The organism is Mesorhizobium sp. M0664 (assembly GCF_040320565.1).
Classification (GTDB): domain Bacteria; phylum Pseudomonadota; class Alphaproteobacteria; order Rhizobiales; family Rhizobiaceae; genus Mesorhizobium.
The window spans coordinates 1-48,814 of sequence record NZ_JAMYPW010000048.1 but is presented as its reverse complement, the minus strand read 5'-3'; the positions used below and the strand labels follow the sequence as shown (position 1 = coordinate 48,814).

Genomic DNA, 48,814 nt, shown 5'->3' with positions numbered 1-48,814 from the left:
CTCTCTCAGCGTTCCTTTCTGACCCATTCGGCAGCGAAAGTCATAAGACAAGCAATTCCAGGAAAAGTGTGAAACGGTTTTCCGTCCGGAATTGCGTCAAAACAAAGAGATAGAGCGGTTCGGTGTTTCCGTGAAACGACGAGCCGTTCTAGTGCGTCGAAGCGAGCCGTCAGGCGAGAAACGTCTTCTCGAACGCCTGCTTGCCTGTCGGCGAGAAAATCACCGCACGGCTGTCCTTCTCGCGCCGCGCCCATTTCTCGGCGAGGATCTTGTCGAGAATGGCGGCGCCCAGCGTGCCGGCGAGGTGCGAACGCCGCACGCTCCAGTCGAGGCAGGCCCGGCACACCGGTCGCCGCGCCTTGCCCTCGACATCGATGCCGATCGCGGCGAAATGCGAGGCGGCCGACGGCCCAAGCTGAATCTCCTCATCATCTCGCAGGAGCACTTGTCGAGCGACGAGACGGTCCAGCATCGCCACCGCCTGCTCGCCGGCGAGGTGGTCGTAGCAGACCCGCGCCACGCGCATGGCCGCGTCGCGTGGGCCAGGCCGCACTCGTTGCGGCCCGGCCGCAGCGGCAACACCGGTGATCGCCTCGATCATGCCGGCTACCTGCGGGCCAGCGAGGCCGTAGTAGCGATGCCGTCCCTGGCTTGCCAGCGTCAGCAGCCCGCCTTCCATCAGCTTCGACAGATGGGAGCTCGCTGTCGGAAGCGACACGCCGGCCTCGAGTGCCAGTTCACTCGCCGTCAGTGCCGTGCCGCCCATCAGTGCGGACAGCATGTTTGCCCGCGCTGGATCGCCCACCAGGCTGGCAATGCGGGCTATGTCAGGTCCTTCGCGCATAGTTCGTTCCTCATCGAAGCATCCTCGTCAGATAAAGCATTAGTCTCGATGCAAATCAAGGAGACAACTATGCCTGCAAGGATCGCTTTCGGCGCCGCGCCTGCTCGCCGGCCGTTCCCGTTCATTGTCTTGCGCCGCTTGTGGCGGCGGCTCCTGAAGCGGTGGTTCGACCGTCATTTGCAGCGTCTCGACCTCGCCGAGATCGACGATCATCTGCTGCGTGACCTTGGCCTGACACCTGAAGACGTCCGCCGCGAATGCGCGAAATCGTTCTGGCAGGCATGATCGGCGAGGGATTTGCCTAGCATATCGATCTTCGGAACGTTTCGATCCGGCTCGAACTGTGACCGCCAGAAAACATCCACCGCCACGGAGGCGAAAATGACCATTACCTGCTTCATCCGCTACGAGATCGATCCGTTCGGCAAGGCGGCGTTCGAGGAATATGCACGCAATTGGGGGCAGGCGATCCCGCGTTGCGGCGCCGATCTGATCGGCTATTTCGCGCCGCACGAAGGCTCGGCCACCAGGGCTTATGCCGCCTACAACATCGACAGTCTTGCGGCCTACGAAGCCTACCGCGCCCGGCTCGCCGCCGATCCCGCCGGTAAGGCGAATTACGAGTTCGCCCGGCGGGAAAAATTCATCCTGAAGGAGGACCGCACCTTCCTCAAGCTGGCCTCCGGGCCACATGCTCCTTTGGTGAAACCATGATCGCCGTCATCTTCGAGGTCGAGCCGGCGGCGGGCATGCGCGATGCCTATCTCGGCATCGCCGCCGATCTGCGCCCACTGCTCGACGGCATCGACGGCTTCCTGTCGATCGAGCGCTTCCAGAGCCTTGCCGATCCGAACCGCATCCTGTCGCTGTCCTTCTGGCGCGACGAGGATGCGGTGAAGGCCTGGCGCAACACGCAGGAACATCGGCAGGCGCAGAAGGCCGGGCGCGGCGGTATCTTGGCGGACTATCGTTTGCGTTTCGCTCATGTCGTGCGCGATTACGGCCTGACCGAACGCGCCGAGGCGCCTCAGGACAGCCAGGCGGTGAATGGTTAAGCATTCCCGATCAGCACCCCTGCCGCAAACACCAGCGCGCCACCCAGCACCACCTGGAAGGCGGCGCGCCAGAATGGGGTCTGCATGTAGCGGTTCTGCACGAAGGCGATCGCCCACAGCTCGAAGAAAACCACCACGGCGGCGACAATGGTCGCCGTCCAAAAAAGCGGGATGAGATAGGGCAGCGCATGGCCGAGCCCGCCCAGCGTCGTCATGACGCCGACGGTCAGCCCGCGTTTTGCCGGCGAGCCGCGGCCAGATAATTTGCCGTCGTCGGAAGCCACCTCGGTGAAACCCATCGAGATGCCAGCGCCGATCGAGGCGGCAAGCCCGACCAGAAAGGTCTGGAACGTATCATGCGTGGCAAAGGCGGCGGCAAAGATCGGCGCCAGCGTCGACACCGAGCCATCCATCAGCCCGGCCAGCCCCGGTTGCACATAGGTCAGGATGAACTGGCGCTGCTCGGCCGCCGCCTCTTCGTCCTTGACCGCGCCCGGCACATGCTTTTGCTCCAGCCGCTGCGCCAGTGTCTCGTGGCCCTGTTCTGCGATCGCCAGGTCGTCGAGCAGCTTTCGCGTCGACGCATCGCCTGTGCGTTTGGCCGCCTCGATATAGAACAGGTAGGCTTGGCGCTCCATGGCCTCGGCCTGGCTGCGCACATGATCGATGCCGAGCGGCCTCACCAGCCAGTCCGGCTTGCGCTCGTAATAGCCCTTCACATGTTCGCGCCGGATCAGCGGTATGCGCTCGCCGAAGCGCTTGCGGTAAAGCTCGATCAGCGAATCGCGATGGCCGTCCTCCTCCTCCGCCATCTCCTCGAACACCTTGGCCGATTGCGGAAAGCTCTCCGCCAGCCCGTCGGCATAGGCGCGATAGATGCGCCCGTCATCCTCCTCAGAGGAGATGGCGAGCGCCAGGATCTCCTGTTCCGAGAGCGATTCAAAGGGACGGCGGCCGAAGCCGAAAACGCGGGAAAGCATGAGAAATTCACCCTAGTTTAGAACGGTTCTAAACTAGAGCTTCGCACATCCTCGGTCAATCGTGCCCGCTCCACTCATGCTCAAAGGTACAGGCTTCAAAATCCCGAACACATTGCCGTTGCTATCGGCAAACGTTCACCTATATAACCGAATCTCAACCAAGAGAAAGGAACCCGCAGATGCTGGAAAAACAGCAGCCGTTTGACCCCAAGCCGGTTCTCGACCTGATCGCTAACATCGAGGCGGACTTGCAGCGCCTGAAAGGGCTGGTCGAGCAGCAGGTCGAAAAATTTGATCCCGCCAATCCGCATAACAAGGCTCCCGACGGCAAGTTGACCGAGGAGGGCGTCGAGTGCTGCTATCGCCTGTTCGACGAAGGCAAGTCGCGCTATTCGGTCGCTCAGCAGATGAAGATCTCCTTCGCCGCTGCCACCCATCGCTTCAACACCTGGCGCAAGATCGGCGGCCCCAAACGGCAAAAGACGCTGTTGGGGTGAGGGGCGGCCGGCAATGCCGGTAAATCGGCAGCGATTTGTCGAAATGACGAATGCATGGCGGAGGGCGGAGGAGAGGTGGGTGACAGTCACGCCCACTCCTGCCTCCAAGTCGAATTGTAACGGTCACATTTTTTCATTGGTGCGCGGCTTCCCTTTCCGTGCACCATAGGCCGTCTCATCTCTTGCAGGACCCAGCCATGATCACCCCTCCCGGCATCGCCGATATTCACAGTGCAGCAGCGCGATTGTCCGGACTGATCGTCGAAACGCCGCTGATCGAATCGCCGGAGTTGAACAATCGCTTCGGCGCCAGGATCCTGTTCAAGCCGGAGACGTTGCAGCGCACCGGCTCGTTCAAGTTCCGCGGTGCATACAACAAGCTCTCCTCGCTCTCGGCGGAAGAACGCGCCCGCGGCGTCGTCGCCTTCTCGTCGGGTAATCACGCGCAAGGCGTTGCCGCCGCAGCGGCGATGTTCGGCGTCAAGGCCGTCATCGCCATGCCCGCCGATGCGCCGGCGATGAAAGTCGGCAATGTCAGGAAGATGGGCGCGGAAGTGATCACCTTCGACCGGGTCCGCGACGATCGCACTGCCGTCGTCCGTTCTTACGTGGAAAAGGGCATGGTCCTGGTGCCGCCCTACGACGATCCGGCCATCATCGCCGGCCAGGGCACGATCGGCCTCGAATTGATGCGCCAAGCAAGAGCGCTTGGCGTCAGCCTCGATGCGGTAGTGGTTCCCTGCGGCGGCGGCGGGTTGAGCAGCGGCATTTCGATCGCGGTCAAGGATGCCCCGCCGGGCACCGCCGTCTGGGCCGTGGAACCTGAGCATTTCGACGACACACGCCGCTCGCTGATCAAAGGCGCCAGGGTGTCGAACGCGCCCGGCCACACCTCGATCTGCGATGCCCTTCTCGTCGCCGAGCCGGGCGCCATCACTTTCGAGATTAACCGCAAGAATCTCGCGGGCGCCATCGCCGTTTCCGACAAGGCGGTGGCACAGGCGATGCGCGATGCGATGGCTTGTCTGAAGCTGGTGGTCGAACCCGGCGGTTGCGTCGGCTTGGCCGCGCTGTCGTCAGGCGAGATCGACCTTGCCGGGAAATGCATTGCCGTGGTGCTCTCCGGCGGCAATGTCGATCTCAGCACCTATGCCGAGATCATTGCTGCCAGCTAAGATAGCAACCAATTCCAGGTCATGTGCCGGTTCGAGGCGCTCGAGCCTCCGTTGCGCCCAGCCGAACCGGTACCCTTCAAAGACTGAGATCAATGAAACTGTTCTTCAGCCGCAATCCCAATCCTCGCCTCGCGGTCGCGGTGGCACGGTATCTCAACGTCAAGGTCGAGTTTGAATTCGCCTCTCCCTTCGCTCCGGGCCAGGCCGAGCGATTTCGGCCGCTCAATCCAAATCTTTCATTGCCCATCCTCGTAGGCCTGGGAAAAAGCCTCTGGGAGGCCGACGCCATAGCCTGCCGCCTTTCACGCGACACGCATTCGCATTTCTGGCGCACCGGCGACGACGAGCCCGAGATGATCCGATGGCTGAGTTGGGGGAAAGAGAACTTCGCAAGAGCCTGCGACGTCGTGCATTTCGAACGCGGGACCAAACAGCGCTATGGGCTCGGCCCGATCGATCAGGCGCGGGTTGAGGAGGGCCTGAGCGACTTCCGCACGGCCGCTGCCATACTTGATGCCGAGCTTTCTGAGCGAGAATGGCTGGTCGGCGCTTCGGTTTCCTATGCCGACTTTCGAATGGCGACGTTTCTGCCCTTCAACGATGTCGCCCGATTGCCGCTCGATGACTATCCCTCTGTCAGTCGCTGGTATCTTAAACTCGAAGAAATCGACCCCTGGCGCGATCCCTTCGAAGGGCTCAATGCGCCTGAATTGACACCGGTCCCGGGCCAGGCCAAGTCCGTGTAAATCTCGATCATTTGCACAAGCGGATCGAGTTCGACCCTAATCCAGCGTCCGGCGGAACCGCACCAGCGCAATACCGGCGAACAGCGCCACGAACACCACCAGCCAGCCGATTTCCGTTGCCACCGCCGGCAGCTCGGCGCCCTTCAGCATCACCGCGCGGATGATGCGCAGGAAATGCGTCAGCGGCAGCACCTCGCCGAAAATCTGCGCCCAGTCCGGCATGCCGCGATAGGGAAACATGAAGCCGGACAGCATGATCGACGGCAAGAAGAAGAAGAAAGTGAGCTGCAGGGCCTGCATTTGCGTGCGGGCGATCGTCGAGATCGTGTAGCCGAGCAGCACCAGCGCCAAGACGAAGATAAGGACCGCCGTCAACAGCAGCGACATCGACCCGGTGAAGGGGATGGCAAACAGAAGCTTCGAGGCTGCCAGCACCACCAGTACCTGCACGGCGCCGACCGCCAGATAGGGCAGCACCTTGCCCAGCATTATCTCGAGCGGGCTGGACGGCATCGCCAGAAGGTTCTCCATCGTGCCGCGCTCGGTCTCGCGCGTCAGCGCGATCGAGGTCATCATCACCATCGTCATCTGCAGGATGACGCCGAGCAGGCCGGGCACGATGTTGTATTGTGAGACGGCTTCCGGATTGTAGCGCCGGTGCACCACCACCTGGAGCTGGCCCCGGGCAGCTTCGGCCGCCGTCTCCTGCATACCGCGTGCCCTGAGCAGCGCCTGATTGGCGACGGTGCCGAGCGTCGAGATGGCGCCGCTGGCGACGGCCGGGTCGGTCGCATCCGCCTCGATCAGAATCTGCGGGCTGTCGCCGCGCTCGACCCGTCGGGCAAAATCGGCGGGAATGGTGACGACGAAGGCGACGTCGCCGCGCGCCATCAGGAATTCGGCTTCGGCGGCACTTTGCGCAACATGGTCGAAGCGGTAATAGCCGGTGGTCTGCAGCGCCGAAACCATGGCCCGCGTGTAAGGATCGCTGCTCATCGTCACCAGCGCTGCCGGCAGGCTCTTCGGATCGTTGTTGATGGCATAGCCGAACAGCACCAGCTGCATCAGCGGTACGCCGAGCATCATGGCGAAGGTGATGCGGTCGCGCCGCATCTGGATGAACTCCTTGATCAGCAGCGCGCCTAGCCTGGCGAACGAAAAGATGCTGTCTATCCCATTTTTCATCCCATGTTGTCCTTCGAACCGGACATGAACTGGATGAACACATCTTCCAGGCTGGTCTCGCCGGGCGTCACCGTAACGCCCTCGTGCTCTTTCTCGACATCGGCGAGCGCTGCCTGAAGTGCCGTCCTGTCGGAGCCGACGACATGCAGCGTCGCGCCGAACGGCGCCACCTGGTCGACGCCGGGGCGGCCATGAAGTGCGGCAGCGACCTGATCGAGCCGCGGCCCTTGCAGGACGAAGGTGGTCAGCCCGGCATTCCTCACCACGTCCTCGACCGTGCCGGTGGCCAGCATCTTGCCGTAGGAGATGTAGCTGATGCGGTGGCAGCGCTCGGCTTCGTCCATGTAGTGGGTGGAGACCAGCACGGTCAGGCCGCCGCTCGCCAGCCGGTGGATCTCGTCCCAGAATTCGCGTCGCGCTTTCGGGTCGACGCCCGCCGTCGGTTCATCGAGCAGCAGCAGTTTCGGCTTGTGCATGATGCAGGCGGCCAGCGCCAGCCGCTGCTTCCAGCCGCCGGACAGGGTGCCGGCCAACTGGTTCCTGCGCGATGTCAGGCCGAGCTCCTCAAGCGTCTTAGCAACGTGCTCGTCGAGCGGCTTCAGCCGGTAGAGCCGTGCCACGAATTCGAGATTCTCGCCGATCGTGAGATCTTCGTAGAACGAGAATCTCTGCGTCATGTAGCCGACTTCGCGTTTGATCCGCAGGCTGTCGGTGCGGATGTCGAAGCCCAGAACGGTGCCTTCGCCCTCATCCGGCGTCAGCAAGCCGCACATGATGCGGATGGTCGTCGTCTTGCCCGAGCCGTTCGGCCCGAGGAAGCCGACGATCTCGCCCTCGGCCACAGCCATAGTCACATGATCGACGACGGTCTTGTCGCCGAAGCGTTTGACCAGGCCGTGCACGTCGATGACGTTCATTTTCCGATGTCCGCCAGATCGACGTCGACGATCTGCCCGGGCTGCAATGCGCTGGCGTCGCCCTCCGGCCGCGCTTCGACCAGATAGACCAGCTTTTGCCGGGTCTCGAGCGAGTAGATCACCGGCGGCGTGAATTCCGGATCCGGCGACACGTAGCTGACGCGAGCCTTCACGCCCGATCCGCAGCCGTCGCAATGGACGTTGAGCAGCGTGCCGACGTCGACCGAGGAGAACGCGCTTTCCGGCACATAGACGCTGAGCTTCACCGCGCCATCCGGCAGCATGGAGATGACCGGCGCGGTCGGCCCGGCCGTGTCGCCAGGATAGCGGATGACATCGTTGACCCGGCCGGGCGAGGGCGCCGTCAGCACGCGCTTCGACAGCCGCCATTGCGCTTGCTCCAGCGCCGACTGCGCCTGCCTGACCTGATTGTCGGCGGCCTTGATCGTCTCCGGCCGTGCCGGCAGGCCGCCGACGGCGAGATTGGCCTCCGCCTGGCCGACCTGCGCGTTGGCCGTCTCCAGCGTCGCGGAAGCCGTGTCGTAGTCGGCCTGTGTGCCGGTGCCGCGTTTGAACAGATCGCTGGCGCGGATGTAACGGCGTTTGGCGTCGGCGGCTTGCGCCTTGGCCATGTCGAGCTGCGCCTTGAGCACCGCAATCTCTTCAGGCCGCTTGCCGACCTGCAGGTCGGCAAGTTGCGCCTGGGCCTGCGCAAGGGCCGCCTCGGCTTGTGCGATGGCGATCTTGGCGTCGGCGTTTTCCAGCGTCACCACCGGCGTGCCGGGCGCGACGCGGTCGCCGCGCTTGACCGCAATCGTCTCGACCTGCGCCACCTCGATCGGCGCGAGCAGGACGTAGTCGCCCTCGACGTAGCCGACGGCGAGCGGTGCTCCCGGCGCGCAGGCGCTGAAAAGCTGGGCGGCAAGCGGCAAAGAACAGAGCAGGCTCATGATCCACGATCCTTCCGGACAGCCAAATCGCGCCGAGCCAAAATCGCGCTGAGATTATCCGTCACCACCGCCGCGATCTTTCCGGCCTCGTCATTGCCGATCTCGCGCCAGCCCATGCGGCGCATAACCGCCTCGCGGCCGATGCGGAAATAGACGACCTGGCCAATCAGCGTGAACACGGTGAGTTTTGTGCGCTCGCTCTCGGCCGGCTCGCCCGTCGCCTGTTCCCAGATCAGGCAGAGCCGGTTATGCGCCGGTTCGAACACGCCGTCATAGATACGGTCGAGCGCCGCGGTAGGATGCGACAGCTCGCGCAGGACGAACTGTACAATCTCGCCGGCTTCCGGCCTTGCCGCGATGAAGGCGACCATCCGCTCCAGTGCGACGGCTAAATGTGCCCGCGCGGCCTCGGTGTCGACCAATGCCGCGACCGGCGCCTGCAGATTGCCGATCGCCTGGCCGGCAACGGTCTGGATGGTGTCGACGATGTAGTCGGCCGCCGCGTTGCGGAGCCCTTCCTTGCCGCCGAAATGATAGGCGATCGAGCCGATATTGGCCTTGGCCTCCGCCGCGATCTGGCGCGTCGAGGTGCCGTCGAAACCTTGCCGTCCGAACAGTTTCAACGCCGCGCGGACAAGTGCCGCCCGCGTCATATCGGCGGCGGTCTTGGGCGCCTCATGAGGAAGGCCGCTGGCGCTGGGCGATTTGATCATGGCCACAATTTAATCAATCGAATGATTAAAGTCAAGTGCGGTCAAGCGGCTTGCCAACTCTGGCCGTGCGCGCTTTAGTGCCTGGCCATGGGCAAGGAAATCGAGCGTAAATTCCTGGTCTCAGGTGAGGAATGGCGGGCAATGGTCGAGGCGGACATTCATATCCGTCAATTCTATCTTGTCGCCGAACCCAGCCGTACGGTTCGTGTTCGCATCAGCAACGATGCGGCCGCCAAGCTGACGCTCAAGTTCGGCAGCCAGGCACGCGAGCGCGATGAATTCGAATATCCGGTACCTTTGGCGGAGGCGCAGGAGATGCAGGCCTTTGCCATCGGACATGTCATCGAGAAGACACGCCACCATGTTAAACATCGCGGCTATCGCTACGAAGTCGATGTCTTCGGCGGGACGCTTGCGGGGTTGGTGATCGCCGAGCTCGAGACGCCGGATGATATACAGGACGAAATGCTGCCACATTGGCTCGGCCGTGAAGTCACCGGCGAGCCGAGATTTTACAACGCGTCGCTCGCCCTTGGGGGGATTCCGGAGATCGTCGCATGAGCTTTCGTATCGATCCGCGCATGTCGCTGACCGGAGAGGTCAGGCGCATCCTCGCCGAGGAGATCGGCAAGGTGATCGACCATCTGAACGCGGCGCGTGACAGGCCCGAACCGGGGCTGCACAAATGCCGCAAACGGCTGAAGAACGTCCGCGCCTTGCTGCGCCTTGTCCGTTCCGGAGACGAAACATTCTGCGTGACGGAGAATCAGTGCTACCGCCAGGTGGCGGCCCTGCTTGCCGGCCCGCGCGAGGCGACCGCGCTGGTCGAAACAATCGACCGGCTGGCGCCAAGCTTTCCCGAGCAAAGTGCCGGCGATGGCCTCGGTGCCGTGCGTGACAGGCTCGTCGCGCGCCAGCATGAACTGCATGGCGGAGGAGGCCTCGATGCTGCGATAGGCGCGGCGATTTCCGCTTGCGAGGAAGGTGTCGCCCGGATCGACAAGCTCGCTCTGCCCGACAAGCCGGAGCAGGCTGCCGACGTGCTCGCCGAAGGCGCGCGCACCACTTTGCGCCGTGCCAGGAAAGCGCTGGACAAGGCGGCTTCGCGCGGCGAAGCCGATGACTTTCACGACCTGCGCAAGGCGGCCAAGACGCATGGCATGCACCTGTCGCTGCTCGGCCGGCTGTGGCCGACGCCGATCAAAACGCGGCGCAGGGCCGTCGACGAATTGGGCGAGCGGCTCGGCGAGCTGCACGATGTGTTCGTCATGCGCGCGCTTCTCGATGCCGAGGACCAGCCACTCGGTCCTGCTGAAGAGACGCGGTTGCTTGCCAAGCTGCTGAAGCGTTCGGAAAAGAGCCTGAAAAAGACCTGCCTCGCCGAGGCGGCCGAGCTTTTCGGCGACAGCCCGAAGCGCTCGACGAGGAAGTTCGCCCGTAAGGCGCGCGAAGATCTCACAGTTGCGCACGAAGACGCCGGCACGCCTGGCGTGGGCTGATCATGGTCTAACTTGCCGCCCTGTGGTAATCGCCGTCTGGCATGACCGAGCCCGGCGACACGCTTCTGGACCGACTTGGCCGCTGGCTTGCCGGCCGGCTGCAGGAGGAATCGTCCGGCTACGAGCCTTACACGCCGTCGGACGCCGAAACGTTGCGCCGCACGCTCGAGCCCGGCGACATCCTGCTCATCGAAGGCAACCAGAAGATCTCGGCGGCGATCAAATACCTCACCCAGTCGACCTGGTCGCATGCCGCCTTCTATATCGGCGATGCATTACCGGAGCCGGAGGACGGATCGGAGCGGCGGCGCCTGATCGAGGTCACGCTCGGCGATGGCTGCATCGCCGTGCCGCTGTCGCGCTATCGCAGCTACAACACCCGCATCTGCCGGGCGAGTGGCCTGGCTCCGGACGATCGCGAAGCGGTCGTCGCGTTCATGATCGGCAGGCTCGGTCTCAGATACGATCTCAGGAACATATTCGACATGCTGCGCTACTTCTTGCCGACGCCGCCGGTGCCGGTGCGCTGGCGCCGCCGCATGCTGGCTTTCGGTTCCGGCGACCCGACGCGCGCCATCTGCTCGTCGCTGATCGCCGAGGCGTATGGCCTGATCCGCTACCCGATCCTGCCGGAGATTACCCGGGCGCCTGGCCGTGCCTCGGCCCAGTCGAGCTTTTCGCGCAGGGAAATCCTGCACATCCGCCATCACTCGCTCTACACGCCGCGCGATTTCGACCTGTCGCCCTATTTCCGTATTGTCAAGCCAACGCTGGAATACGGCTTCGACTACCGGCAGATGGTCTGGGATGACAAGGTGGCGAACAAGACCGCCGAATAGCCGCTCGATCTTGTGTTTGAGCAGGGGACCCTCTGAGAACCGGTTTGCGGCCGATACTCAGGGGTAAGAAGCTCAGTCAGACTGGCTGCCGCCAACAGCCCGGACTCGGTCGTTCTGCATTTTGACCTAGGCCGGCAGACGTCGTCCGTTTGCGGCAGCCGCAACTCGATCGTCGGTCCGTGCGCCTGCGTCGCGCGGATGCGGCCCGATCGGCATGATCACTGGGAACGGCGTTGCGCCGAACGCAAACGTCCATTTGTAGCCGACCAGTCGGTCTTCAGGCGTCGTGTGCTGGTCGTGATGAGCAAGCAATTTGGCGCGCTCCGCCAATTCCTCCGCCTCGCGCCTGACCATTTCCGCCGTTTCCGGCCGCATCCGCCTGGAGAAGCTGACGAACGTCGACTCGCGCTCAAGATGGGTGATGGCCCAGCCGATGAAATTCTTGTTGGTCGTCTCGAACAGCGGCCGCAATGGCCCCTCGAAATTCCACTGGATCGGCGCCTCGATCAGCAGCCTTGCCGACAGGCCGCGACCGAGCGCGACCAGGCCGAGTTCCTCGAGCTCGCGCAGATAGAGGAACATCGAAGCCTCGCTCAGCCCTTGTGAGCGCATGATGCCTTCGGGCGTGAATTTCTCGGAAAGCATGACAAAGACGAACAGCAGTGCCGGCCGCCCGGCGAGCTTGCGCTCGATCTCCGGCGCGATCTGGTTGGCGGGTCCTGGTCCCCTGTTCATTGAGCCGAGCACGTTTTCCAACTCTACGCCGGCGGCAGTGCAGATCTCCATCAGCCGGTCGAGCTTGCAGTTGCGCTCGTGGAAGATGCGCTTCACCGTCGGCTCGGAAACACCCATCCGCTCGGCAAGGACGCGATAGGTGATGCCCTTTGCCTTAAGCGTCCGCTTCAGCGCTTCGAAGATCAGGCCGTTCATGGGATGCACCTCTTTTGCACGATTTGGTATCAGCCTTCGGTACTAGTCCTGATAGCTCTTCCCGAAAAGTATCGAAAGGCCTAGCTCTCCGCCAGTCCATTACAGGAGACTAGCCATGAAGAGCCTCTTCACCTCGATGCTTCTCGCCCTGGTCGGCATCGCCGCCGCGCCGGCAGTTCAGGCCGCTGAACTCTGGCGCACCGGCGGCCTCGAGCAGCCTGAATCGGCGCTGTTCGACGCCGCCGGCCAGCGCGTTATCGTCTCGAACATCGTCGGCAATCCCGGCGAAGCCGACGGCAACGGCTATCTGTCGATCCTGTCGATGGACGGCAAGCTAGTCACGCAACACTGGACCGACGGCATGGACGCGCCCAAGGGCATGGCGATTGTCGGCGGCAAACTCTACGTCGCCGACCTCACCCATGTGCGCGTCGTCGACCTCGCAAGCGGCAAGCTAACATCGACGATCGACGTGCCGAACGCGGTCTTTCTCAACGACATGACCGCTGATGCATCCGGCAATGTCTACGTCACGGATATGCTTGCCGATACGATCTATCGCATCGACCGCGACCGGCCCGAACTGTTCGTCAGGGATGCGGCGCTTGCTTCGCCGAATGGCATCTTCGCCGATGGCGGCCGGCTGATCGTCGCTTCCTGGGGCAAGGGCATCAAGCCCGACTTCAGCACCGCGGAGCCGGGCGGCCTGCTCTCGGTCGATCTTGCTACCAAGGCCGTTTCGCCACTGGCTGGCGCGGAAAAGTTTGCCAACCTCGATGGCGTCGTTGCCATCGGCGGCAGCATCTACGCCACCGCGTATATGACCGGCACGCTCTACCGCTACAAAGCCGGCGGCACGCCGCAAGCGGTTGCGACGTTCAAGCCGGGCAGCGCCGACATCGGCACCGACGGCAGGTCGACAATCTTCGTGCCGCTGATGAACGAGGGCGAGGTCTCAGCGTTGGGCCTCGACTAAGCCGGCGTTGCCAGCTCAAGCGGCGGGCGCGGCTCTCCTCAGCTGCGCCCGCGCATCCGTGATCGAGGCGCGTAAGTCACCAGCGGCCGCTTGACGCCGTGGTTGATCAGCATGCGGCGTATCCTGCGCTGAAGCGCCTGATATAATGAAGCGAACGCCGGCGCGGCTCGCCTTGTGGGCCGCGCCCTCGATGACATTGGCTGCCGTCGAATCGAAGAACGGCACCGCCGAACAGTCGAGGATGAAGTTCCTGCGCTGGCGCGGGCGGCGACGTCTTCCTGCACCAAGGATTGATGATCTGCCTCCAAACATGCAGCACTCTTTGCCAGCCGATGCGCTGTCATGCTACAAACCTCGGCATCGTTTGGCGGGACATCCGCTGCGATCCCGATTTCACAGGAACGACTTCAAAAGGATGAGCGGGTGAAGATATTCAAAGCGTTGGCAACCTCGACAGCCTTGCTGTCGATGGTTTTCCTGCTGGCAGGCTGCGGTCATGGCCTGATCAACAGGCTGATTTGAGTCAGGTGCCGTCGGCCCGCCCAAGCCATCGCTGCAGGAACCGTGCCGCAAGCCAGCACAGCATCGCCCAGGCAAAGCCGGCGCACCAGCCGGCCAATACGTCGGACGGCCAGTGGACGCCGAGATAGATGCGGCTGATGCCGACCACCACTGTCGTCAGCACCGCCAGCCCGAGTACATAGATCTTCGTTGTGCGCCCGGGCAAAACCCGCGCCGCCATGCTGCCCAGCGTCAAATACGTCACCGCCGACAGCATGGCGTGGCCGCTCGGAAACGAAAGCGATGCCACATCGGCGAGATGCGAGACCAGATCGGGGCGCGGCCGGTCGATGTCGAATTTCAGCACGCTTGACAGGAGCTGGCCGCCCGCTACCGCGACGAACATGAGAAGCGCCGCGCCTGGCCTGCGGATAAGGAGCAGATAGACGATCATTGCTGCCGTGATCAGCAGCAGTACGCTGGCGCTGCCGAGGCTGGTGATGTCGCGCATCGCCCCTTCCAGCCACGCCGGTCCGATCGGATTGTCGGGCTGGCCGGCCTTGCGGAAGGCAAGCAGGATTTCGGTGTCGAAGGCATGCGGCGTGGTCGCCCGCGCCAGCTCCATCAGCTCCTCGAACCCCCACAGCCCGCCGGCAATGACCAGCCCGGCCAGCAGAACCGGGAACTCCAGCCAGTTGGGCAGTCTGCTTGCAATCTTCTTCATCGGCCCGATCGCAGTTACAGCCTTTGCAGATAGGGCCCGAGCGTGATCAGCGCCACAGCTGCGATGGCAAGCACGATGCCGGTTGCCTGCAAGGCATTGACGCGTTCGCCGAAGAAGACCAGCGCCACCACATTCACCGACACCAGCTGGATCACCGCCGACAGGCTGAACGACACCGACATGCCGAATTCACGGATCAGCCTCAGCATGATCAGATTGCCCAGCGAGTAGAGCGCCAACGTCAGCACGATCTTGCCGAGGCTCGGCGCCAGCCCCCACTGTTTTGCGGCCATCGCCGCCAGCAGGAAGATCACCGTCGAGACGCAGAGCTGCCCAAGTCCCCAGAAACTCACTTTTGTTCCTCCCGATGCGGTCCCTACCGCCTGCCGCAGCTCTTGTTTCCGAAGCGCCGGTCGCGGTCAAGCGGGGCCGATGTTGGATACGAAATCGCAGGTGGCAATTTAGCCGGCATGTCATCAAACTGTGACCTGCCGGTAATACCGGATTGGCCAGGCAACACGCTCCAGCAATCCATCCAGCCAGAGGCAGGCCCTATGACCGAACATCGCACCCCTGACGCCCATTTCCGCACCAGCCTGCTCGAGGAAAACGATGGGCCAGGAGCCAATCCCACCGACAACCGCACCATGGGTGAGATCATCGCCGCGCGGTTCTCACGCCGCGGCTTCCTCAAGGGTTCGCTTGCCGTCTCGGCCATAGCCGCTACCGTCAGCCCGCTGGCGCTGATCACCGCCGACAACGCCCGCGCCGCCGAAGGCTCCGCCTTCGCTTTCGACGAGCTCGAGGCCGGCATCGACGACAAGCATCACGTCGCACCTGGCTATGACGCCGACGTGCTGCTGCGCTGGGGCGATCCGCTGTTCGCCGATTCGCCGGGATTCGATCCGACAAAACAGTCGGCGGAAGCCCAGGCCAGACAATTCGGCTACAACAACGACTATGTCGGTTATATCCCGATCGACGGCTCGGCCGAGCACGGCCTGCTGGTCGTCAATCACGAATACACCAATCCGCACCTGATGTTTCCGGGCCTCGTCACCATCGTCGATGGCAAAGCCAAGCAGGCGCCCCTCAGCAAGGAGCAAGTCGATGTCGAGATGGCCGCGCATGGCGGCACTATCGTCGAGATACGCAAGGTATCAGGCAAATGGCAGGTCGTTCGCGACGGCAAGCTCAACCGCCGCATCACCTCCAACACCGAGATCGCGCTCTCCGGCCCGGTCGCCGGCCACGACCGCGTCAAGACCAGCGCCGATCCGACCGGCACGAAGGTCATCGGCACCATCAACAATTGCGCCGGCGGCGTCACGCCGTGGGGCACCTATGTCATGGCCGAGGAGAACATCCACGGCTATTTCTCGGGCGAGCTGCCGCAGGGCCACAAGGAGGCGGCCAATTACAAGCGCCTCGGCATTCCCGAAGGTGCCTATGAATGGGCAGCGCATTACGACCGTTTCGACATCGGCAAGGAGCCGAACGAGCCGAACCGCTTCGGCTGGATCGTCGAGGTCGACGTCCAGGATGCGACTTCGGCGCCGAGGAAGCGCACCGCGATGGGCCGCTTCAAGCATGAGGGCGCCGAATCGATCGTCGCCCAGGATGGCCGTGTCGTCTTCTATCTCGGCGACGACGAGCGCTTCGACTATGTCTATAAGTTCGTCACCACAGGCAAGTTCGATCCGGACAACCGCGCCGCCAACATGGATTTGCTCGACGACGGCACCTTGCATGTCGCCAAGTTTGCCGACGACGGTTCGGTCGAATGGCTGCCGATCGTCTTCGGCCAAGGGCCGCTGACGGCGGAGAACGGCTTTGCCGGCGAGGCCGATGTGCTGATCGAGACGCGCCGCGCCGCCGACCTGCTCGGCGCCACCAAGATGGACCGCCCGGAAGACATCCAGCCCAATGCCGCCAACGGCAAGGTCTATGTCATGCTGACCAACAATTCGAAGCGCAAGGCCGACCAGGTCGACGCCGCCAACCCGCGTGCCGAAAATGCCTTTGGCCACATCATCGAGATCGTCGAGGACGGCGGTGATTTCACCGCGACAAAGGGCAGGTGGGAAATCCTGCTGAAATGCGGCGATCCCGCTGTGGCCGACGTCGGCGCCACCTTCTCGACCGCAACCACCGCCAATGGCTGGTTCGGCATGCCGGACAATTGCACGGTAGATTCGGCTGGCCGCCTCTGGGTCGCCACCGACGGCCAAGGCCCGAAAGCCACCGGCCGCACCGATGGTCTGTGGGCTGTCGATACGGAGGGGACGGCACGGGCGACATCAAAGCTGTTCTTCCGCGTGCCGATCGGCGCCGAAATGTGCGGTCCCCTGTTTGCGCCGGACGACCAGACCGCCTTCGTTGCGGTCCAGCATCCGGGCGACGGCGGCGAGGACTGGGAGGCTTTCGGCCGTCCGTCCTACTATGAGGATTTGTCGACGCGCTGGCCCGACTTCAAGCCGGACATGCCGGTGCGCCCGGCGGTCGTTGCCATCACCAGGCAAGGCGGCGGCAAGATCGCGGTCTGACACGCAGCCAGCTCTTGCAGTCTCAAGGAAGGATTTCGGCGGTACGAAATCCTTCCTTCCGATACGGGATGCATCCATGCTGCGCATCATGCGCCGACTAATCATTCGGTGCGCTGAACCACGGCCACATTCATTGTGCTTCGCAACCTGAAGCCGATGGACTCGTATAACGCTATGGCCGCGGCGTTGCTGGCATAGGCGTGGAGATAGGGAACTTCGCCGCGCGCCACTATCCGGTTTGCCACTAATAGGGACAGCAGCTTTCCTAGGCCACCGCCGCGAAATTCCGGATGTGAGCACACCCCGCTGAGTTCGGTATAGCCAGGTTGCTTCATGCGCTCGCCGGCCATTGCCGCGAGCCTGCCCTCGATTTTCACACCCCAAAAATCGCCCAGGCTCAAGGCTTCGAGCGTGAATGGGCCAGGCTTGGTGAGCAATGCCAGGGCGAGCATCTCAGCAGCATCGTCTCGGGTCAGACGATGCACGCGCGGGTCGGAGACGATCTGCAATGGCTGCTCGGCGATCATCTGAACCCCGGCTGCGGTCGAAGTCGCGGAAAGCCCCGTGGGCAGAGCAATCGCGTCCGCTTGAAGCAGGATCATACTCTCGCCCGGGGAGACAAGGTTTTCGAGCGCCCGCAGGCTTTCCGGGTCGTCCGCGCCAGTGGCGGCGAAAGGGACGATCGACGGCCGATATCGCATGGCGAGGTTGTCACCCTCCGCGAAGGCCCGATGTCGCGTCTGAAGCGCGCTCCAGATAGGGCGGTCGAGCAGATGTCTCATTGCGCGGCACCCTCAGGCTTATTTACACGACGGTCGAGAGGAGCAGCGGCGAGGCCGTCCTCGATGGCAGCCAGCTGCTCAAGAAGCGGCCCCGAAAAACCTGCGCACAAATCCGCGACCACGTTCTCGATGCAAGGCCAGACGTCGCGCTTTGCGACATCGACCAGCCGCCGGCCGTCCCGAGTAAGCGAGACGATCCTGCGCCGCTGGTCATCGGTCGACGGACTGACTTCGAGCAGTCCCAATTCGGCCAGAAGCGAGACGCTTCGCGTTACGCCTGGCTGCGCGATGCCAAGGGATTGCGCCAGTTCCCCGACCGACAGCGGACCCAGCCTGTCGAGCGCGGCCAGCAGCGGGTATTGGCTCGCCTGAACCGGGACATCCAGCCTGTCGAGCAGGCGCTGCGCCTCCGCTTGCAGTTGCTCGCCTATACGCTTCAGCCTGCTGCCCAGGCACAGAAAGCCAAGCGATCGTATGACGTCTTCCATAGGCCAATTCATCCCCATGAACACCGATAACATGATATATAACAATGCATGAAAAGCAAGATCGAGGCATTCAAGCGCGGGTTCCAGGCATCGGGCGCAGGCCTATCGCCTTCGGCCAGGAAAGGTCGATCGGTCAGGCTGCTTCGCCTGGACGAGGCCCGTTCGATCAGTTGCGCAGCCGGTAGCCGGTCCTGAAGATCCAGGCGACGATCGTTATGCAGATGAGCAGGAAGACCACCGTCATGCCGAGGCTGACGCCGACCGAAACGTCGGACTTGCCGTAGAAGCTCCAGCGGAACCCACTGACCAGGTAGACCACCGGGTTGAACAGCGTCACCGTGCGCCAGATGCCGGGCAGCATGTTGATCGAATAGAAGCTGCCGCCGAGGAAGGTCAGCGGCGTGATGATCAGCAGCGGCACCAGCTGCAGCTGCTCGAAGCTCTTCGCCCAGATGCCGATGATAAAGCCGAACAGGCTGAAGGTCACCGCCGTCAGCACCAGGAAGGCGAGCATCCAGAACGGATGCTGGATCGTCAGCGGCACGAACAGCGAGGCCGTCGCCAGGATGATCAGGCCAAGCACGATCGACTTTGTCGCCGCGCCCCCGACATAGGCGATGACGATCTCCAGATAGGACACCGGCGCGGACAGTAATTCGTAGATCGAGCCGACGAATTTCGGAAAATAGATGGCGAAAGAGGCGTTGGAGATCGATTGCGTCAGCAGCGACAGCATGATCAGCCCCGGTACGATGAAGGCGCCGTAGCTGATGCCGTCGATCTCGGTGATGCGCGAGCCGATGGCCGAACCGAAGACGACGAAATAGAGCGACGTCGAAATCACCGGCGAAACGATGCTCTGCAGCACAGTGCGAAGGGCGCGCGCCATCTCCACCCGATAGATCGCCCATACCGCATGAAGATTCATGGCCGCGCGCAGGTTCATGCCGGTTTCCTCACCAGGTTGACGAAGATCTCCTCGAGCGAGCTGTTTTCCGTATCGATGTCGCGGAACTGGATGCCGGCCGCCTCGAGCTCGCGGATCAGCGAGGCGACGCCCGGCCGTTCGCTCTGGTTGTCATAAGTATAGGTCAGCTGTCCGCCATCCGGCGAAAGCTCCAGCGCGTAGTGCGAAAAAGCATCGGGAACGGTGGCCAGGGGACTGCGCAGTTCCAGCACAAGCCGTTTGCGGCCAAGCTTGCGCATCAGCTCGGCCTTGTCCTCCACCAGCACGATCTCACCGCGGTTGATGACGCCGACGCGGTCGGCCATCGCCTCGGCTTCTTCGATGTAATGCGTGGTCAGGATGATGGTGACGCCGTCTTCGCGCAGCCGGCGCACCATCGCCCACATGTCCTGGCGCAGCTCGACGTCGACGCCTGCCGTCGGTTCGTCGAGGAACAGGATGCGCGGTTCGTGCGACAGCGCCTTGGCAATCATCAGCCGGCGCTTCATGCCGCCGGACAGCGTGATCGCCTTGGCGTCCTTCTTGTCCCAGAGCGACAGGTCGCGCAGCACCTTTTCGACGAACGCCTTGTCCGCCGGCTTGCCGAACAGGCCGCGGCTGTAGTTGACCGTCGCCCACACGCTCTCGAAGGCGTCGATGGTCAGTTCCTGCGGCACCAGCCCGATCAGACTGCGCGCGGCGCGGTAGTCGCGGTTGATGTCATGGCCGTCGACGGTGACGGAACCCGACGAGCGGTTGACGATGCCGCAGACGATCGAGATCAGCGTTGTCTTGCCGGCGCCATTCGGCCCGAGCAGCGCAAAGATCTCGCCGCGCACGATGTCGAGATTGATCTCCTTCAGCGCCTTGAAGCCGGTGGCGTAGGTCTTGGTGACCCCGGAAATCGAGATGATCGGCTGCATGGCTGAAAACGACTGCTTGAAACAGAGTTGTTGATTTAATCCGCTGAATGTCGGTCCGCAAATCCGGATGTCAATGGCGCTCCCGACAGTTCTGGACATCGAGGTTCGCCGGAATAGGCAACACCTGCCCGGTCGTCCAGCCAAATTCCACGCAAAAGCAGATTAACCGCACTGCGGCGTTCCGCCTCGCGGCGGGACGCCGCTTTGACCGTCCGGTGCATCAAGCCTATCCTTCAACAAACAAGCAGCAGCCGGAGCCGCCATGGACCCGCTCATTCTGTCGCGCATACAGTTCGGCGCGAACATCTCGTTCCACATCCTGTTCCCGGCGATCACCATCGCGCTCGGCTGGGTGCTGCTGTTCTTCAAGCTCCGCTACAACGCGACAAACGATTCCGCCTGGATGCGCGCGTATTTCACCTGGGTTAAGGTATTCGCGCTGTCCTTCGCCATGGGCGTGGTTTCCGGCGTCACCATGAGTTTTCAGTTCGGCACCAACTGGCCGGGCTATATGGAGACGGTCGGCAACATTGCCGGCCCGCTGCTGGCCTACGAAATCCTGACCGCCTTCTTCCTCGAGGCGGCGTTCCTCGGCATCATGCTGTTCGGCTTCCGCCGCGTCTCGAACCGCGTCCATACGCTGGCGACGGTGCTGGTGGCCGGCGGCACCACCTTGTCCGCCTTCTGGATCATCGCGCTCAATTCGTGGATGCAGACACCGGCCGGTTTCGAGATGCGCAATCGTGTTGCGCACGCCACCGACTGGTGGGCCGTTGTCTTCAATCCGTCCATGCCCTACCGGCTCGTTCATATGCTGCTTGCTTCGGGGCTGACCGTCTCGTTCCTGATCGCCGGCCTGTCGGCGCTGCGCTATCTCTACGGCGATCGCTCGGAATCGATGTGGAAGGCCCTGCGCACCGGCGTCTTCACCGCCGCTATCCTGATTCCCATCCAGATCTTTGCCGGCGACCAGCACGGCCTCAACACGCTGGAACACCAGCCGCAGAAGATCGCCGCCATGGAAGCCAACTGGAACACCGGTCCCAACGTGCCGTTGGTGCTGTTTGCTCTTCCCGATGAAGCGGCCAAGCAGAACAGGTTCGAGCTCACCATTCCGGATGGCGCCAGCCTCATCCTCAGGCACAGCGCCGGCGGCATCGTGCCGGGTCTGAACGATTATGCCGGCAACCATCCGCCCGTATTTCCGGTGTTCTGGGGCTTTCGCATCATGGTCGGCACCGGCCTCCTGATGCTCGCCGTCTCCTGGTCGGCGGCCTTCTTCCTCAAGCGCCGCCACGGCCTGCCCAAGCCGCTGGCGCTTGTCATGGTGCCGATGGCGCTGTCCGGCTGGCTGGCGACGCTGGCCGGCTGGTACACCACCGAGATCGGCCGCCAGCCCTGGCTGGTCACCGGCGTGCTGCGTACCGCCGATGCTGTCGGGCCGGTCGCCGGCAGCCATGTCGCGCTGTCGCTCGCGGTCTATCTCATCCTCTACGTGCTGCTCTTGATCGCCTATCTCGGCGTGTTGGTGCATCTGGCATTGAAGGCGGCGAAGGATGGTGACACCTCGCCGCTACCGGGCGTCATGAACAGGCCGCTGTCGCAGCCGGTTGCGCAACCAGGAGAAACATCATGAGCGTCGACTGGCCGACCCTGCTGCCTCTGATCTTCGCCGGGCTGATGGGCCTCGCTATCCTGATCTACGTCATCCTCGACGGCTTCGATCTCGGCATCGGCATCCTGTTCGCCGCAGCCGAAGACACCGAACAGGATACGATGATCGCCGCCATCGGCCCGTTCTGGGACGCTAACGAGACCTGGCTGGTGCTGGCGGTCGGCCTGCTGCTGGTCGCCTTCCCATTGGCGCATGGCACCATTCTGACGGCGCTCTACATTCCGGTCTTCGTGCTGCTGGTCGGCTTGATCCTGCGCGGCGTCGCCTTCGATTTCCGCGCCAAGGTGCCGGCCGGCAGGAAGCACCGCTGGAACCGCATCTTTTTCCTCGGCTCGGTCGTCGCGTCGCTGGCGCAAGGTTATATGCTCGGCGTCTATGTGCTCGGCCTCGACGTCGGCCCCGGCGGCGTCGCTTTCGGCGCGCTGGTGGCGCTCTGCCTTGCCGCGGCCTACGCGGCGATGGGCGCGGCCTGGGTCATCTATAAGACCGAAGGCGATCTGCAGAAGAAGGCGGTGCTGTGGCTGCGGACGGCGCTGGTGCTGACCGCGCTCGGCATGGTCGCGGTATCGCTGGCCACGCCCTTTGCCAGCGCGCGCATCTTCGACAAATGGTTCGTCTGGCCGGCCATGCTCTATTTGTCGCCGCTGCCGATCCTGTCGGCAGTGCTGTTCCTGTGGCTGTGGCGCCAGACCTTCCATCTGCCGAAACCCGGCGACCGCCACGCGCTGCTCCCGTTCCTGACATTGGCCGCGATCTTCACGCTCGGCTTTGCCGGCCTCGCCTGGTCGTTCTACCCCTTCGTGGTGCCCGACCGGCTGACCATCTGGCAGGCTGCTTCGGCACCCGAAAGCCTGGCCGTCATCCTGGTCGGGACGGTCGTCGTGCTGCCGATCATCATCTTCTATTCGTTCTTTGCCTACCGGGTGTTCGCCGGCAAGGCGACGGATCTGACCTATGACTGACCGGCATCGCCGTCGCAGCCTGAAACAGAATATTCATCTTCAAGCGGAATAACCTTCTCTGGCCGGACCAGCAGAATCGCCGGCAAGAAGAAGGGCAACAGAATGAACCCCTTTTCTGCGGCAGGACAGGATCGGCTGCTGCTTTTGCTGATCCGGACGGTCGCGCTGATCGGCGCACTCGCGCTTGCCGGCCTGCTGCCGGCCATGCCGCAGGCGCATGCCCAGGACGCGGCCAACTGGACGGGCGTGTGGGACACGAAGTGGCGCGGCGGCGGCGCCCAGATCAAGTTCGAGCAGACGGGCACTGACGTAAACGGCGTGTACCCGCTTTATAACGGCCGTATCGAGGCTAAGGCCCGATCAGCTACGTTACGTCCTGGCCGAGCTGCGCAAGCTGCTGATTGCCCATCCGCGCGTCATCGATGAGCCGTGCCGCGTGCGCTTTGCCGGCTTCGGCGCCTATTCGCTCGATATCGACGTGTTCACTTATGTCAAAACCGCCGACGTGGCCGATTTTCAAGCCATACGCGAGGACATCCTGTTGTCCATGATCAACATCATGGATGATGCCGGCGCGCAGTTCGCCTTCCCTTCGTCACTGGAATACAGAGCCACCGACCTTCCGGTCGACGACGAAAAACGCATCGCCGCGGAGAAAAGGGTCAGCGCTTGGCGCGAGGCGCAAAACCTGCCTTTCCCCGACTTCAGCCAGATCGACAAATTCGCCCTCAACAACACACTTGCCTACCCGCCTGAGGGCTCGGCGCATTATCGCGAGACAGAACCCGACCCGGACTCGGCCGAGGCAAAGGCGACGCTGGAGAAGGTGCGCTGGAGCCTGCCCTGGAAAAAGGGGGACTAGTGCGAAGCGCGGAAACTGCTGATCTCCCCCCTTGAGGGCCCCTTGAGGGGGAGATGTCGCTGAAAGCGACAGAGGGGGTCGCCGCGCGTGGAGTGCCAACTTCGTCTTCCTCGATATGCCGGACCGCGTCGCGCCAACCGAACCGACCCCCTCTGGCCTGCCGGCCATCTCCCCCTCAAGAGGGGAGATCAGCAGGCCCCCCGCAAAAGCTCAGCTCTTGTTGGCGGCCAGCACCAGCACCGGCTTTTCACTGTAGAGGTTGGGGAACAGCCGCTTCAGATTCTCGACCTTGGGCAGATCATTGTAGACGATATAGGGATAGGTCGGGTTGAGCGTCAGAAAGTCCTGGTGATAGTCCTCGGCCGGATAGAAGGTCTTGCCGGTCTCCAGCGTCGTCACGATCGGCTTGGGAAACACCTTGGCCTTGTCGAGCTGGGCGATGTAGCTTTCGGCGATCTTTTTCTGTGCGTCGTTTTCGGCAAAGATCGTCGAACGGTACTGGGTGCCGCTGTCCGGGCCCTGGTAGTTCAGTTGCGTCGGGTTGTGCGCGACCGAGAAATATACCTGCAGCAGCTGGCCGTAGGTCACCTTGGACGGCTCGTAGGTGATCTCGACGGATTCGGCATGGCCCGTCCGGCTGGTGCCGACCATTTCATAGACGGCCGTGTCCTGGTCGCCGCCGGCATAGCCGGAAACGGCGCTGGTGACGCCCTTGATGTGCTGGAACACGCCTTGCACACCCCAGAAGCAGCCGCCGGCGAAGACCGCCTTTTCGGTGCCGGCGGTGGCCTTCTCGTCCATTGCCGGCGGCGGGATCACCACCGCGTCTTCGGCCGAGACTGCCGGCGTCTGCCAGAATACGGCCGCGGCGGCCGTGAGGATGAGCGCGGCAAGTGCTGCTTTTGCGAAAATCGACGATCGTTTCACGGCTCCGGTCATGTCTGATCTCCCATGATGCTGGTTTGGATTATACGACGGATAGGTCCGCCGGGCTCTCACATTGCTGTGCGCATCGCCTATTTGGTCGGAGCCATGGCATCGCAGGCCTTGGTCGCTTCGGCTTTCTTCATGGCGTCCGTCTCGGCGGCGGCCTTGTTCATGCAGTCGGCCTTCATCGGATCGCCCGCCCTCATCGCGGTCGTGGCCATCGCGTCAGCGGCCATGGCGCCGGCCGGCTTCATGGCATCCGTTGCCGGCTTCATGGCGTTTGTCGCCATCGCCGGCTTCATCGCATCTTCGGCCCGCGCCGCGCCTCCTGCGAACAGCGCCGTCGAGCAAAGTGCGAAGGCGAGTGCCGCCAGGGTCGGGCGATTGGTCAAACGATTGGTCATGATGATCTCCTAGGGTTCTGGCAGGGTTGATCGCATGCGGCGGCGCCGCTGCGCGTTGTGAAAATTTCGGCAGGGTTTCTAGTTCGTAGCGGCAGCAAGGATCGGCCCGCCGCCCGGCACCTGCACCAGCACCGCTGTGCTGAGGCCGCCCGTCGCCGCCGGCAGCGGCAGTGCGGTGGCGTCGCCGGTCCAACTGCCCAGCCTGGTCAGCGAATGCACGACGTTGGCGTGCGGCAGCGTGCGGCCGGTGTTTTCGCCGCGCGCCACCGGCACGTCGACGATGCCCTTGCCGTAACGCACCAGCCAGACGTCGGCCTTGCCGCCGGGCACCGGACCGGCGCCGATGCTGACCTTTCCGCCGGCGAGCGACAGCGAAGGTCCGTCACCGTGGCCGCCGCTCGAAATCAGCTGCTCGATCTCGCCCGGCCTGGCGCCGACGGCATCGGCCCTGCCATTGACCACCACTTGCGGCGTGAACGGGCCGGAACGGCCGAGCGACGGTTCATAGCGGACCTGGCGCTGCGTGAATTCTTCTTTGCCGAATGTGTCCTTCCAGCCGAGATAGTCCCAGTAGGTGACGTTGAAGGACAGCGCCAGCACGCCGGGCCGGTCCTTGACCTTGATCAGATTGGCGTTGGCCGGCGGACAGGACGAGCAGCCCTGGCTGGTGAACAGCTCGACGACGGTCAGCGTCTCGCCGGCGGCCGCGCTGGTTGCCGACAGCACAGTCGCGGAAAACAGTGCCGCGGCGAGCCCCATCAGGGCTGTGCTGCGTTTCGCTGTCGATCCGGGCATCGCATTTCTCCTGCGCAGACATCGTGTCATGTCCACACTTCGCCGCCGACGCACGCTTCGTTACAGCATCACCGCTTCGTGATTGAGGAGAAGTCCGAGTTCCTAGAGCATTGGCGAGGGCCGAGGCGATGTCCGATCTCCCCCTTGAGGACCCACAAGGGGGAGGTAGGCACTCAAGTCGCCCCTATTGTGTGAGCACGGTTTCCGAAGGCCGCTTGTTGAACGCGCACTTGCCGGTCACAAAATAGGAAAAATCGGCATCGTCTATGGTGTTGTTGGTAAGTGATCCGCCATCTTCCCACGCTTGACTGCTGGTGATGCCGCACGGCACGGCCTCAAAGATGTCGACAGTCGTATTGGCCAGTGTCTTGACCTTGTCGATGAACAATCGGTCGGACGTGGCCGGATCGTCCGATCGCAGGGTTTCTTTCGTGCCCGAGGCCAGATAGCCGCCGCCAAGACCAGGATTGGGATTCGGAATCTTCATCTCCAGAGACAGGTTATCCATGTCCTTCACATCGATCACCGCACCGGCGCCGGTCGCGGGATACATCGTGTTGACGCAGGTGGTTGCGTATTTCCTGGTGCCGCTGATCTGAGTGATTGTGCCGGTGGGCAAGCCATAGAAGCTGGTCACCGTGACGGTCGTGCATACTTGTTTCTGGACCAGCGTCTCCGTCGTTCCGTTGATCGTGTAAACAGAGGACGTCCCGTAGCCTTTGGGATCGCCAAACCTGTTGTACGCGTAGGAGATCCTCATCAGCTTGTTGGCCACCGTGTCCCCGAATTTGGTGCCGTAGAGCGTCACCGTCTTGTCCCACCAGCCAGAGATCTTGTCGACCTTGAACGTGGCCTCCACCAATGCCGGCTGCTTTGTCACTGCCGACGCAACGCCGACCTGCACCGTGTTGATCCTCGCGATCTGCATGAAATTCGTCGGCATGGCAAAGCCGGCCGAAGCCTTGATGCTGGCGGCGCCGTCGGTGGCGACGACGAAGCTGTCGAGCTTGGCCGTGCCTTGCCCGCCATTGGCCAGATATGAGTCCTGCAGGCTTACCTGGCGGTCCGCCAACGTCGTGGTCGTCGCAAGCGTCGTGATCGACAGCGACGCTGCATCGAGGGCGTTCTGCATCGATGCCCTGGTTGAAACCGCGGAGGTATAGTCGATGGAAAAACCCAATGCGGCAACCATCGGGATAAGCAAGATGGCGAGCAATGGCGCGAACGAGCCGCTCACCGATCTGAGAAATTTGCGTGCTGACGGCGGCATTCCGATCCCCCCGAAACGGCGATAGACCGGTGGGCTACCACGCCGGGCGCAAACTATGCTCTAATCTCATGGATCAAAGTTTAACGACTTTGCCGCCCCGCCGCCGCACCCGCGTCCCGCCGCTTGCCGATGTACCGTGCCCCTGCTAAAGCGCGCCGCATGACCACGCCGATCAAGAACATCCGCAACTTCTCCATCGTTGCCCATATCGACCATGGCAAATCCACGCTTGCCGACCGGCTGATCCAGTCGACCGGCGGGCTGGAGCTGCGCGACATGAAGGAGCAGGTGCTGGACTCGATGGACATCGAGCGCGAGCGCGGCATCACCATCAAGGCGCAGACGGTGCGGCTGAAATACCGCGCCAACAATGGACAGGACTATATCCTCAACCTGATCGACACGCCCGGCCATGTCGACTTCGCCTATGAAGTGTCGCGCTCGCTCGCCGCCTGCGAAGGTTCGCTGCTGGTCGTCGACGCCTCGCAAGGCGTCGAGGCGCAGACGCTGGCCAATGTCTACCAGGCGATCGACAACAACCACGAAATCGTCGTGGTGCTGAACAAGGTCGACCTGCCCGCCGCCGAGCCCGAGCGCATCCGCGAACAGGTCGAGGAGGTGATCGGCATCGACGCCTCCAACGCCGTACTGATCTCGGCCAAGACCGGGCTCGGCATTCCCGACGTGCTGGAAGCGATCGTCAACGATCTGCCGCCGCCGCGCGAGGGCGACATCGCGGCCCCGCTGAAGGCGATGCTGGTCGATAGCTGGTACGATGCCTATCTCGGCGTCATCGTGCTGGTCCGCATCATCGACGGCGTCTTGAAAAAGGGCCAGACCATCCGCATGATGGGTACCGGCGCCAGGTACCTGGTCGAGCGCACCGGCGTCTTTACGCCAGCCCGCATCAATGTCGACGAGCTCGGCCCCGGCGAGTTCGGTTTCTTCACCGGCTCGATCAAGGAGGTTGCCGACACCCGCGTCGGCGACACCATCACCGAGGACAAGCGGCCGACGGCACAGGCCCTGCCCGGCTTCAAGCCGGCACAGCCGGTGGTGTTCTGCGGCCTGTTCCCGGTCGACGCCGCCGATTTCGAGGATCTGCGCGCCGCTGTCGGCAAGCTGCGCCTCAACGACGCGTCCTTCTCCTTTGAAATGGAAACCAGCGCCGCGCTCGGCTTCGGCTATCGCTGCGGCTTCCTCGGCCTGCTGCATCTCGAAATCATCCAGGAGCGGCTGGAGCGCGAGTTCAATCTCGACCTCATCGCCACCGCGCCTAGCGTCGTCTACCGCCTGCTGTTGAACGACGGCTCGGTCAAGGAACTGCACAACCCGGCCGACATGCCCGACGTGGTCAAGATATCGGCCATCGAGGAGCCATGGATCCGCGCCACCATCCTCACCCCGGACGACTATCTCGGCGGCATCCTGAAGCTCTGCCAGGACCGGCGCGGCATTCAGGCCGACCTCTCCTATGTCGGCAAACGCGCCATGCTGATCTACGACCTGCCGCTCAACGAGGTGGTCTTCGACTTCTACGACCGGCTGAAGTCGATCTCCAAGGGCTACGCCTCGTTCGACTATCATTTGACCGACTACAAGGAAGGCGACCTGGTCAAGATGTCGATCCTGGTCAACGAAGAGCCGGTCGACGCGCTGTCGATGCTGGTCCACCGCACCGCGGCGGAAAAGCGCGGCCGCCAGATGTGCGAGAAGCTGAAGGAGCTGATCCCGCACCATCTGTTCAAGATCCCGATCCAGGCCGCGATCGGCGGCAAGGTCATCGCCCGCGAGACCATCTCGGCGCTGCGCAAGGACGTCACCGCAAAATGCTACGGCGGCGACGTCTCACGAAAGCGCAAGCTGCTCGACAAGCAGAAAGAGGGCAAGAAGCGGATGCGCCAGTTCGGCAAGGTGGATATCCCGCAGGAGGCGTTTATCCAGGCGCTGAAGATGGGCGATTAGGCGGGCTGCGCCCGCTTGTTTGACAGGAGCCTTGGCCGCGCGTTGAAGAAAGTGACGAAGTCGGCAGCGTTGACGGTTGACAGGCTGAAGAAAGCTACCGGCCGGTAATCCCCTTCTGTGTGCCGATGCCTCTCTTCAGGCGGCGTTCGACCTTTTTGATGTCTTCCGCAGGCGGTAGCGTCTCTGGCATATCACCGCCAATTTCGCGGATAGTCTGGCGGACCTTCGCGCCAACATCGAAGTGAATACGGTTGGCGGCGTCCTTTCCTCTGGTCTGCTCTCGACGTAGCTTTTCTTCCGTCTGAGTGGCACGGAACAGATTCGCCGCTAACTCCGTGCTGCCCATGTGATCCAAGATTTGCTTGTTGGCTTTGAGTCCTTTGCGCCGCCGTATGCCAGGAACATCCAAGCCGCCATAGAGACCTTTATAGCCGTAGGTTTGGAAGATAGCGAAATCGAGCCCTTCACGAACGCCGGCATTCTTAGCGGCGCTGGCCAGGTTCCTGTTGTGCTCTTTGATCTCGTCGCGAAGCAGGCAGCGACGCTCATCCTCAGATAGAGGGACGTATTCGGCAGCGGCCTTGTCTGCAATCTCTTGGCGACGGGTCTGTATCGCAAAATACGTCTGGGCGAACGCTACTTCTTGTTTTCTCGCGTCGCCATTCAGTGCCGTCAAATAGCTGGCATACCGGCTGAGGACAATGTCATCTATCTCGCGTTCGGCCCCCTTGCCGAGACTGATCATTTTCCCGACGCCAGCAAAATGATCGGAAGTTGCATTTCCTGACGAACTACACGCTTCGCGTGCCTTATCGACAACCGTCAAAAAGTTGTCCCACTTCGCATATCCGAATAGTCGCTGTAGATCGCGGGCATACCAAAATTCGTTGCCCTCCTCATCCGTTTGAGCAGCTTCCTCGAATTTCGTTATAAGGTCTTCGATCGTGGCATTCGTTGCAGTTAGCTCTTGGGGATGGAATGCTTCTCCGAAGGCGATTTCTGCCAGCTTCCGGGAGCGGTCATTATCTTCAGGCATTCAAGCAACTCCGATTCGTGATCAGACACATTACCACGCGTCAACAATGTTTCGGCTTACAATTGACCCTTATCCCCGGCTTGGCCGAATCGCGTTCGGCCTGCCATCCTAGTTGCGGCGAAAGCCGGGGAACTGCCGGAGGCGAGCCCGCCCAGCGGCGCTGAAGCTGTGCGATGGAGATTATTCTCCGGGAGGCGGCGGCGGGGGACGATCCTCGGGTACAGGCGGGGATTCTCCCAAATCCGCAGCAATCTCTCGAAAAATACCATCAATATTTGCAAAGATTAGCCGACCGAGCTCTGTAACCTCTGATGCGTCACCTAGACGAATAAGGCGCATCGTTTGCAAGCATAGGACGGCAATGTCATCAGGTGAGTTGTCCCCTGATTGGTAGGCAGCCTGGAATGCGGATAGAACGGCTCGGACCAGTCTTGGTTCCAGTCGCGGGAGTGCGGTATTCCAAACGTGAATAGCGACAGATTGGCCTCCAACTCTGAGGCCAACGTTTGGTGTGAACCTAACAGAAAACGTTCCGCCAGGGCTTCGCACAGTAGTCGGTGGGAATTCCAAAATTGCGCCCGGGTTGACAGCTCTCCAAGCGTCCAGCCGCCGTAGGCCAAGTTGGGCGGACCGTCTCTCTGGCTCCGATGCAATTGTTAAAGTTGCAGCCAACAGACTCTCCAGGGGCTCCCCCGCCGTCAGACGGTGGCAGAGTCGGCGGAGGCTGCTGTGAAAATCATAGCCTCCTTCTCTTGGGGTAGATCTCCGGCGCAGCTCGGTACGCTGTGGGCGCACGTTCATGTGAACGATTCTCAATAGGGCAGAAATTCCAAAAGATGGCATTGACGCATCCTTCCACGCATCTGAATCTGCAAAAAGAAAGGCCCGCCAAAATGGCGGGCCTTTCAGACAACTTCATGCGGCGTTCTCAAGATTTGCCGGATACCAGACAAGGCTGTCTGTCGAAGCGTTCATGATATCGATACCGCGCTCTGCATCAACGCGACGCTTGTAGCCTTCGCTGCTCACGGCGATTGTCTCGCCATTCACAGCTTCGTAGGTCCAACGCCATTCACCACGATTGTCCTTGTACAACCAGTACGAGGGATAAGTACGCTGCGCCATTGGAGTAACTCCTTGAGTGGCGTAAGCGAACGTCAGGCTTGACCATGGCGCATTATTCTGATTCAAGATCAGTGTACCAAACACACCATACCTCGCGCCTGACATCCAAATCTTGTGCGGGTTAGAACTTTGAAACCGCCGCGGCTCGCCAGCTTTGCGGCGGTTTCTTTATTCTGGACGATTTCTTGAATGAGGCAAGCAGAGGCGAGAGTCAAGATATGGCTAGTAGACCGTTAACGCGAGCTGGCGGCCTCAAGATTTTCGTAATAAATTCAGGCGCTTACTTAGCTCTTCCCCAGAGTGGATAACCTAGCGTCCGTGATCTCTCACCCCAGAAACAATAATATTTTTCGGCCAAAAGCAAATATTGCGAATCGCTTTGATTCTAGCGCGCTGCAAAAACAAGTCTGCACTACTGACGTTATTGCCAATTTTACATATCCGTATTCCTTTATGCGTTTCAGCTCTTCACCTTCCCGGCGGAGCGATGATCAGCTTCCACCTCACCGAACCGCCTCCCGACGCCATGAGATATGCGCCGGGCAACGCGCCTGTAGAGCTTGGGGGCCGCCATTGGAGAACGCCCTATCCTGAAGTATCCTTGCGGCCTAGAGGGGGGAGATCTCAATGCGTTCCACTTTGGACACCATTGCCGCGATTGGCCTCGCCATCGGCGGCGCTCTGGGCCTCGCCGGCACCTTCGTGGCGAGCGCCGAACTTCGCGAAACGCTCTGGACGATCGACGGCGTGGCGCTGGTGGTGGCGACCGCGCTGCTGACGATGAAATATCAGCGCCAGGGCAATGACTGCGTGGCGGCTGGATTTTTGACCTTTCTCGCCGGCGAAAGCCTGCTGCTCTCCGGCAATGCGGCGGGGCTTGAGGCCAGCGTGCCCTCCTATGTCGGCGGTATCTCGCTTTGGGCGGCGGCGCTGGTCATGGTCAGCGCGCCGAAAACCTTCGCGCCGTGGATGCGGCTTACCGCTGTCGTGGCGGCTGTGCTGTTTGTCGTCTCAGTGGGCCTGATCCTGTGGGGTGCGCCTTTGCTGCCGACCTCGACGCCGCTGCCCGCTGCCGGATATCCCTTCCTGGTGCTCACATTCATCGGCTGGATCTGGACGCTGCTGAAGCCCAGCCGGTGAGGCCAGTCGGACCGCCCCCTCTCCGGCCTTCGCGGCCACCTCTCCCCCACTTCGTGGGGGCGAGGAACCCAGGTCTTGTGAGGCTTCGGCTATTGGCATGTCCTCGCCCCACGAAGTGGGGAGAGGTGGTTTGCGAAGCAAACCGGAGAGGGGTCTTCCTTGGCAACGCTGCGCCTTTCGCGGTGTGCAAATGGCGCACCCCCTTCCACCCATCCCGCCGCCATGCCATGTTCTCGCTCGCGGCCGGGCAGGCCGCTTCATTCCGGGGGGAAATCATCATGTCGTCCTACGCTTTCGCGCGCCGCATTGCCGCTGGGCTGTTCATTGCCGCACTGTTTGCGCCCGTCGCGCATGCCGGTGATGTCACCTTCGAGATCAAGAACAGCCATCCGAACGCCATGCGCGTCGAGCTCTACAGCCAGGACCGCGATCATGTCTGGCCGGGCAACAATCAGGATTACTATCTCAACGACGGCGAGACCAAGTCGATCCCGCTGTCCTGCAGTGACGGCGAATCGATCTGCTACGGCGCCTGGGTCGACGGCGACGAGAACACCTATTGGGGCGTCGGCCCCGGCAATACGGAAAAGTGCGACGATTGCTGCTACACCTGCAGTGGCGGCGAGACCGAGGAAATCGATCTGGTTCCGTGACGTGGCAGATCTCCCCCCTTGAGGGGGAGATGTCGCCAAAGGCGACAGAGGGGGTCGCCGCGCATAGAGCGCCAACCTGTTCTGCAGCAGCAGGCCGAGTCCGGTCGTGCCGACCCCCTCTGGCCGCTGCGCGGCCATCTCCCCCTCGAGGGGGGAGAGGGCCGTCCCGCGAGTGCAGGCCGGCAACGGAAATTCAAAGCTGAAACAAAAAACCCGCCTCGGCGGGCGGGTCGTTGGAGCCAATTGGCACCATACCCAAATTAGTAGCATAGCTGCCGGCACAAAGCAAGAACAAAATGTGGTGCTGCGAGCAAAAAATGGGAATTCCCTTACCGCCGCGCCCGAGGTCGGCCCTCACGAGGGGGAGAATGCTGCCTTGACGTCGTCCTGACTGTCGCCATAGCGTAGTCCGACAGGAGACCCACCCATGGCAGTGGTCGAAGGCGAGAAGATCGACATCGGCTTTTCGGGAAAACGTTGCATCCATTCGCGCAACTGCGTGCTTGGCGATCCGCATGTTTTCGTGCCCAACGCGCCCGGCCAGTGGATCCACCCCGAGGCGGCCAGCGTCGAGAAGATCGTGGCGCTCGCCGAAGCCTGCCCGTCCGGCGCCATCACCTATGTCCGCAAGGATGGCGGGCCGCAGGAACAGCCGCCGGTGGTCAACATTGTGCGCATAAGGGAAAACGGTCCGCTTGCCGTCCATGCCGAGATCGTGTTGGGCGGCGAAACGTTTTACCGCGCCACGCTCTGCCGCTGCGGCGCCTCGGAAAACAAGCCGTTCTGCGACGGCAGCCACGCCAAGGCGGGCTTCACCGCCACCGGCGAGCCGGCGCTGAAGGACACGCCGGCGCTGGAGGTGCGGAATGGCCCGCTGACCGTCACACCGACGACCAACGGCCCGCTCAAGCTCGAAGGCAATGTCGAAATCGTCACCGGCACCGGCCACACGGTCGACCGTACGCAACGCACCTTCCTCTGCCGCTGCGGCCACTCCGCCAACAAGCCGTTCTGCGATGGCTCGCACAAGCGCGTGGGGTTTGTGGGGTAGCCTAGCGATCTCCCCCCTTGAGGGGGAGATGTCGCCGAAGGCGACAGAGGGGGTCGGTACGTCCTGACGCCAACGCCATCGCGGCCAGAGAATGCCGGCGCTCCACGCGAGACGCCCCCCTCTGGCCTGCCGGCCATCTCCCCCTCGAGGGGGGAGATTACGCTGCCTTGGCCCAGCGCTCGTGCCTTTATCGGCCCGTTCATATCCGCTAAGGGGCGGAGACGAATTCTCCGGACCCAAATATGACCGCCAAGCCCAAACCCTCACCCCTGTTCCTCGGCATCGACACCGGCGGCACCTATACCGACGCCGTGCTGTGGTCGGAGGCCGGCGGGCCAAGCGGAAAGGTGCTGGCCAAGGCCAAGGCGCTGACCACGCGCCATGATCTGGCGGTCGGCATCTCCGGCGCGGTCGATGCGGTGCTCGAAATGGCCGGCACCGACCCGGCAGCGATCAAACTGGTATCTATGTCGACGACGCTAGCCACCAACGCGCTGGTCGAGGGCCAGGGCGGCCGCGTGGCGCTGGTGATGATCGGCTTTGCCGAGGGCGACCTTGCCCGCGACGGGCTGAAGGCGGCGCTTGGCACCGACCCGGTGGTGTTCTGCCCCGGCGGCCACGATGTCCACGGCAATGCGGCAAAGCTCGATCTGTCCGGGCTGGAGGCAGCTTTGCCGGAACTGGAAAAGTCGGTGTCCGGCTTTGCCGTCTGCGCCTATTTCGCCACCCGCAACCCGGCGCATGAGCTAAGCGCGCGGAACCTGATCCGCGACAGGACCGGCCTGCCGGTCACCGCCAGCCACGAACTGTCGGCCAAGCTCGGCGGCCCGCGCCGGGCGCTGACGACATTGCTCAACGCCAGGCTGATCTCGATGATCGACCGGCTGGTCGCGGCAACGGAAGGCTTTTTGGCCGCGCGCAACATTGCCGCCCCGCTGATGGTGGTGCGCGGCGACGGCGCTCTGGTCTCGGCTGCCTTTGCCCGCCAGCGGCCGATCGAGACCATCCTGTCCGGCCCGGCCGCCAGCCTCGTCGGTGCCCGCCACATGACCGGCATCGACGATGCCGTGGTCTCCGATATCGGCGGCACCACCACCGACGTCGCCGTGCTCGACAAGGGCCGGCCGCGGCTCGATCCGGAAGGCGCCACCGTCGGCGGGTTCCGCACCATGGTCGAGGCCGTCGCCATGCGCACCTTTGGCCTCGGCGGCGATTCCGAAGTGGCGCTGGAGGACGGCGCGCTCAATCCGAGAATCCTGCTCGGCCCGCGCCGCCTGGTGCCGCTGGCGCTGGCCGGCTTGATGCATGGCGAGGCCGTCACGGCGGAGCTCGAGCGCCAGCTGCGCGCACCCAATTCCGGCCGCATGGATGGCCGCCTCGCGGTGCGCACCGGCGTGCCGGAGCGGCTGGCGGCCGGACTGACCGGCGCCGAAGCCAAGCTTTACGAGATGATCGGTGCTGTGCCGCAGGCTCTCGACAGATTGCTGACCTCGAACGCCCAGAACGCCACCTTGAACCGGCTGGTGTCGCGCGGGCTGGTGCATGTCGCCGGCTTCACGCCGTCGGACGCCGCGCATGTGCTGGGCAGGCAGGCCAATTGGGATGCGGCCGCGGCGCGTCTGGGTGCCGAGCTGTTCACGCGCAGGCGCGACGGCCGCGGCCAGTTCATCGCCGCCTCGCCGGAGGCGATCTCGGAACGGGTGCTGACCGCGCTGACCCGCCTGTCGGCCGAAGTCATCCTCGAAACCGCCTTTGCCGAGGACGGGCTGGATGGCGCGGCGACCGTCGCCCATGCCCTGGTCCAGCGCGCCGTCGACGCGCATCCCGGCATCGCCCGCTTGAGCGTCGCGCTCGACCGTCCGGTCATCGGCCTCGGCGCCTCGGCACCGCTGCATTATGCCGGCCTCGCCGAGCTGGTCGGCAATCGATGCGTGGTGCCGCAGGATACCGATGTCGCCAACGCGCTCGGCGCCGTCGTCGGCCAGGTCCGGGTTTCGGCCGAGGCGCGGGTCAGCCAGCCCAAGGAAGGCCTGTTCCGCGTCGCCTCCGGTGAAAGCGTGCGCGATTTCAACGACGAAGCAGCGGCGATCGCCGCAGCGGAGAAAGATGTGCGGGCGATTGCCGCCGGGCGGGCGAAGGACGCCGGCACCGACAGCGCCGAGATCGAAATCGCCAGCGAGTTCCGCGTCTCCACAGTAGAGGGCCAGCGCATGTTCATCGAGGCGCATGTCGTGGCGGTGGCGTCGGGACGGCCAAGGATTGCGGTGTGAGCGCGTAATCTACCCCCTCGAGGGGGAGATGTCGCCGAAGGCGACCGAGGGGGTCGCCTCGCATGAAGCGCGACGCGATTTGGTGCAAAGAAGAGGTTGCACTTCCACGCGAGGCGACCCCCTCTGGCCTGCCGGCCATCTCCCCCACAAGGGGCCCTCAAGGGGGAGATCGGCAGCGAAAACGCCCTACCTTCACCCTGAGCTGAATTGACCCTGCCACCGTGACATGCCAAAGGCCCGGCCTAGCCTTTCGTCTGGAGAAGCCCTGATGACCGATCGCGTCGAGATCGCCGGATTGCGGATTGCCCGCGAGCTTCATGATTTCGTCGTGAACGAAGCGATGCCGGGCACCGGCATCGAGGCGGAGGCATTCTGGAACGGTTTTTCGGCGATCGTCCATGATCTCTCGCCAAAAAACCGGGCACTGCTCGAAAAGCGCGATGCCATGCAGGACAAGCTCGACCGCTGGTATCGCGACAATGGCGCGCCCGTCGACATGGAGGCCTACAAGACGTTCCTCCGCGAGATCGGCTATCTGCTGCCCGAGGGGCCGGCGTTCAGCGTGACCACCGAAAATGTCGACCCGGAAATCGCTTTGGTTGCCGGGCCGCAGCTGGTGGTGCCGGTGATGAACGCGCGTTATGCGCTGAATGCCGCCAATGCGCGCTGGGGCTCGCTGTACGATGCGCTCTACGGCACCGACGCTATCCCGGAGACGGCCGGCGCCGAGCGAGGCAACAAATTCAATCCGGCGCGCGGCGCCAAGGTCGTCGCCTGGGTGAAAAGCTTCTTCGACGAGGCGGTGCCGCTCACCACAGGCAAATGGGCCGGCGTCAACGGGCTTTCGGTCGCCAACGGCATGTTGCGGCTGGGCGAGGGTGCCGGCGCCACCACGCTTGCCGACCTCAGACAGTTTGCCGGCTATCGCGGCGATGCCGCCGACCCCGAAGCCGTCCTGCTGGTCAAGAACGGCCTGCACATCGAAATCGTCATCGACCGCAACAACCAGATCGGCCGCACCGATCCGGCCGGCATTGCCGATGTCGTGCTGGAATCGGCACTGACCACCATCCAGGACTGCGAGGATTCGATCGCCGCAGTGGATGCGCAGGACAAGGTGCTGGTCTACCGCAACTGGCTCGGCCTGATGAAGGGCGACTTGGCGGAGGAGATCACCAAGGCCGGCAAGAGCTTTGTCCGCAGGCTCAACCCCGACCGCACCTATACCGCGCCCGATGGCGGCACGCTGACCTTGCCCGGCCGCTCGCTGATGCTGGTCAGGAATGTCGGCCACCTCATGACCAATCCGGCGATATCGGACCGCGACGGCAACGAGGTGCCGGAAGGCATCATGGATGCGGCGCTGACGGCGCTGATCGCGCTGCATGACATCGGCGTGAACGGGCGCCGCGCCAATTCTCGCGCCGGCTCGATGTACATCGTAAAGCCCAAGATGCACGGGCCCGACGAAGTTGCCTTCGCCGTCGAGATTTTCGACCGCGTCGAGGCGCTGCTCGGCGTGCCCAAAAACACCATCAAGATGGGCATCATGGACGAGGAGCGGCGCACCACCGTCAACCTCAAGGAGGCGATCCGCGCCGCGAAAGAACGCGTCGTCTTCATCAACACCGGCTTCCTCGATCGCACCGGCGACGAGATCCACACCTCGATGGAAGCCGGCCCGATGATCCGCAAGGGCGACATGAAGCAGGCCGCCTGGATTGCCGCCTACGAAGCCTGGAACGTCGACATCGGGCTGGAATGTGGGTTGGCCGGCCACGCCCAGATAGGCAAGGGCATGTGGGCGATGCCCGACCTGATGGCGGCGATGCTGGCCGAGAAAATCGTGCATCCCAAAGCCGGCGCCAACACCGCCTGGGTGCCGTCGCCGACGGCCGCGACGCTGCACGCCACCCATTATCACAAGGTCGACGTTCATGCCGTGCAAGCGGCGCTGAAGAGCCGGCCCAAGGCAAAACTCGACGACATCCTGTCGGTGCCGGTCGCTGTGCGGCCGAACTGGTCGCCAGAAGACATCCAGAAGGAGCTCGACAACAATGCGCAAGGCATTCTGGGCTATGTCGTGCGCTGGATCGACCAGGGCGTCGGCTGTTCGAAAGTGCCTGACGTAAACGACGTCGGCCTGATGGAGGACCGCGCCACACTGCGCATCTCCTCGCAGCACATCGCCAACTGGCTGCATCACGGCGTCTGCACGCCCGAGCAGGTCATGGAGACGATGAAACGCATGGCGGCGATCGTCGACCGCCAGAACGACGGCGATCCGCTCTACCGGTCGATGGCGCCGGATTTCGACAAGTCCATCGCCTTCCTCGCCGCCTGTGACCTGGTCTTCAAGGGGCGCGTGCAACCCAACGGCTACACCGAGCCAGTGCTGCACGCACGGCGGCTGGAGCTGAAGACGCGGGATAACGGCTGAACCGAAAGCACGATGCACGCCGGCCAAGGGTAAGCGCCGGCGTCCCCCTCCCCCTTGAGGGGAGGGTGGCCCGAAGGGTCGCCAATGCAGTGCGCCAACCCAATTCTGACGGTGCGCCTTAGGAGGAGCATCGCAACGCTCCGCACCTCGGTCGGTTTCGAAATGCGACAGGCCGAGCGTCTCACCGGCGACCCCACCCGGCCGCTTCGCGGCCACCCTCCCCTCAAGGGGGAGGGGAACGTCACGCCGCCTGCGCCATCCGTTCCGAGCTCATGCGGTAGGAAATCGCTTCGGCCAGATGGATGCGGCCGACTGTTTCGCTGGCCTCGAGATCGGCCAGTGTCCGCGCCACCTTCAAGACGCGGTGATAGGCTCGTGCGGAAAAGCCGAGCTTTTCGCTGGCATCCCTGAGCAGCGACAGGCCGGCGGCGTCGGGCATGGCGATCTCCTCGATGACTGACGGCGAGCAATGGGCGTTGGTGGTGGCGGTCGCGCCGAGCCGCTCGAAGCGCTCTCGCTGGATCGTACGGGCGCGGGCAACACGTAGTGCGACGGCGGCACTTTTCTCCGCCCGGTCCGGCCGGATCAGATCGCTGGCCGAGACCGCCGGCACCTCGATCCTGAGATCGATGCGATCGAGCAGCGGGCCGGAAATGCGCGCCTGGTAGTCGGTGCGGCAGCGGTCGCCGCGCAGGCAGCGATAGCCGGGCTCGCCGGCCATGCCGCAACGGCACGGGTTCATCGCCGCGACCAGCTGGATACGCGCCGGATAGGTGACGCGATGATTGGCGCGCGCGATCATGCAGTCGCCGGTCTCGAGCGGCTGGCGCAGTGCATCGAGCGCCTGCGGCGAGAATTCGGGGAATTCGTCGAGGAACAGCACGCCGTGATGGGCAAGCGAGGCCTCGCCCGGCCGCACGCGCAACCCGCCGCCGACCATCGCCGCCATCGAGGCCGAATGATGCGGCGCGCGGAACGGCCGCCGGTCGGTGAGTTTTCCTTCGCCGAGTTCGCCGGCCACCGAGGCGATCATCGAGACTTCGAGCAATTCCCTGGGCGCCAGCGGCGGCAGGATCGACGGCAGCCGCTGCGCCAGCATCGACTTTCCCGACCCCGGCGGTCCGACCATCAGAAGATTGTGGCCGCCGGCGGCCGCCACCTCCAGCGCCCGCTTGGCGGTCTCCTGGCCCTTGATGTCGGCAAGGTCGGGCAGGTCGCGCGCCGCGGCATGGATGCCGGCTTCCGGCCGTGACAGAACCTGCGTGCCGCGAAAATGATTGGCGATGGCGATCAGGCTGCGCGGCGCCAATATGTCGAAGTCCTTGCCGGCCCAGGCCGCTTCCGGCCCGCAGGCGAACGGGCAGATCAAGCCCTTGCCTTCGGCGTTGGCACCGATTGCCGCCGGCAGCGCGCCAGCCACCGCGGCGATGGTTCCGTCGAGTGACAATTCGCCAAGCACGACATAGCCGGCCAGCATGTCGCCCGGAATGGCGCCGAGCGCCGCCATCAGCCCGAGGGCGATCGGCAGATCGTAGTGGCTGCCTTCCTTGGGCAGGTCGGCCGGCGCCAGATTGACGGTGACCTTCTTCGACGGCATCGACAGGCCGGATGCATGCAGCGCTGCCTGCACCCGCTCGCGGCTTTCGGCCACAGCCTTGTCGGCCAGCCCGACGATGTGCATGTTGACTTTGCCCGGCGCGATCATCACCTGCACGTCGACCGGCACGGCCTCGATGCCCTGGAAAGCAACCGTGCGAACCCGCGCCACCATGTCTTCACCCCGGATGCAGGCTTTTGCCCCAAGCCTTTGCGATCATGCCGCGAACGGCGTCACCGGAGACAACCACAGATTACCGGCGAAGGCAAGAACATTTGGGGAACAGCTGAGCGCCACGGCTGCAATGGTTTGCAACGCGGCCACTTCCAGAAGCAATGTACGCTAGTTGCGCTTCTCCTCCACGGCATCCCAGAACAGGCTGGCGATGTCGGCGCCGCCGAAGCGCTGCACTTCGCGTATGCCCGTCGGTGAGGTCACGTTGATCTCGGTCATGTAGTCGCCGATGACGTCGATGCCGACGAGGATGAAGCCGCGCTCTTTCAGCGCGGGGCCGATGCGGGCGCAGATCTCGCGTTCGCGTTCCGTCAATTCGGTCTTTTCGGCGCGGCCGCCGACATGCATGTTGGAGCGCGAATCATGCTCGGCCGGCACGCGGTTGATGGCGCCGACAGGCTCGCCGTCAATCAGGATGATGCGCTTGTCGCCAGCCCGCACCTCCTTGAGGTAGCGCTGCACGATGTAGGGTTCGCGGAACATCTGGCCGAACATTTCGAGCAGCGAGGCGAGGTTGCGGTCGGCCTCGTGCAGGTGGAAGATGCCGGCGCCGCCATTGCCGTAGAGCGGTTTGACGATGATATCGCCGAACTCCTTGCGGAAGGCTGCGACCTCGAGCGGGTCCTTGGTGATCAGCGTGTCCGGCATCAGGTCGGGAAATTCGGTGACGAAGATCTTTTCCGGGCTGTTGCGCACCCAGGCCGGGTCGTTGACCACCAGCGTCTTCGGATGGATGCGCTCGAGGATATGCGTGGTGGTGATGTAGTTCATGTCGAAGGGTGGATCCTGCCGCAAAAGGATGACGTCCATCTCCGAAAGATCGGTGCGGACTTCTTCGCCCAGCGAATAATGATTGCCCTTCTCGTCGCGAACCTGCATCGCCTCGATACGGGCAAACACCTTGCCGTCGCGCAGCGACAGCCGGTCGGGCGTGTAGTGGAACAACTGGTGGCCGCGCCGCTGCGCCTCCAGCGACAGCGCAAACGACGTGTCGCCGGCTACCGACACGGTGGAGATGTGGTCCATCTGGACGGCGACTTTCAGGGGCATGGCAGCTCTCCGGCGCACTTGGAGCGATCCACTTGGACGCACAAAGTACGCTCCAACATTTTTTGAATCCATGCATCGTGCTTTCCGAAAATCGATTCCGATTTTCGGGCCGATGCATCGACGACAGCGATATAAGGAAATCGGCGGCTTCTGCCAATCGGCCAAGGTCACGATGAGGCTGCGCTTCGCTTGGCGCAGACCTCGACGCGATAGTTCTCAGCGGTCGAAGACCAGCTTGGAATAGCCGAGGAAGGACAGTGCCATGGCGACCAGCGAGGCGACCGCAAGGGCTATGAGCGGCGACACCATCGGCAGTGCGAACAGCATGGCGCAATAGACGAGATAATTGACGACGCTGGTGGCAATGCCGACGCCGCCATAGCGGGCGCCCTCTTGCGCGACGCCGCGGCTGGAAGGCGAGAAGGTCAGATGGCGGTTGATCAGCCAGGTGACGGACAGGGCAAAACCGATCGAGATGATGCGAGCCGCGAAGGGGCCAAGCGGCGCTATCGCCAACACCAGCCAAAGCGCCGCCGCGTCGGCGACGAAGCCGATGCCGCCGGCGACAATGAAGCGGGCGAGGCGTCCCATTTAGGGCTCTAAGCCGCCCGCGGGGTCTTGCGCGGTCCGGTCTTCAAAGTCGCGAGCGCACTTGCGCGTTCGCGTTCGACGCGGCCGGAAGGCATCGACAGATAGAAGATGCGCTTCTGCTCGGCCCGGCCGCGCGACACCGAATCGAGGATTACCCCGGTCACCGCCGCCAGCATCGACAGCAGCAGCAGCCCGACCGACAGCACCCACGTCGGCATGCGCGGCACAAGCCCGGTTTCGGCGAACTCGATCAGCACCGGCGCCATCAGAAACAGGCTTGATGCCAGGAAGAACACCGAAAAAGCGCCGAAGAAACGCAGCGGCTGCGTCTCCTTCATCAGCATGGCGAACATCCACAGGATCTTCGCGCCGTCGCGAAAGGTCGACAGCTTCGACGAGGAGCCTTCCGGCCGGCGGCCATAGTCGAGTCCGATCTCGCTGACCGGCAATTTGAGCTGCGAGGCGTGCACCGACATTTCGGTCTCGATCTCGAAACCGCCGGAAACGGCGGGAAAACTCTTGACGAAGCGCCTGGTGAAGGCGCGGTAACCCGAGAAGATATCGGTAAAGTCCGAGCCGAACAAACGTTTGTAGAGGCTGTTGAAGATGCGGTTGCCGAAGGCGTGGCCTGTCCTGCCGGCGTCGTTGACGACGCCGCGCCTGGTGCCCACCACCATGTCGGAGCGCTCGGTCAGCAGCGTGTTGATCAGTTGTGGCGCGTCCTCCGGCGCATAGGTGCCGTCGCCGTCGGCCATCAGGTAGATGTCGGCCTCGATGTCGGCGAACATGCGGCGCACGACATTGCCTTTGCCCTGGCGCGGCTCGCGCACCACGATGGCGCCGGCGGCGCGGGCTCGGAGCGCCGTCAGGTCGCGCGAATTGTTGTCGTAGACATAGATCGCGGCGGCAGGCAGCGTTTCGCGAAAGCGCCGCACCACTTCGCCGATCGTCAGCTCTTCATTGTAGCAAGGCAGGAGCACGGCGATGCTCGGCTCATGGCGCACTTCTTGTGGCATTTTCGTCTCCGGATGCCCTGTGAGGCCCCTGACCACTCAAGCGCCGGCCTCGCTCGGGCGGCTTTACTATTTATTGAAGCTGTTAAGGCTAGGTTTAAACCGCACCGTATTCCTTCCAAAGGTCCTGATATGAGCACAGCCGACGATGGCGCCTCCATTTGGAGGTCCGATATCGCGCTGGCGCTGCTTGCCACGCTGCTGGCGCTTGCCGTCAATGCCTTTGCCGGCTTCCCGGCACTGACCAATGCCGGCGGCGACAACGACAATCTGCTGCGCCTCGTCGAAGTTCGCGACATGCTGGCCGGCCAAAGCTGGTTCGATCTGCACCAGTACAGGATGGGCCTGGAAGGCGGTTTCGTCATGCATTGGTCGCGGCTGGTCGATGCGCCGATCGCCGCCATCATCATCGCCGTATCGGCCCTGACCGGCAGCGCGGCCTTTGCCGAGAATGTTGCGCAAGTGCTGTGGCCGGCGCTGCTCTTCTGCCTGACCGTATTTTTCACGGCTCGCGCCGCGCGCAGCTTTGCCGGTGACAGCGCCGTGCTGCCCGCTGTCGTGATCGGCGCTGCCGCACTGTATTTCCTCGGCATTTTTTCGCCTGGCGCGCTCGATCACCACAATGTCCAGCTGATGCTGAGCATGGCCAGCCTGAGCCTGTTGCTTGAAGCGCCAAGGCGCAGGCCAGCGGCATTGCTCTCCGGCCTGTGCGCCGGATTGATGCTGGCCGTCGGCATGGAAACCGCGCCTTATGTCGCCACCATCGGCGCCTCAGTCGCCACGCTGTTTGCCCTCGACGCCGATGGCGAGAGGTCGATTGCCAGGGATTTCGGCCTCGGCTTTGCCGGCGTCTCCGCCCTCGTCTTTGTCGTCACCATTCCGTGGTCCGCCTGGGGTCAGGCGCAATGCGACGCCTTCTCGGCCGTGCAGTTCGTCGTCGCGGCGATTGCCGGAACCGGCCTTGCGGCGATAGCGTCGATCGAGCCCGCCGGCCGCACGCGCCAACGGCGGTTCGCCTCGCTTGGCCTGCTTGCCCTGATATTGGCCGCTCTCGTCGTCCTTTTGTTCCCACAATGCCTGGCAGCGCCCTACGCCAACCTCGATCCGCGCCTCAAGGAGCTATGGCTTGATCACATCGACGAGGCGCAATCGCTGTTCAAGCTGGTCGCTGAAGATCCGGCCGGGGTGGTGGCGCGCTATGCCACGCCGCTCATCGCGCTCGTGCTGATGGCGCTTCGCCTTGGCCGTGGCGGCTGGCGGCGGCAGGACAGCCTTGTCGGCGCGCTGCTTGTCGTGGCCTTCATCGTCAGTGCTTGGCAGGTGCGCGGTTCGACATTCTCGATCGCCTTCGCCGTCATCCCGCTTGCCGCCTGGATTGCCAAATGGCGTCAACGGGCAGAGGTCAGCCCGTCGCGCGGCGTGGCGCTGCGCATGGCCGCCGTCTGGCTGGTTTCAGTGAATGCCGTCTGGACTGGGGCTGCCGCGGCAACCTCGGTCGCCTTCGAGGACAGCAATACCGCCGCCGATAATGGCGACGGCGCCGATGTCGCTTGCCAGCGCATGGCCTCCTTTGCGGCACTCGGCCGCCTGCCCGGCACCACCGTGCTGGCAATTTCCAATCTCGGATCGCCTATCCTGGCCTATTCCGGACATCGCGTCTTCGCCGGGCCTTATCATCGCAATGTCGCCGGCAACCTGCTGGCGCTCGATGCCTTCCTTGGGTCCGATGCCGATGCCCGGACGGTCGTGGCGGATCATCACGTCGGCCTCGTCGCGCTGTGCCCCGGCAGCGCCGAAAGCAAGCTCCTCGCAGCCAAGGCGCCGGCAGGCTTTCTTGCCGGGCTGATGCGCGGCAGCGTGCCGGAATGGCTTGAGCCGGTTGCCGGGACCAGCGGAGCCGCAGTCGAATTGTACCGCGTCCGGCTGGGCAGCTGATCGATCGGCGGCCCGTGCGGCCTTTTGTCGGACATAAGTCCTGACAATCCACTCTTTCGCCCTTGCCCGCCCGACACGGCTGGATAGGATGCGCGCCGGCCGACCGAGATCATTGGACCGGGAGAGAATTTCATGATGCCATCGGCACGCTTTGCCGACCTCGAAGGCGCTTCGGTGCTGATCACCGGCGGCGGCTCCGGCATTGGTGCTGCCTTGACCGAAGGTTTTGTCCGCCAGGGGGCAAACGTCGCCTTCATCGATATTGCCGACCGTGCGAGCCTGGCGCTGGCCGATCGGTTAGAGAAGGAGCTGGGCCGGCGGCCGCTCTATCTCAAGACCGACATACGCGACATCGAGGCGTTGCGGCTATCGGCGGGCAAAGCTGCAGAGGCGCATGGCGACGTGACGGTGCTGGTCAACAATGCCGCGCAGGATGACCGTCATGCCGTCGAAGACGTCACGGTGGAGTTCTGGGACAACAACCATGCCATCAACCTGCGCCCGCATTTCTTCAGCGCACAGGCGGTGGCGCCGGGCATGAAGCGGGCCGGCGGCGGCTCGATCATCAATTTCACCTCGACCTCGTTTCTCATCAACCATCCCGACATGCCGGCCTATACCGCCGCCAAGGCCGGCATCGTCGGCCTCACCAAGGGTCTTGCCGGCAAGCTCGGCGTCGACGGCATTCGCGTCAACGCGATCGCGCCCGGCTGGGTGATCACCGAGCGGCAGAGAAAGCTCTGGGTCACCGAAGAAGCGCTCGCCGCTCATGTCGCCAAACAGTGCATCAAAGAGGTGATGCAGCCGGAAGACATTATCGGCACTGTGCTGTTCCTTGCGTCGGACGCCTCACGCATGCTGACCGCGCAGATGCTGATCGTCGATGGGGGGTTCCTGTGATCTCATCGAGCAAAGCAGCTTCCGTCGCGGCCGTCGACTGGGGCACCACCCGCATGAGGGTATGGCTGCTCGACGGCACTGGCAAGGTTCTCGCCGAGCGGCGCGGCGATGACGGGCTGATCACCGCCCAGGCTAAAGGATTTTCGTCCATTCTCGAAGGGCATCTGGCCGCCATGGGTGCTCCCGAGGCGCTGCCGGTCATCATTTGCGGCATGGCCGGTTCGCGCCAGGGCTGGCTGGAGGCACCCTATGTCAGCGTGCCGGCGCCGATAGGCGCTATCCTCGCCGGCGCTGCCCACATCCCCGGCCAGCGCCGTGATATCCGCATCGTGCCTGGCCTTGCCCAACGCCTCGCCGATGCACCTGACGTCATGCGCGGCGAGGAAACCCAGCTTGCCGGCGCCGGTTTACCGGCAAAGGGACGCCACCTCGTCTGCATGCCCGGCACCCATTCGAAATGGGTGCTGGTCGAGGACGGCTCTGTTGCCGGTTTCGGCACCTGGCCGACCGGCGAGCTGTTTTCGGTGCTGGCCGCGCACTCGATCCTACGCCATTCGCTGGGCGAGCCGCCGAAGCCGGTTGCCGCCGAAAATCCATTTTTCCGGGAGTGGTGCCTGAAGGCGTTGGCCGAAGGCGGTGACATCGGTTCAAGACTGTTCTCGATCCGCGCCGCCAGCCTGCTGCAGGATCTGAAGCCCGAGGATGCCGCCGCCTGCCTGTCCGGCCTGCTGATCGGCGGCGAGATCGCTTCGGCAAGTCGCCGTTATGGGGCGAGTGCCGTGCCCGTCGTGCTGATCGCGTCGGGCGCACTCGGCAAGCTCTATGCCGACGCCCTCGGCCTTGCCGGGCTCGCGGTCAGGGTGGTCGACGCCGACGAGGCGGTGCGTGCCGGTCTTGCTGAAGCCGCGCGCGAAAATGGCATGATCGCTGGAAATGGAGTTGCCGCATGACCGAAACCGCACCTTTTCCAAAGCTCGAGCGGGGTCTGGTCGCCATCCTGCGTGGCCTCAAGCCAAGCGAGGCGGTGGCGATCGGCCAGGCGATCTTCGGCGCCGGTATCGAAGCGATCGAGGTGCCGCTCAACTCGCCCGATCCTTACGCCTCCATCGCCAGCATTGTCGGAGCGCTTCCTCCAACAGCCTTGGTCGGTGCCGGCACGGTGCTCAGCGCCGCCGATGTCGACGGCCTGCACAAGGCCGGCGGGCGGCTGCTGGTCAGCCCCAATATCGATGCCGAGGTCATGGGCCGGGCCATGCACTACGGCATGGTGACGATGCCTGGCGTGTTCACGCCGACCGAGGCATTCCAGGCAATCCGGCTCGGTGCCTCGGCATTGAAATTCTTCCCGGCGAGCGTGCTTGGCGCGGCAGGCATTTCGGCGATGCGCGCGGTGCTGCCGGCCAGTGTGCTGGTCGGCGCGGTCGGCGGCGTTTCAGATAAGGATTTTGCCGGCTACAAGGCAGCCGGCGTCAGCGTCTTCGGTCTTGGCTCCAGCCTCTTCAAGCCGGGCATGAGCGTCGACGAAGTGGCAGCGCGAGCGAAAGCCGCAGTTCAGGCCTGGGACGCGGCGTTTGGAGCGGCATGATGAGCGAGACCATTGTTTCGGTTTTTTCCGACCATGTCTGCCAACTCGGCGAGGGACCAAGCTATGACCCTGCCACCGACACGCTCTACTGGTTCGACATCGTCAACGGCCAGCTCCTCGAACAGCGCCTGTCGGGCGGTGCTGTCAAAATCCACGAGCTCGGTCAGATGGCCAGCGCCATCTGCATCATCGACGACCAACGCCAGCTGATCGCCACCGAGACCGGTCTGCATGTCCGCGACGTCGCGACCGGCAAGCTGACGCTGCACACGCCGATCGAGGCCGACAATGCGGTCACCCGCTCGAACGATTCACGCGTTCACCCTTGCGGCGCGCTGTGGGTCGGCACCATGGGCAAGGGCGAGGAGAAGGGTGCCGGTTCGATCTACTGGTTCTTCAAGGGCGAGCTGCGCCGGCTTTATGCCGACATTACTGTGCCCAACTCGATCTGCTTTTCCGAGGATGGGACCATTGCCTATTACACCGACACCAGCACCGGCCTATTGATGCGCGTCGGCTGCGATCCGGCGACCGGACTGCCGGTTGGCGAACCGAAGGTCTTCGTCGATCACCGTTCGGCCAAGGGCTATATCGATGGTTCGGTGCTCGACCGCGACGGCATATTGTGGAACGCCTGCTGGGGCGGCAGCGTCGTCGAAGCCTATGGACCCGACGGCAAGCTTATCCGTTCGGTGGCGATGCCGGCGACGCAGCCGTCCTGTCCAGCTTTCGTCGGCAGGAACGCCGACCGGCTGGCGGTCACCTCCGCCTGGTCAGGCAAGAGCGAGAAGCAGCGCCTGCTCGACCCGCAAGCCGGCATGACATTCATGCTCGACATTCCAGTCAATGGTCGCTTCGAGCCACGCGTGCTGATTGGCTAGACCCATATCTAGCACTGTCGTGCAGGCGTCCAGCTGACGTCGGTTCCGCGAAAGCCGAATGCGCTCGCCGTGCGATGCTTGAACGCTTCATCGTTTCGCGGGAACGCTGAACCGCTCTATCTCTTTGTTTTGACGCAATTCCGGACGGAAAGCCGTTTCACACTTTTCCTGGAATTGCTTGTCTTATGACTTTCGCTGCCGAATGGGTCAGAAAGGAACGCTGAGAGAGGGTAGCCG

General features: G+C 63.3%; 50 protein-coding genes and 1 pseudogene. 27 read left to right on the top strand and 24 right to left on the bottom strand.

The window, feature by feature from the left end:
- Window positions 1-169 precede the first annotated feature (169 nt).
- Window positions 170-844: an ArsR/SmtB family transcription factor gene (locus tag NKI39_RS28560; protein ID WP_352539797.1), complete on the bottom strand. Its 675-nt coding sequence runs from the start codon at window positions 842-844 to the stop codon at window positions 170-172.
- 69 nt (window positions 845-913) lie between these two features.
- Between NKI39_RS28560 and NKI39_RS28555 the strand changes: the two genes are divergently transcribed.
- From NKI39_RS28555 to NKI39_RS28545, 3 genes are all read left to right on the top strand, one after another.
- Complete coding sequence (locus tag NKI39_RS28555) at window positions 914-1,129, top strand: DUF1127 domain-containing protein (protein WP_352836022.1); 216 nt, start codon at window positions 914-916, stop codon at window positions 1,127-1,129.
- 96 nt (window positions 1,130-1,225) lie between these two features.
- Entirely contained in the window at window positions 1,226-1,558 is a 333-nt protein-coding gene (locus tag NKI39_RS28550) for an NIPSNAP family protein (RefSeq protein WP_352614759.1), read from the top strand.
- Entirely contained in the window at window positions 1,555-1,899 is a 345-nt protein-coding gene (locus NKI39_RS28545) for an antibiotic biosynthesis monooxygenase family protein (RefSeq protein ID WP_352836019.1), read from the top strand. The genes NKI39_RS28550 and NKI39_RS28545 overlap by 4 nt, the downstream gene beginning before the upstream one ends.
- On the opposite strand, the gene mbfA is transcribed toward NKI39_RS28545, so the two are convergent.
- Window positions 1,896-2,879 (bottom strand): iron exporter MbfA, encoded by a 984-nt coding sequence (gene mbfA / locus NKI39_RS28540; protein ID WP_352473594.1) that lies wholly within the window; start codon window positions 2,877-2,879, stop codon window positions 1,896-1,898. The genes NKI39_RS28545 and mbfA overlap by 4 nt on opposite strands.
- A 179-nt stretch (window positions 2,880-3,058) precedes the next feature.
- On the opposite strand from mbfA, the gene NKI39_RS28535 reads away from it, so the two are divergent.
- The 3 genes from NKI39_RS28535 (at window position 3,059) to NKI39_RS28525 (ending at window position 5,297) form a co-directional block, all read left to right on the top strand.
- Window positions 3,059-3,376: a hypothetical protein gene (locus NKI39_RS28535; RefSeq protein WP_352451855.1), complete on the top strand. Its 318-nt coding sequence runs from the start codon at window positions 3,059-3,061 to the stop codon at window positions 3,374-3,376.
- A 197-nt stretch (window positions 3,377-3,573) separates the two neighbouring features.
- A complete protein-coding gene (locus NKI39_RS28530) occupies window positions 3,574-4,551 on the top strand; it encodes a threonine/serine dehydratase family protein (protein WP_352614761.1) in 978 nt (325 codons plus the stop codon).
- A 92-nt stretch (window positions 4,552-4,643) separates the two neighbouring features.
- On the top strand, window positions 4,644-5,297 hold the full coding sequence (locus tag NKI39_RS28525; RefSeq protein WP_352836016.1) for a glutathione S-transferase family protein: 654 nt from the start codon (window positions 4,644-4,646) through the stop codon (window positions 5,295-5,297).
- A gap of 36 nt (window positions 5,298-5,333) precedes the next feature.
- On the opposite strand, the gene NKI39_RS28520 is transcribed toward NKI39_RS28525, so the two are convergent.
- The 4 genes from NKI39_RS28520 to NKI39_RS28505 are packed head-to-tail and all read right to left on the bottom strand — an operon-like array spanning window position 5,334 to window position 9,062.
- Entirely contained in the window at window positions 5,334-6,470 is a 1,137-nt protein-coding gene (locus NKI39_RS28520; protein ID WP_352473617.1) for an ABC transporter permease, read from the bottom strand.
- Between the two features lie 8 nt (window positions 6,471-6,478).
- Window positions 6,479-7,399 (bottom strand): ABC transporter ATP-binding protein, encoded by a 921-nt coding sequence (locus tag NKI39_RS28515; protein ID WP_023679007.1) that lies wholly within the window; start codon window positions 7,397-7,399, stop codon window positions 6,479-6,481.
- Window positions 7,396-8,349: an HlyD family secretion protein gene (locus tag NKI39_RS28510; RefSeq protein WP_352817890.1), complete on the bottom strand. Its 954-nt coding sequence runs from the start codon at window positions 8,347-8,349 to the stop codon at window positions 7,396-7,398. Before NKI39_RS28510 ends, NKI39_RS28515 begins: the two co-directional genes overlap by 4 nt.
- The gene (locus NKI39_RS28505; protein WP_352836013.1) at window positions 8,346-9,062 is read right to left on the bottom strand and encodes a CerR family C-terminal domain-containing protein; all 717 of its coding nucleotides are present in this window, start codon (window positions 9,060-9,062) and stop codon (window positions 8,346-8,348) included. The genes NKI39_RS28510 and NKI39_RS28505 overlap by 4 nt, the downstream gene beginning before the upstream one ends.
- A gap of 87 nt (window positions 9,063-9,149) precedes the next feature.
- Here NKI39_RS28505 and NKI39_RS28500 point away from each other — a divergent pair, with 87 nt between their 5' ends.
- From NKI39_RS28500 to NKI39_RS28490, 3 genes are read left to right on the top strand one after another with little or no spacing between them, the layout of a single operon-like run.
- Complete coding sequence (locus NKI39_RS28500; RefSeq protein ID WP_352473606.1) at window positions 9,150-9,623, top strand: CYTH domain-containing protein; 474 nt, start codon at window positions 9,150-9,152, stop codon at window positions 9,621-9,623.
- On the top strand, window positions 9,620-10,561 hold the full coding sequence (locus NKI39_RS28495) for a CHAD domain-containing protein (protein ID WP_352836010.1): 942 nt from the start codon (window positions 9,620-9,622) through the stop codon (window positions 10,559-10,561). The genes NKI39_RS28500 and NKI39_RS28495 overlap by 4 nt, the downstream gene beginning before the upstream one ends.
- A gap of 41 nt (window positions 10,562-10,602) precedes the next feature.
- The gene (locus tag NKI39_RS28490; protein WP_352684032.1) at window positions 10,603-11,400 is read left to right on the top strand and encodes a C40 family peptidase; all 798 of its coding nucleotides are present in this window, start codon (window positions 10,603-10,605) and stop codon (window positions 11,398-11,400) included.
- A 126-nt stretch (window positions 11,401-11,526) separates the two neighbouring features.
- Here NKI39_RS28490 and NKI39_RS28485 read toward each other — a convergent pair whose 3' ends face one another.
- A complete protein-coding gene (locus NKI39_RS28485) occupies window positions 11,527-12,330 on the bottom strand; it encodes a helix-turn-helix domain-containing protein (RefSeq protein WP_352451850.1) in 804 nt (267 codons plus the stop codon).
- 115 nt (window positions 12,331-12,445) lie between these two features.
- Here NKI39_RS28485 and NKI39_RS28480 point away from each other — a divergent pair, with 115 nt between their 5' ends.
- On the top strand, window positions 12,446-13,306 hold the full coding sequence (locus tag NKI39_RS28480; RefSeq protein WP_352836007.1) for an SMP-30/gluconolactonase/LRE family protein: 861 nt from the start codon (window positions 12,446-12,448) through the stop codon (window positions 13,304-13,306).
- Between the two features lie 15 nt (window positions 13,307-13,321).
- Here the strand turns inward: NKI39_RS28480 and NKI39_RS28475 are convergent.
- The 3 genes and pseudogenes from NKI39_RS28475 to NKI39_RS28465 all read right to left on the bottom strand — a co-directional run.
- A pseudogene (locus tag NKI39_RS28475) lies at window positions 13,322-13,570 on the bottom strand (sodium-independent anion transporter); the annotation flags it as partial.
- 259 nt (window positions 13,571-13,829) lie between these two features.
- A complete protein-coding gene (locus NKI39_RS28470; RefSeq protein ID WP_352451848.1) occupies window positions 13,830-14,531 on the bottom strand; it encodes a phosphatase PAP2 family protein in 702 nt (233 codons plus the stop codon).
- A 14-nt stretch (window positions 14,532-14,545) separates the two neighbouring features.
- On the bottom strand, window positions 14,546-14,884 hold the full coding sequence (locus NKI39_RS28465; RefSeq protein WP_023679017.1) for a hypothetical protein: 339 nt from the start codon (window positions 14,882-14,884) through the stop codon (window positions 14,546-14,548).
- Window positions 14,885-15,085: 201 nt separating this feature from the next.
- On the opposite strand from NKI39_RS28465, the gene NKI39_RS28460 reads away from it, so the two are divergent.
- The gene (locus NKI39_RS28460) at window positions 15,086-17,077 is read left to right on the top strand and encodes a PhoX family protein (RefSeq protein WP_352614773.1); all 1,992 of its coding nucleotides are present in this window, start codon (window positions 15,086-15,088) and stop codon (window positions 17,075-17,077) included.
- Between the two features lie 101 nt (window positions 17,078-17,178).
- Here the strand turns inward: NKI39_RS28460 and NKI39_RS28455 are convergent, their stop codons facing one another.
- The 4 genes from NKI39_RS28455 to NKI39_RS28440 form a co-directional block, all read right to left on the bottom strand.
- On the bottom strand, window positions 17,179-17,859 hold the full coding sequence (locus tag NKI39_RS28455) for a GNAT family N-acetyltransferase (RefSeq protein ID WP_352614776.1): 681 nt from the start codon (window positions 17,857-17,859) through the stop codon (window positions 17,179-17,181).
- Window positions 17,856-18,347, bottom strand: coding sequence for a MarR family winged helix-turn-helix transcriptional regulator (locus NKI39_RS28450; RefSeq protein WP_352539811.1), 492 nt, complete (start codon window positions 18,345-18,347; stop codon window positions 17,856-17,858). The genes NKI39_RS28455 and NKI39_RS28450 overlap by 4 nt, the downstream gene beginning before the upstream one ends.
- Before the next feature lie 166 nt (window positions 18,348-18,513).
- Window positions 18,514-19,275 carry an ABC transporter permease gene (locus NKI39_RS28445; RefSeq protein ID WP_352614795.1) on the bottom strand — a complete coding sequence of 254 codons (762 nt, stop codon included), beginning with the start codon at window positions 19,273-19,275 and terminating at the stop codon, window positions 18,514-18,516.
- A gap of 14 nt (window positions 19,276-19,289) precedes the next feature.
- Entirely contained in the window at window positions 19,290-20,216 is a 927-nt protein-coding gene (locus tag NKI39_RS28440; protein ID WP_352472842.1) for an ABC transporter ATP-binding protein, read from the bottom strand.
- A gap of 262 nt (window positions 20,217-20,478) precedes the next feature.
- Here NKI39_RS28440 and NKI39_RS28435 point away from each other — a divergent pair, with 262 nt between their 5' ends.
- The 4 genes from NKI39_RS28435 to NKI39_RS28420 all read left to right on the top strand — a co-directional run bounded on the left by NKI39_RS28435 (window position 20,479) and on the right by NKI39_RS28420 (window position 23,715).
- Window positions 20,479-21,852 carry a cytochrome ubiquinol oxidase subunit I gene (locus NKI39_RS28435; protein WP_352614778.1) on the top strand — a complete coding sequence of 458 codons (1,374 nt, stop codon included), beginning with the start codon at window positions 20,479-20,481 and terminating at the stop codon, window positions 21,850-21,852.
- Window positions 21,849-22,853 carry a cytochrome d ubiquinol oxidase subunit II gene (locus NKI39_RS28430; RefSeq protein ID WP_352539814.1) on the top strand — a complete coding sequence of 335 codons (1,005 nt, stop codon included), beginning with the start codon at window positions 21,849-21,851 and terminating at the stop codon, window positions 22,851-22,853. The genes NKI39_RS28435 and NKI39_RS28430 overlap by 4 nt, the downstream gene beginning before the upstream one ends.
- A gap of 102 nt (window positions 22,854-22,955) precedes the next feature.
- Window positions 22,956-23,279: a hypothetical protein gene (locus NKI39_RS28425; RefSeq protein WP_352614782.1), complete on the top strand. Its 324-nt coding sequence runs from the start codon at window positions 22,956-22,958 to the stop codon at window positions 23,277-23,279.
- Window positions 23,185-23,715, top strand: a complete 531-nt coding sequence (locus NKI39_RS28420; protein ID WP_352836029.1) for a hypothetical protein — start codon at window positions 23,185-23,187, stop codon at window positions 23,713-23,715. The genes NKI39_RS28425 and NKI39_RS28420 overlap by 95 nt, the downstream gene beginning before the upstream one ends.
- A 210-nt stretch (window positions 23,716-23,925) precedes the next feature.
- Here the strand turns inward: NKI39_RS28420 and msrA are convergent, their stop codons facing one another.
- From msrA to NKI39_RS28400, 4 genes are all read right to left on the bottom strand, one after another.
- Window positions 23,926-24,654 (bottom strand): peptide-methionine (S)-S-oxide reductase MsrA, encoded by a 729-nt coding sequence (gene msrA / locus NKI39_RS28415; protein WP_352539816.1) that lies wholly within the window; start codon window positions 24,652-24,654, stop codon window positions 23,926-23,928.
- Window positions 24,655-24,731: 77 nt separating this feature from the next.
- Complete coding sequence (locus NKI39_RS28410) at window positions 24,732-25,046, bottom strand: hypothetical protein (protein WP_352472837.1); 315 nt, start codon at window positions 25,044-25,046, stop codon at window positions 24,732-24,734.
- 78 nt (window positions 25,047-25,124) lie between these two features.
- Window positions 25,125-25,841 (bottom strand): DUF1223 domain-containing protein, encoded by a 717-nt coding sequence (locus tag NKI39_RS28405; RefSeq protein WP_502898622.1) that lies wholly within the window; start codon window positions 25,839-25,841, stop codon window positions 25,125-25,127.
- A gap of 184 nt (window positions 25,842-26,025) precedes the next feature.
- The gene (locus tag NKI39_RS28400; RefSeq protein ID WP_352836025.1) at window positions 26,026-27,057 is read right to left on the bottom strand and encodes a pilus assembly protein TadG-related protein; all 1,032 of its coding nucleotides are present in this window, start codon (window positions 27,055-27,057) and stop codon (window positions 26,026-26,028) included.
- On the opposite strand from NKI39_RS28400, the gene NKI39_RS28395 reads away from it, so the two are divergent.
- Window positions 27,008-27,136: a hypothetical protein gene (locus tag NKI39_RS28395; RefSeq protein ID WP_352817959.1), complete on the top strand. Its 129-nt coding sequence runs from the start codon at window positions 27,008-27,010 to the stop codon at window positions 27,134-27,136. The two genes, NKI39_RS28400 and NKI39_RS28395, sit on opposite strands and share 50 nt — an antisense overlap.
- A gap of 134 nt (window positions 27,137-27,270) precedes the next feature.
- On the top strand, window positions 27,271-29,076 hold the full coding sequence (gene lepA, locus NKI39_RS28390; RefSeq protein WP_352836003.1) for a translation elongation factor 4: 1,806 nt from the start codon (window positions 27,271-27,273) through the stop codon (window positions 29,074-29,076).
- A gap of 94 nt (window positions 29,077-29,170) precedes the next feature.
- On the opposite strand, the gene dinD is transcribed toward lepA, so the two are convergent.
- A complete protein-coding gene (dinD, locus tag NKI39_RS28385) occupies window positions 29,171-30,112 on the bottom strand; it encodes a DNA damage-inducible protein D (protein WP_352836001.1) in 942 nt (313 codons plus the stop codon).
- Between the two features lie 915 nt (window positions 30,113-31,027).
- Window positions 31,028-31,237, bottom strand: coding sequence for a YegP family protein (locus NKI39_RS28380; protein WP_352835998.1), 210 nt, complete (start codon window positions 31,235-31,237; stop codon window positions 31,028-31,030).
- A gap of 627 nt (window positions 31,238-31,864) precedes the next feature.
- Here NKI39_RS28380 and NKI39_RS28375 point away from each other — a divergent pair.
- The 5 genes from NKI39_RS28375 to NKI39_RS28355 all read left to right on the top strand — a co-directional run bounded on the left by NKI39_RS28375 (window position 31,865) and on the right by NKI39_RS28355 (window position 38,791).
- A complete protein-coding gene (locus NKI39_RS28375) occupies window positions 31,865-32,377 on the top strand; it encodes a hypothetical protein (RefSeq protein ID WP_352835995.1) in 513 nt (170 codons plus the stop codon).
- Between the two features lie 278 nt (window positions 32,378-32,655).
- Window positions 32,656-33,030, top strand: coding sequence for a hypothetical protein (locus NKI39_RS28370; protein ID WP_352453928.1), 375 nt, complete (start codon window positions 32,656-32,658; stop codon window positions 33,028-33,030).
- 427 nt (window positions 33,031-33,457) lie between these two features.
- Window positions 33,458-34,081 carry a CDGSH iron-sulfur domain-containing protein gene (locus NKI39_RS28365; RefSeq protein WP_352472830.1) on the top strand — a complete coding sequence of 208 codons (624 nt, stop codon included), beginning with the start codon at window positions 33,458-33,460 and terminating at the stop codon, window positions 34,079-34,081.
- A 242-nt stretch (window positions 34,082-34,323) separates the two neighbouring features.
- Entirely contained in the window at window positions 34,324-36,351 is a 2,028-nt protein-coding gene (locus NKI39_RS28360) for a hydantoinase/oxoprolinase N-terminal domain-containing protein (protein ID WP_352835991.1), read from the top strand.
- Window positions 36,352-36,619: 268 nt separating this feature from the next.
- Window positions 36,620-38,791, top strand: a complete 2,172-nt coding sequence (locus tag NKI39_RS28355) for a malate synthase G (RefSeq protein ID WP_352835989.1) — start codon at window positions 36,620-36,622, stop codon at window positions 38,789-38,791.
- A 241-nt stretch (window positions 38,792-39,032) separates the two neighbouring features.
- Here the strand turns inward: NKI39_RS28355 and NKI39_RS28350 are convergent, their stop codons facing one another.
- The 4 genes from NKI39_RS28350 to NKI39_RS28335 all read right to left on the bottom strand — a co-directional run bounded on the left by NKI39_RS28350 (window position 39,033) and on the right by NKI39_RS28335 (window position 43,279).
- On the bottom strand, window positions 39,033-40,562 hold the full coding sequence (locus tag NKI39_RS28350; protein WP_023679867.1) for a YifB family Mg chelatase-like AAA ATPase: 1,530 nt from the start codon (window positions 40,560-40,562) through the stop codon (window positions 39,033-39,035).
- A 168-nt stretch (window positions 40,563-40,730) separates the two neighbouring features.
- Window positions 40,731-41,672: a glutathione synthase gene (gene gshB, locus NKI39_RS28345; protein ID WP_352835986.1), complete on the bottom strand. Its 942-nt coding sequence runs from the start codon at window positions 41,670-41,672 to the stop codon at window positions 40,731-40,733.
- Between the two features lie 216 nt (window positions 41,673-41,888).
- On the bottom strand, window positions 41,889-42,263 hold the full coding sequence (locus NKI39_RS28340) for a GtrA family protein (protein WP_352449625.1): 375 nt from the start codon (window positions 42,261-42,263) through the stop codon (window positions 41,889-41,891).
- An 8-nt stretch (window positions 42,264-42,271) separates the two neighbouring features.
- Entirely contained in the window at window positions 42,272-43,279 is a 1,008-nt protein-coding gene (locus NKI39_RS28335; RefSeq protein WP_352449624.1) for a glycosyltransferase, read from the bottom strand.
- Between the two features lie 129 nt (window positions 43,280-43,408).
- Here NKI39_RS28335 and NKI39_RS28330 point away from each other — a divergent pair, with 129 nt between their 5' ends.
- The 5 genes from NKI39_RS28330 to NKI39_RS28310 all read left to right on the top strand — a co-directional run bounded on the left by NKI39_RS28330 (window position 43,409) and on the right by NKI39_RS28310 (window position 48,577).
- Window positions 43,409-45,211: a GtrA family protein gene (locus NKI39_RS28330; RefSeq protein ID WP_352835984.1), complete on the top strand. Its 1,803-nt coding sequence runs from the start codon at window positions 43,409-43,411 to the stop codon at window positions 45,209-45,211.
- Window positions 45,212-45,343: 132 nt separating this feature from the next.
- On the top strand, window positions 45,344-46,111 hold the full coding sequence (locus NKI39_RS28325) for an SDR family NAD(P)-dependent oxidoreductase (protein ID WP_352702070.1): 768 nt from the start codon (window positions 45,344-45,346) through the stop codon (window positions 46,109-46,111).
- A complete protein-coding gene (locus tag NKI39_RS28320; RefSeq protein WP_502898623.1) occupies window positions 46,111-47,061 on the top strand; it encodes a 2-dehydro-3-deoxygalactonokinase in 951 nt (316 codons plus the stop codon). The genes NKI39_RS28325 and NKI39_RS28320 overlap by 1 nt, the downstream gene beginning before the upstream one ends.
- Window positions 47,058-47,696: a 2-dehydro-3-deoxy-6-phosphogalactonate aldolase gene (locus NKI39_RS28315; RefSeq protein ID WP_352472811.1), complete on the top strand. Its 639-nt coding sequence runs from the start codon at window positions 47,058-47,060 to the stop codon at window positions 47,694-47,696. Before NKI39_RS28320 ends, NKI39_RS28315 begins: the two co-directional genes overlap by 4 nt.
- Window positions 47,696-48,577 (top strand): SMP-30/gluconolactonase/LRE family protein, encoded by an 882-nt coding sequence (locus NKI39_RS28310; protein ID WP_352835979.1) that lies wholly within the window; start codon window positions 47,696-47,698, stop codon window positions 48,575-48,577. The genes NKI39_RS28315 and NKI39_RS28310 overlap by 1 nt, the downstream gene beginning before the upstream one ends.
- Window positions 48,578-48,814: the final 237 nt, after the last annotated feature.

What these genes read in the sequence shown, in the direction of transcription:
- NKI39_RS28530 (WP_352614761.1), top strand. Translation starts at nt 3,574, where the DNA reads ATGATCACCCCTCCCGGCATCGCCGATATTCACAGTGCAGCAGCGCGA.
- NKI39_RS28375 (WP_352835995.1), top strand. Translation starts at nt 31,865, where the DNA reads ATGCGTTCCACTTTGGACACCATTGCCGCGATTGGCCTCGCCATCGGC.
- NKI39_RS28430 (WP_352539814.1), top strand. Translation starts at nt 21,849, where the DNA reads ATGAGCGTCGACTGGCCGACCCTGCTGCCTCTGATCTTCGCCGGGCTG.
- NKI39_RS28330 (WP_352835984.1), top strand. Translation starts at nt 43,409, where the DNA reads ATGAGCACAGCCGACGATGGCGCCTCCATTTGGAGGTCCGATATCGCG.
- NKI39_RS28450 (WP_352539811.1), bottom strand. Translation starts at nt 18,347, where the DNA reads ATGGAAGACGTCATACGATCGCTTGGCTTTCTGTGCCTGGGCAGCAGG.
- NKI39_RS28445 (WP_352614795.1), bottom strand. Translation starts at nt 19,275, where the DNA reads ATGAATCTTCATGCGGTATGGGCGATCTATCGGGTGGAGATGGCGCGC.
- gshB (WP_352835986.1), bottom strand. Translation starts at nt 41,672, where the DNA reads ATGCCCCTGAAAGTCGCCGTCCAGATGGACCACATCTCCACCGTGTCG.
- NKI39_RS28335 (WP_352449624.1), bottom strand. Translation starts at nt 43,279, where the DNA reads ATGCCACAAGAAGTGCGCCATGAGCCGAGCATCGCCGTGCTCCTGCCT.
- NKI39_RS28485 (WP_352451850.1), bottom strand. Translation starts at nt 12,330, where the DNA reads ATGAACGGCCTGATCTTCGAAGCGCTGAAGCGGACGCTTAAGGCAAAG.
- lepA (WP_352836003.1), top strand. Translation starts at nt 27,271, where the DNA reads ATGACCACGCCGATCAAGAACATCCGCAACTTCTCCATCGTTGCCCAT.
- NKI39_RS28350 (WP_023679867.1), bottom strand. Translation starts at nt 40,562, where the DNA reads ATGGTGGCGCGGGTTCGCACGGTTGCTTTCCAGGGCATCGAGGCCGTG.
- NKI39_RS28525 (WP_352836016.1), top strand. Translation starts at nt 4,644, where the DNA reads ATGAAACTGTTCTTCAGCCGCAATCCCAATCCTCGCCTCGCGGTCGCG.
- NKI39_RS28435 (WP_352614778.1), top strand. Translation starts at nt 20,479, where the DNA reads ATGGACCCGCTCATTCTGTCGCGCATACAGTTCGGCGCGAACATCTCG.
- NKI39_RS28550 (WP_352614759.1), top strand. Translation starts at nt 1,226, where the DNA reads ATGACCATTACCTGCTTCATCCGCTACGAGATCGATCCGTTCGGCAAG.
- NKI39_RS28500 (WP_352473606.1), top strand. Translation starts at nt 9,150, where the DNA reads ATGGGCAAGGAAATCGAGCGTAAATTCCTGGTCTCAGGTGAGGAATGG.
- NKI39_RS28495 (WP_352836010.1), top strand. Translation starts at nt 9,620, where the DNA reads ATGAGCTTTCGTATCGATCCGCGCATGTCGCTGACCGGAGAGGTCAGG.
- NKI39_RS28370 (WP_352453928.1), top strand. Translation starts at nt 32,656, where the DNA reads ATGTCGTCCTACGCTTTCGCGCGCCGCATTGCCGCTGGGCTGTTCATT.
- NKI39_RS28490 (WP_352684032.1), top strand. Translation starts at nt 10,603, where the DNA reads ATGACCGAGCCCGGCGACACGCTTCTGGACCGACTTGGCCGCTGGCTT.
- NKI39_RS28460 (WP_352614773.1), top strand. Translation starts at nt 15,086, where the DNA reads ATGACCGAACATCGCACCCCTGACGCCCATTTCCGCACCAGCCTGCTC.
- NKI39_RS28405 (WP_502898622.1), bottom strand. Translation starts at nt 25,841, where the DNA reads ATGCCCGGATCGACAGCGAAACGCAGCACAGCCCTGATGGGGCTCGCC.
- NKI39_RS28440 (WP_352472842.1), bottom strand. Translation starts at nt 20,216, where the DNA reads ATGCAGCCGATCATCTCGATTTCCGGGGTCACCAAGACCTACGCCACC.
- NKI39_RS28410 (WP_352472837.1), bottom strand. Translation starts at nt 25,046, where the DNA reads ATGACCAATCGTTTGACCAATCGCCCGACCCTGGCGGCACTCGCCTTC.
- NKI39_RS28360 (WP_352835991.1), top strand. Translation starts at nt 34,324, where the DNA reads ATGACCGCCAAGCCCAAACCCTCACCCCTGTTCCTCGGCATCGACACC.
- NKI39_RS28510 (WP_352817890.1), bottom strand. Translation starts at nt 8,349, where the DNA reads ATGAGCCTGCTCTGTTCTTTGCCGCTTGCCGCCCAGCTTTTCAGCGCC.
- NKI39_RS28380 (WP_352835998.1), bottom strand. Translation starts at nt 31,237, where the DNA reads ATGGCGCAGCGTACTTATCCCTCGTACTGGTTGTACAAGGACAATCGT.
- mbfA (WP_352473594.1), bottom strand. Translation starts at nt 2,879, where the DNA reads ATGCTTTCCCGCGTTTTCGGCTTCGGCCGCCGTCCCTTTGAATCGCTC.
- NKI39_RS28555 (WP_352836022.1), top strand. Translation starts at nt 914, where the DNA reads ATGCCTGCAAGGATCGCTTTCGGCGCCGCGCCTGCTCGCCGGCCGTTC.
- NKI39_RS28425 (WP_352614782.1), top strand. Translation starts at nt 22,956, where the DNA reads ATGAACCCCTTTTCTGCGGCAGGACAGGATCGGCTGCTGCTTTTGCTG.
- NKI39_RS28480 (WP_352836007.1), top strand. Translation starts at nt 12,446, where the DNA reads ATGAAGAGCCTCTTCACCTCGATGCTTCTCGCCCTGGTCGGCATCGCC.
- NKI39_RS28505 (WP_352836013.1), bottom strand. Translation starts at nt 9,062, where the DNA reads ATGATCAAATCGCCCAGCGCCAGCGGCCTTCCTCATGAGGCGCCCAAG.
- NKI39_RS28315 (WP_352472811.1), top strand. Translation starts at nt 47,058, where the DNA reads ATGACCGAAACCGCACCTTTTCCAAAGCTCGAGCGGGGTCTGGTCGCC.
- NKI39_RS28455 (WP_352614776.1), bottom strand. Translation starts at nt 17,859, where the DNA reads ATGAGACATCTGCTCGACCGCCCTATCTGGAGCGCGCTTCAGACGCGA.
- msrA (WP_352539816.1), bottom strand. Translation starts at nt 24,654, where the DNA reads ATGACCGGAGCCGTGAAACGATCGTCGATTTTCGCAAAAGCAGCACTT.
- NKI39_RS28515 (WP_023679007.1), bottom strand. Translation starts at nt 7,399, where the DNA reads ATGAACGTCATCGACGTGCACGGCCTGGTCAAACGCTTCGGCGACAAG.
- NKI39_RS28355 (WP_352835989.1), top strand. Translation starts at nt 36,620, where the DNA reads ATGACCGATCGCGTCGAGATCGCCGGATTGCGGATTGCCCGCGAGCTT.
- NKI39_RS28560 (WP_352539797.1), bottom strand. Translation starts at nt 844, where the DNA reads ATGCGCGAAGGACCTGACATAGCCCGCATTGCCAGCCTGGTGGGCGAT.
- NKI39_RS28470 (WP_352451848.1), bottom strand. Translation starts at nt 14,531, where the DNA reads ATGAAGAAGATTGCAAGCAGACTGCCCAACTGGCTGGAGTTCCCGGTT.
- NKI39_RS28310 (WP_352835979.1), top strand. Translation starts at nt 47,696, where the DNA reads ATGAGCGAGACCATTGTTTCGGTTTTTTCCGACCATGTCTGCCAACTC.
- NKI39_RS28395 (WP_352817959.1), top strand. Translation starts at nt 27,008, where the DNA reads ATGGAAAAACCCAATGCGGCAACCATCGGGATAAGCAAGATGGCGAGC.
- NKI39_RS28535 (WP_352451855.1), top strand. Translation starts at nt 3,059, where the DNA reads ATGCTGGAAAAACAGCAGCCGTTTGACCCCAAGCCGGTTCTCGACCTG.
- NKI39_RS28340 (WP_352449625.1), bottom strand. Translation starts at nt 42,263, where the DNA reads ATGGGACGCCTCGCCCGCTTCATTGTCGCCGGCGGCATCGGCTTCGTC.
- NKI39_RS28325 (WP_352702070.1), top strand. Translation starts at nt 45,344, where the DNA reads ATGATGCCATCGGCACGCTTTGCCGACCTCGAAGGCGCTTCGGTGCTG.
- NKI39_RS28545 (WP_352836019.1), top strand. Translation starts at nt 1,555, where the DNA reads ATGATCGCCGTCATCTTCGAGGTCGAGCCGGCGGCGGGCATGCGCGAT.
- NKI39_RS28365 (WP_352472830.1), top strand. Translation starts at nt 33,458, where the DNA reads ATGGCAGTGGTCGAAGGCGAGAAGATCGACATCGGCTTTTCGGGAAAA.
- dinD (WP_352836001.1), bottom strand. Translation starts at nt 30,112, where the DNA reads ATGCCTGAAGATAATGACCGCTCCCGGAAGCTGGCAGAAATCGCCTTC.